The sequence below is a fragment of the Bacteroidales bacterium genome, assembly GCA_031276035.1.
Classification (GTDB): Bacteria; Bacteroidota; Bacteroidia; order Bacteroidales; family BM520; genus RGIG7150.
The window spans coordinates 1-52,942 of sequence record JAISNV010000012.1 but is presented as its reverse complement, the minus strand read 5'-3'; the positions used below and the strand labels follow the sequence as shown (position 1 = coordinate 52,942).

The following is a 52,942-nucleotide window of genomic DNA, read 5'->3' as shown; positions in this document are numbered from 1 at the left end:
AATTAAAGCAAAAACCTTATTGGGGGAATCATTTTTGGTCTCGTGGTTATTTTGTCAATACCGTTGGTCTCAATGAAGATATGATTCGTCGTTACGTTCAATATCAAGAAGAACAAGACAAAAAGGAAGAAAATGGTAGCCAGAATTTCACTCTTTTTGATTAATCCAAATACGGTTTCAAAGAACGGTTTGAAGGCTATGCCTTCATCTTTTTACTAAATCCACCTTCTATGAAGGTGGTTGTTTAATGTTTTTCCGATTAAGTCTGTTTTAATAGAGAACTGATCCCCGATTTTATCGCAAATTACGACATCCGTCCCGCTTAAGACGTAAATTTGTTTGTCTTTTGCTTGTAATGTTTTTACAAGAAAACTTAGTGCTGTCAACAGCAGCAATGCAAATTAATTTTTTCATAATTAAAGTTTTTATTAGTTAGTTTTGCAAATGTAATATCTTTTCCTATCAGATGTTTTCTTTATCAGAAAAAATACAAAAAAATAAAAGCAAAAAATATAGCTAAAAACTTTTAATAATAAAAAAAAGTTGTATCTTTGCAGTCCAAATTTTTAAGGAGATTTTGTTATGGCAAAGAAAAATAAAGATGCACGTATACAAGTAATTCTTGAGTGCACAGAGCAAAAAGAATCAGGAGTACCGGGAATTTCCAGGTATGTTACTACTAAAAATAAGAAGAATACTCCTGATCGTTTAGAACGCAAAAAGTATAATCCTTATTTAAGGAAAGTTACCGTTCACAAAGAAATTAAGTAAAAATTATAGATTATGGCAAAGAAAACCGTTGCTACCTTAAGAACATCTTCGGGAAAAGATTTCGCTAAGGTTATTAGAATGGTAAGATCGGCTAAAACCGGTGCTTACACATTTGAAGAAAAAATTGTTCCGCAAGATAGCGTTCAAGATTATTTTGCGAATAAAAATTAATATTAATATTTAAAAATTTAAAGTATGCCAACAAGGATCAGATTACAAAGAAAAGGTAAAAAAGGTAGACCTTTTTACCATGTAGTAATTGCGGATGGTCGTGCACCACGAGATGGAAAGTTCATAGAGAGAATTGGCACGTATAATCCTATTGCAAATCCGGCTGAGATTGTAATAAACTCAGACCGCGCTTTATACTGGTTGCAAGTAGGTGCTCAACCTAGCGATACAGTTAGAAACATTTTGTCCAGTCAAGGTATTCTCCTTAAGAATCATCTTTTGATCGGTGTTAAAAAAGGTGCGATTTCACAAGCTCAAGCTGATGCTAAATTCGACACTTGGTTCCAAGAAAAACAAAATAAATTGGAAAGTGTAAGGAAAGCTAAAGAAGAAGCTGACCGCGAAGCACGCAAGTCGAGAATGACTAATGAAAAGAAAGTTAATGAAGCTCGTGCAGAAGCAATCGCAAAACGTTTAGCAGAACAAGCAGCAGCTAAAAGAGCTGCCGACGAAGCTGCAAGAGCAGAGCATGAAGCTGAAGCAACAGTTGAAGAAACTCCGGTAGAAACTGCTGATGAAGTTGTTGAAGAAACTGTAGCCGAAGCAGTTCCGGTTGAAAAAATTGAGACTGAAACTTCTGTGGAAGAACCTACAGCAGAAGCTCCTGTAAGTGAAGAACCCGTTGCGGAAAAAACCGAAGAAGCATCTGAAGAATAATTTTTTAACATTTAGATTGAAAAGTAATGGATAAATTAAGTTATAAAACAATATCGGCAAATAAGAACTCTGTAGTAAAAGAGTGGATTCTTATTGATGCCGAAGATCAGGTATTAGGACGTTTGGCTTCGAGAGTAGCGATGATTCTCAGAGGTAAACATAAACCGAGTTATACACCTCACGTAGATTGCGGCGACAATGTTATCATAATCAATGCGGAGAAAGTTAAGGTTACAGGTCAAAAAGTGGATCAGAAAGAATACGTTCGTCATTCAGGTTATCCCGGTTCTCAAAGGTTTAGAACTGTTAGAGAAATGATGGTTAAAGATCCTACTTTTGTTTTAAACCATGCAATTAAAGGTATGCTTCCTAAAAATGCATTGGGAAGAGAACTTTTAAGAAACGTTAGAATATATGTTGGACCTGAGCATAAACACGAAGCTCAAGAACCAAAAACAATAGATCTTAATACAATTAAATAAATAGATTATGGACGTTGTAAACACCATTGGTAGAAGAAAAGCCGCAGTTGCCCGTATATATATGAAAGAAGGCAGCGGTAAAATTATTATAAATAAAAGAGAATTAGAGAATTACTTTCCGCTTCAAACTCTTCGTTATGTTGTAAATCAACCATTTTCAATTACAAGTACTGAAGGTCAGTTTGATGTTAAGGTTAATTTAAAAGGTGGCGGTTTTAATGGTCAAGCCGAAGCTCTGAGATTAGCTATTGCCCGTGCTCTTTGTGAAGTTAATAAAGAGGAATATCGTCCTTTATTGAAAGCACAAGGAATGATGCATAGAAATCCGAGAGTTGTTGAACGTAAAAAACCGGGTCAACCTAAAGCTCGTAAGAAATTCCAATTCAGTAAACGTTAGAAAAATTAAATATAGTTTAGTATCTAAATTGCCAAGACCGTTTTTACGCTACTTGGCAATTGCATTAAACTTAAGAATGTAAACTAAATAAAAATTAAAATGCCAAGAACAAATTTTGACGAATTATTAAAGGCAGGTGTTCACTTCGGACACTTGAAAAGAAAATGGAATCCTAACATGGCACCATATATATTTATGGAACGTAACGGAATCCACATTATAGATTTGTATAAAACACAAGCTAAAATTGATGATGCAGCAGCTGCATTAAAACAAATAGCTCATTCAGGTAAGAAAATCTTATTTGTTGCTACGAAGAAACAAGCTAAAGAAATTGTTGCCGGTATAGTTAAAGAAGTCAATATGCCTTATGTTACTGAACGTTGGCCGGGCGGTATGTTAACTAATTTTGCAACAATACGTAAAGCCGTTCGTAAAATGTCGTCTATTGACAAAATGATGTCCACAAATAATTACAAAAGCTTATCTAAACGTGAGAGATTACAAATAGATCGTGAGAGAGCAAAGTTGGAGAAAAACTTAGGTAGTATTGCTGATCTTAACCGTTTACCATCAGCTCTTTTTATTGTTGATATTTGTAAAGAACACATCGCAGTTGCTGAAGCAAAAAAATTAGGCATCCCTACATTTGCTATCGTTGATACCAATGCAGATCCTAATCAAGTTGATTTTCCGATTCCGGCAAATGATGATGCGGCAAAATCAATAGAGATTATTGTTAAAGCTATGGCAACAGCTATTGAAGAAGGTGTTAACGAACGTCGCCTTGATAAAGAAAAACGCAATGAAGAAGATGTAGAAAATCCGATTGATGAGGATGATGACACACCTAAAAAAGTTGCGGAAGCTCAAGATGAAGAAGAGAATACCGAAAAACCGAAAAGACGTAGAAGAAATTAATTTTAAAAAGAAAGGAAGATTATGGCAAACATAACAGCAGCAGAAGTAAACAATCTTCGCCAAATAACAGGAGCAGGAATGATGGATTGCAAGAAAGCCCTTGTAGAAGCTGAAGGTGATGTTGAAAAAGCAATTGAGATATTACGTAAAAAAGGTCAGAAAGTTGCGTCAAACAGAGCTGATAGAGATGCAAAAGAAGGTAAAGTAATAGCAAAAACTTCTACCGACGGTACTTTCGGCGGTATGATAATGCTGAATTGCGAAACCGATTTTGTTGCTAACAGTGATGCTTTTGTTGATTTCGCTAATTCTATTATTGATTTAGCAATAGCTAAGAGAATAAAATCTTTAGATGAACTTTTACAACAAGATATTAACGGAAGAACTGTTGAACAAGCTATTACCGATTTAGGCGGAAAAACAGGCGAAAAAACTACTTTGGCTCATTATGAATATATTGAAGGTCAAAAAGTTTCTGCTTATAACCATATTGGTAACCGTTTAGCTACCTTACTGGCTTTGAATAAATCTAATAATGAATTTGAAGTAGTTGGTCGCGAGTTGGCAATGCAAGTTGCGGCAATGGCTCCTATCGCCGTTGACGAATCAAGTATTCCGCAAAATATTATAGATAAGGAATTAGAGATTGCAAAAGATATCGTTCGTCAGGAAGGTAAAGCTGAAGACATGATTGAAAAAATTGCAATTGGTAAATTGAATAAATTCTTTAAAGAAAATACCTTAGTGAATCAAATTTTTGTAAGAGACGGTAAAAAAACTGTTGCAGAATATTTGAAACAAACTGATCCGACTTTAAAAGTCGTTGAATTCAGAAGGTTGATACTTGGAGAATAAAAAGAAAAGTTTTATAGTTAGTTTTTAGAGGCTGTTGCGGAGAAATCCGCAATAGCCTTTTTTATTTCAAATCAGATTTATTCCACCGAAGTTTCCGCTGCTCATAAAGAGTAAAACTTCATTTAAATTCTTCGCTTTATGGATTTCCTCTTTTAAAGAGTCAATATCATTGATAACAATAATTTCATCGCCAAAGGCATTACGGACGTCATCAAAATCCAAAGCCGGAAGACGTTTCAACCCTAATGCATGAGGATCAAAAAAAACAATTCTGGTATCCGCATCCTTCAAGGAGTTTTTGTATTGACCGATGAAATCCTTATTCAAACTGCTGTATGTATGCAACTCAAATATAGCAGCTATTTTTTTCTTTGGATATTGCTCGCGAATGGCGTTTACTGTAGCTTCAACTTTAGAAGGTGCATGTGCAAAATCCCGATAAATAATGTTTTGTTCATTTTGTCTTATTAATTCCATCCTTTTTGCAGCACCAACATAAGATGTAATTGCCGATAAAAAATCTTCAGAGGAAATATCCAATTCGTTGCAAACTTTCATTGCGCCAAAAAGATTTTGCATATTATGTTTTCCGGCAATATTCAAAGAATATTCTTTTCCTTTATGTTTTATTATAAAAATATTGTTATCTACGTAATAATCGGGTGTGTCATAAGAAATTTTCTTGATTTTATTTGAAGTTTTACTTACTAAATCTCGCAGATTCTTGTCCGCTTCAAAATAAATTAAACTTCCTCCCGGCTCAATAGTGTCAATAAAGATTTTGAATTGTTCGAGGTAAAAATCAAAAGTAGGAAAAACATTATAATGATCCCACGCTATTCCGGTAAGCATTGCAATATGAGGATGATAAAGATGAAATTTCGGTCGCAAATCCAAAGTCGAACTAAGATACTCATCGCCTTCTACAACTAAAAGTTTAGCAGAATCAGTAATCTTTACCATTACATCGTATGACGGAATTTTTGCTCCTACGAGATAATCAACATCAATATTTAAAACTTTAAGAACGTGTAATATCATAGATGTTACCGTTGTTTTGCCGTGACTGCCTCCGATTACAACTCTTTTTTTGTTTAATGAATTTTGATATATGAATTCCGGAAAAGAAACTATATTTAACCCTAATTTTTGTGCTTGCAAAAGCTCCGGATTATCTGCTTTTGCGTGCATACCAAGAATTACAGTGTCAATATCCGATGTGATTTTTTCCGGATGCCAACCGGTTTCTTCAGGAAATAATCCGTATTTTTCAAGATTTGATTTTGCCGGTTCGAATATTTCATCATCAGAACCGGAAACTTTATTTCCTTTGAGATACATGGCAATTGCCATGTTATGCATTATGCTTCCCCCGATAGATATAAAATGGTATTTCATTTAAGTTAAGAATTTAAAAGCAGAAAAGTTTTTAATCATTTTGTCCTTTATATATTCCACATTTACAACATAATCATTTCCACAGCTTTTCAGGATATTCGCCCTTACTAATCAGTTTACGAATATTATCTATTACATCTTTACGGTCTTCTTTGTAAGTTATTCCGAACCAGCTTGCATTGCTCGACAAGACTTTTACTTTCGAAATGCCATCTTTGATGAGTTTAAAGACAACTGTCGGAATGTAAAGCTCGCTTTTGGGATTATCAATATTCTCTTTGAGAAAATCAATGAGGCAATCTTCAACATGATTAAAGAAGGTAGGGGTAAAACCCCAGAAATTCATGGAAACTTTTTCTTTACCCGTTAAAATTACTTCTTTGCCATTTTCGATATCAACCAATTGTCCGTTTATTAATGATATTTTCAATCGCTCCTGAATCGAACTTAAAAAGTTGTTTTCGTCTACTTCACAAACGCCTCTACTTACGGTTCCGGATTCGGAAAGAGTCGATAAAATATCGTAACCGACCATTGCATAATCATTTGAATTAATATTAACTTTCGATAGATATTGGTAGATAGTATTATAAGCGTCTTTCCCGTAAAAATCGTCTGCATTTATAGCGGCGAAAGGTTCGTTGATAATATCTTTTGCCATTAAAACCGCATGTGCTGTTCCCCAAGGTTTTTCCCTGCTTTCTGGGAGCTTAAATCCTTCCGGAAGTTTATTTAGTTCTTGAAAAACATAATGACAATCTATTCCGTTAGTTTGTAAACGATTAACAACATGCTCATTAAATTCTTTTTCAAAACTTTTCCTGATAATAAAAACAACTTTTCCAAAACCGGCCCTCATGGCATCGAAAATGGAATAATCAAGAATTGTTTCGTTATTCGGACCTATTCCGTCAAGTTGTTTTAAAGCTCCGTATCTGCTGCCCATTCCTGCAGCCATTATTAATAAAGCCGGCTTTACAGCTGATTGAATGGAAATGTTTTCTGATTTATTCTTTTGGTTCATATTCGAATCTTAAGTTTTTTTTATTCGTATCTTATAAAATTTTCAACTTATTAATAGTATTTCTAATTTTTTCAACATCCGAAACAGTCTTAGAATAATCTGATTTTTCTGTGCTTATTATATTATTTTTTTGAAATTCCATTTCCGAATGATGTGTTGCTGAGCCGGAAAAATGATATTCTTTGGCCTTTGTTTTTGAATGTAATTCGATGATATTGTTTTCATTTATACCGCTGCCCGGCATTATGACAATTCTTTGGTTTGCCTGTAGAATTAGTTTCGAAAGTATTTCCGTGGCGTTGATAGCTTTATCCGATGTTCCTGATGTCAATATTCTTGTTGCTCCGCAAGAAATAATGTCTTCCAAACTTTCAAAAGGATTGCGTGAAACATCAAAGGCCCTGTGAAACGTAAAACTCAATGGATATGTAAGTTCCACGATTTTTTTTGTCCGTTCGATATCTATTGTTCCGTTGCTGTTTAAAAATCCGCAAACAATGCCGCTTACCCCAAGCTCTTTACAGAGTATAATATCTGAGATAATTTCTTGAAATTCAAGATCTGTGTATAAAAAATCGCCGTTACGCGGACGGATAAGCACATTAATAGGAATGGTCAATTTTTCTTTACAAAGTTTAATGCTTGCGTAGGAAGGTGTTGTTCCGCCGCTTTCAAGATTCGCACATAATTCAATTCTGTCGGCTCCTCCGGTTTGCGCATTTATCGCTGATTCTACGGAATTAGCACACACTTCAAAAAGAAACATACTCTACTTTAAAATTATTTCGTCAATAAAAATCCAGGGCATTTCCCCCGAATGTTCATGCCAGTCGGGTAATGCATTGAGTCCGGTAAATTCTATCTTAATAAACTTCGGCGCAAATCTTTCGTCAAAATCGAAAACAGTTTCAACATTGTGAAGATCATAATTCTTAACAATAGAATTCTCTTTCAACATTACTAAATCATAGTTAACGCCTTTTTCAGAACTGAAAACTTCTATTTTTATTGGTTCGAAAATCCAGGATCCCTGATTTACATTATTATTAAAAATTATTTGTTCGATTTCCTGGCCATTGTTCTCAATAATAACAGAAACCTTATCTGTTTGAAAACCGAGCCAACGTCCGTCATTATGATCTTTTGAGCCCATAATTCCATCCGATAAAGTGTATTCATAATTTGCAGCGTATTTTTCCGATGGCTTCGGGGCTATAAAAATCTTTTTTCCAGTCAGTTTGGAAATGAAAACATTTGTTTCTGCTGCCGACTCACGAGCTTCGCCATTGTAATATGTTTGAGCTTTGATTGTTGTGAAATCATTAACTTCAAAGGGTTGATTATATTTTTGCGATTTATCTGTCGGACTGCTGCCATCTGTTGTATAATAAATTTCCGTGCCTTTAACATCGGATTCGATGGTGACCAAATGCCGGTTATCTTTATTGATGGTATTAATTGTCGGTTTGAAATTTCCTTCGCAATAATTATATCCTAAATAACCCAAACGTTGTTTTGTATCCTCAACCTTATCGCGGAATCTATACCAGTCTTTATTTTCTTTTTGCGACCAGGCAACTTCCGCTAAAGCGGCAAGCCTCGGCCATAACATGTATTCCGCATGATGAGGAGTAAAAATAAATTCTGTCCAAAGATTACATTGTGCTCCTAAAATATATTTTGCTTCTTCATTATTTAATTCCTCGGGAACCGGTTCTAAAGAATATACCTTTTTTAGAGGAACAAATCCGCCGATTGAAGTTGGTTGTGTTGCAGGTTCAGCTTGATAATAGTCAATATAGCAATAGGAAGTCGGACACAGGATAGAATAATTGCCATGCTTTGCGGCTTCAGTTGCACCTTCTTTACCTCGCCACGACATGATTGTCGCATTTTTTGTAACGCCGCCTTCGAGAATTTCATCCCAACCAACCATTTTTCTGCCGCGAGAATTAATATGTTTTTCAACTTCGGTAACCATCCATCCTTGCAGATGTTCGTAATCTGTAATTCCAAGTTCTTTCATTCTTTTATTGCATTTCTTGCAAGTATGCCACCAATCTTTAAAAGCTTCATCGCCACCTATATGAATATATTCGTAAGGAAATATTTCAATTACTTCGTCAATAACATCATATAAAAATTGCATTGTTTGATCATTTCCTGCGCAAAGAATTGCACTTGGAGGCCAATATGGTCCTATTTGTACGTATTCCGGTTTGCCGGTACAGCCGAGTTCCGGATAAGCTGCAAGAATTGCACAACAGTGTCCGGGCAGTTCAACTTCTGGCATCACGTCAATATTGAGAACCGAAGCATATTCGACAATTTCACGCATTTGGTCTTTAGTATAAAATCCGCCGTAAGTAGCTTTTTCTCCGGGTTGGGGCGGTTTTCCTTCAACCCAAGGAACGTCACTTCTATCAACACGCCAAGCTCCGATATTTGTAAGTTCAGGATATTTGTCGATTTGAATTCTCCATCCGTGATCATCAGTAAGATGCCAATGAAATTTATTAATCTTATGAGCAGCAAGCATGTCGAGATGTTTCTTTACGAAATCAATATCAAAAAAATGTCTGCAAACATCCAGATGACTTCCTCTCCAGCTAAAGCGCGGATAATCAACAATATTTAAAGATTGAAGTTGAATGTTTTCCTGTGGCTTCAACAAAACTTCCGGCGGAGCAACTTGACGTAAAGTTTGAAATCCGTAAAACAATCCGGCAGTAGTATTAGCCTGAATTGAAATATGATGCTTATCTATATGAAGCTCATAACCTTCATCTCCAAGTTTATCTTTTCTTTGGGTAAAAATTTCAAAACAAATGCAGTTTTTAGAGCAATCTGTATCTTTATTAATTTGAGGTGTAATTCCGAAAAACTTCGGAAAAGATGTCTCTATATATTTTACAGTAGGATCATTATAATCAATATTAAAGAAGCAAAGATTGGTAGAATTACTTAGATTGAAAGCCCCTTTTGAATAGGATATTTCTACCGGTTCGGGAATAATGTTTACTTCCTTAATTTCTTGTTTACAGCTTGTTAATAGGATAACTGCAGCTGCAATTATAAATAAGAAATTTCTCATAATTGTAAAGAATTAAATTTAATTATTGCAAAGATAGCTTTTTTAGTTAAAATTCTAAGTTGAGAATTAAGAATTGTTTTATGATATAATGTTTTGATATGTATAGAAGTATTAACCTATGTTTGCAATAGTGAAATTTGATTAATTGAGTGCCGGACAATGAAAATTTATGAGTTCTTATTAAATATATTTGAGAAAATTCTTAGTTCGGATTTTGGAACTTCGGATTACTCAAATATTTCAGTTTTATCCAATCCTTTAAAAGAATGTCTTTTTCTATAAATCAGATAAATAATAAGATGTATAATAAGAATAATCAACCAGATTAATTCGGTTATTCTTAACCCGCGAACATGTTCATAAGGAGCATTTAATTTTAACAAAAACCAAAGCTCCGAAATTCCGCAGAAAATGACGAATGTAATCGTGTTATAGCGCAATCCGAGGTCGAAAATGGGCAAATATTCATAGTCTTTCTTTCCGAAATACCATCCGAAGAAAAACATTAATAATCCGTAGAAAATGGCAAGAAAGATTGTCGGGATAATAAGTTTATTTGCGAGGAAACTGCTTAAAGTTAACCTGAATAGTGAAGTTGTAACGATAATTATCGCAGTGAATTTTAATAGGTTGGATGTGAAAATTTTCATAATACAAAAATTTAATGATTAATAATTTAAAAGTTGTTTAATTTCATCGGAATAAAATAGACTGATGTTTCTTTTTACGAAACGATGAAAAAGTTCATTGCCCAAATCGGTTAAGTAATAATATTTCCTTTCGGGGCCTTTATTCCCTTTTCCCATTTCATAATCCAACACACCGATGTATTCATATTTGCGCAAGATCCTGTATAAACTTTGATCTTCACAAGTCATTGTGTTTTGCGTTTTTTCTTTTACAAAAGATTTGATCTCTTCCGCATACTTTTTATCATCTTTTAAAGAAAAAAATATCCAAAAAGTCAATTGACCTTTTTTGTAAGTTTCTTCCCAAGCCGATAATAATTCGTTTGTTTTGTCATTTTTGTTCATGATTTAGAAGTTGGTTATAATTAAAATTTTTTATAAGACGATTATTTTCAATTGTTTATTAAATGTTAATCGCATGGTATTATACAAATAGTATAGTACAAAGATAATAATAATTTCATTAAAACAAATATTTTATAAAAAATAATTTTATAGATAAAAATTTTGATTGTCATTTTTGAACGATTTATTTTTTTTATATTTAATAAATTAAAATATAAATACTAAAATGTGGTTGAATGTTAGTGAGTTAAAAGATTATTCATGAAATTTAATGGCATAGTGAAGATTTAATAATTATGGAAAAAATCCGAACACTAAACACGGAATCGGAAATTCGAAACCGAAAACTCCGAATCACTGTAAATAAGATTGTTAATATAATAATTGCTTTTTGAAAAACAATTTCGATAATCGACATGTTTACAGTTGATTGTGTTAAAATTTATAATTGTTGAAAACCTGTTAATTAGCTGTTAATAAATTTTTTGACTAAAAAGTGGTAAAAAATGGTAAAAAGTGGAAAAAAAGTTATACTTTTACCAAAATTTTCTGAATAAAATGTTTTATAACACGGAAACATATAATTGTGCTGTTGATGAAAAAGGAAGAATCCTTGTGCCTGCTAAGTTTCGCAAGGATAATGAAAGTCTCATCGAAAAAGGTTTCTATTTGAAACAAAGTACGGATTTCCCGTGTTTGGAGCTTTTTCCAAGTGAAACTTGGTTCGGAATCATGAAAATTTTGAATGGAATGGGGGCTTTTGATAAAAAAGTTATCGCTTATAAAACAAAATTTCTTGCGAATGTAAAAGAAGTTAAACTCGATAAAACAAACAGAATTCTCATATCTAAAGAGTTGATGAAAGTATGTTCTATCGGAAAAGAAATCCAAATGGTTCCGCTCTCAGACAGGTATCAAATTTGGGATACAGAAATGTATAAGAAACATCTTGCAAGTCTTGCCGAAGAAGACTTTACGGATATTACGGAAAAGTTGGATGAAATGTTTAGAGAAAAATTGAAGGGATTATAAAATTAAACAGTAAAGAAGTCGTATGTATCATAATCCGGTTTTGTTGAAAGAAAGTGTTGAAGGTCTGGTAAATAATCCTAACGGAATTTACGTTGATCTTACTTTTGGTGGCGGTGGTCACTCCGCAGCAATACTTGAACGCCTGAGTTCCAAAGGGAAGCTTATCGCTTTTGATATAGACGGAGATGCTGTTAAAAATCATATCAGAGACGAAAGATTTATCCTTGTAAATCAAAACTTCCGTTTTTTATGGAATTATCTTAGATATTACGATGCAATTCCTGTTGATGGAATTTTAGCAGACCTTGGAGTATCTTCTCATCAGATTGATGCGGATGAAAGAGGTTTTTCAATCAGAAAAGACGGTGATCTTGATATGAGAATGAATATGGGATTGTCGGTCAGTGCTAAAGATGTAGTAAATACATATTCGGCTGAACGGCTGATCGAAATATTTCGTGATTACGGGGAATTGGAAAAACCTCATGTTCTCGCTCATGCGATTGTCAAACAAAGAGAAATCAAAGCTTTTGAAACAACGGGCGAATTAAGAGCATTTGCGGAAAGATTCGCTCCGAAGAAAAAAGAATATAAATACTTATCTCAACTATTTCAATCAGTTAGAATCGAAGTAAATCAAGAAATTGATGCTTTGGAGGAATTGCTGCTTCAATTGGAAAAAGTTCTAAAGTCCGGAGGAATTGCTGCAATTATCAGTTATCATTCTCTTGAGGACAGACTTGTGAAAAATCTTTTTAAAACAGGCAATCTGGAAGGTGAGTTAAAAAAAGATTTTTATGGAAATAAATTGAGTCCGTTTGTATTAGCCAACAGAAAACCGATTCTTCCTTCCGAAAAAGAAATAGAAGAAAACGGCAGGGCTCGTAGTGCTAAATTACGAATCGCAGAAAAAATTTAATTATGGCAAATACATTTAAGAAAAAGGAAGCTGCGGTTAAGAAAAAGAATGAAACACCGAAAAGAAAAAGCAACAAGAAAGTTGAGAATAATATTTTGCTTAATTCTTTGCGCCAATTTATTTCGGGAGATTACCTTTTTTCAAATAACCTTTGGAGGAGTCCGCTCTGGTTCATTCTTTATATTGTAGTGCTTATTTTATTTATTGTAGGATTAAGATTGGTTCCGGTTAGAAAATACAATGAGATAAATGTACTTAGAGAAGAATTGAAAGAGATTACCGTAAAACATCATCAGACGAAAGCACGTATAAGTTTGATGACTACGCCTGAAGTTCTGTTAAAGGAATTTGTTAAAAATAATGATATAGCTTATTCGGAAATTCTTGCCGATCCGACTGTAATTAAGATAATTGAAAACAATGGAAAGAGTAAATAAAGCTATAATAATCTTCAGTTTGAGTTTCATTGCTGTGGCAGTTGTTGCAATATTTGTGATGATTTATATCGCCATTGCTCACGGTTCGGCAATGAAAAAAATTATCGCAGAACAAGCTACCAAGAAAGAAGTTCTTGTAGGTATGGGCGGAAATATTCTTGATGATAAAGGCGCATATATAGCTTATTATTCACCTACTTTTAAAGTTGCCTGGGATACGGAAGTCGCAAACAGATATACCCTCAGAGTACAAAAATATCTGAAAAATGAAATGGAAAGTGATAACCCGAATACCAACAATATATTAAAATATCAAAACCTGTTGAAATTCAATAGTACAGATAGCTTAACATATTATATGGATGCTAATTTTAAAAGTAAAAATAACGGAAAATCATATAAAACAAAAATTAATACGGCTTATAATAAGAAATCGACTTATAATTTGATAAGTAAAGGAAATTCTTTTGATGATATTGACCTGATGAGAACTTTTCCGTTTTTTAATTTACCGCAGTTTTCGGGCGGATTTCTTATGGAAGAAAGTTTCAGAGTTGATTTTCTCAATAAAAGTGTTACGGGAAGAACTTTGGGACAGGATGATTTCGGTGATACGATTCGTAAACAAGGACTTGTTTATACTTATAGAAAGGAATTAATGGGTGATGTTAAGGAGTTCGAAATTGTAAGAACGGCAAGGAGTTATAAACCGGTGAAAATAGGAGAAGATTTTATTCCTGCTGACGGAAGGAATATTCAATCGACGCTTAATTATGAAATATCCGAATTTGCTTATTCGGCTTTGCTGAAGCAAATGAAAAAAAGTCAAGGAAAACGAGGATGTGTTATCGTAATGGATGTTGCAACAGGCGATATAAAAGCTATGGTTAGTTTGGTAAAAAGCGGAGATGCTTATCTGCATTCCGAAAACATTGCTGTTAAACATGTCTACGAACCGGGTTCTGTATTCAAATTAGCTTCTTATTTGGTTGCAATGAATGATGGACTTTTAGACTGGAATAAAAAATATGAACTCGGAACCTCTGACAGAAAGAAAGTAGGTCCGAGAGTTATTGTAGATTCTCATAAACCGGCTAATGCTTTTGAAACTCCTGCCGAAATCTTTTCCGAATCATCGAATATCGGAACTTGTATGATTATTTGGGATCTTTATGAAAAAAATCAACAAAAATTTATAGACGGACTTAGAAAGTTGCATATTGGTGAAATAACCGGAATTGAGATCGAGGGTGAGGGTAAAGCTTTCCTTAAAGATACTAAAACTACAATAAGGCATAAAGAATGGTGGAAAGTTAGTTTAGTTCAAATTGCTTATGGTTACGAAGTTGAAATAACACCTTTGCAAATGGCAACATTTTATAATGCAATTGCAAATAAAGGAGTTTATATGAAACCCAGACTTGTTACTGGTATTTCGGAAAATAAATCATATAAAGCCGAAAGATTTCCAACAACTATTGTTGATACCATTTGCTCACCTGAAGTTGCTGAAAAAGCGCGTGAAATATTAACTGAGGCTGCTCATGAAGGAACAGGGAAGTTCGCATTCAAAACAGCTCATTATAATTTTGCCGGGAAAACAGGTACGGCACAATATAATGTCGGAAATCAAAAAACCGGATATAATGCAAGTTTTGCCGGATTTTTCCCTTCGGAAAATCCAATGTACACAATTTATGTGTTAATCAGTGAACCGCAAGGCGGATATTATGCTTCTACTGTTGCAGCTCCGGTTGCTCGTGAAATTGCAGATAAAATTGCCGCAACAGATAACAGGTTTTTTGAAAGAATAATAATTGATAATTCTACTTCAACTGTGTGGAGTAAAATAGCAAACTTGAATAATAATGAGTAAGATATTGAAAAATATTAAGATAAGAGAAATGATCGGCAATATGCCGACCATTATATCATCGGTATATATCGACTCAAGAAAAGCTATTGAAGATTCAATGTTCATCTCTATTAACGGTTATAATACTAACGGGCATCATTATATAGATAAGGCAATAGAGTCGGGTGCTAAAGTTATTGTTTGTGAAGAATTACCGGAAATTATAAGTGAAAAAGCTTGCTATATCCGTGTGAATGACAGTGCAAAAGCAGCAGGAATCATTGCTTCAAACTTTTACGATAATCCTTCGGAAAAAATTAATTTAATAGGTATTACGGGTACAAACGGAAAAACTACTACAGCTACCTTATTATATAATCTTTTCACGTATTTGGGTTATTATTGCGGATTGATTTCTACGGTATGTATTAAAATAGGTGAAAAGGAATTTGAAGCAACCCACACAACGCCTGATCCGATCAGCTTAAATGAAAATCTGGCTAAAATGGCGGATCAAGGTTGTGAATATTGTTTTATGGAAGTAAGTTCACATGCCGCACATCAACAAAGAATCAGCGGATTAAGATTCAAAGGCGGCATATTCACAAATATTACTCATGATCATCTCGATTATCACAAAACTTTTGTGAATTATATTGCCGCAAAAAAAATGTTCTTCAATATTTTACCTTCAGATGCTTTTGCTCTGACAAATATTGATGATAAGAACGGTTTGACGATGGTTGAAAATACCAAAGCCAAAGTTTATACTTACGGAATAAATAATATTGCCGATTTCCATGCGAAGATTATTGAGATGCATAGTGAAGGTAGCGATGTTATTATTAATGGCAAAGAAGTTTTCTTTCCTTTACCTGCTAAGTTTAATGTGTATAATTATTTAGCAGCGTATGCCGTAGCCATTCTCTGCGGTGTTGTTGAAGATGAATTGAGAGCTGCAATAAGCAATATTTCAGGTGCTAAGGGAAGATTTCAATTAATTCCGAACAAAGAAAACAAATCTATAATTGTTGATTACGCTCATACGCCGGATGCATTACAAAATATTTTGACTTCGGTTACAGGTTTACCAAACTTGGAAAGAATAATCTGTGTTTTCGGTGCCGGTGGAGACAGAGATAAAAGCAAACGCCCGATTATGGGAGATATTGTTTCTCAATACGCTGATATTGCAATAATAACATCTGATAATCCGCGTACAGAAAATCCTAAGGAAATTATTAAGGATATTTTATCCGGAGTGAAATTAGAAAATAGTAAGAAAGTAATTACGATTACCGATAGAAAAGAAGCGATTGAGTCGGCGGTTCGTATGATGAATAAAGAAGATATTTTAATTGTTGCCGGTAAAGGCCATGAAAATTATCAAGAAATTAATGGAGTAAAACATCATTTTGATGATGTGGAAATTATTAATGAAATATTAAATTAGTATGCTTTATTATTTAGCCAAATACTTAGACAGAGTTTTCGATTTTCCGGGTGCCGGTGTGTTTGAATACATCTCATTCAGAGCTGGTGCAGCGGTAATTACGTCTTTAATCATTTCCATGATCTTCGGAAAATATATTATAAATTTCCTTAGAAGAAAACAAGTCGGCGAAACTGTTAGAGATCTTAATCTTCCCGGACAAAAAGAAAAAGAAGGAACACCAACAATGGGAGGATTAATAATTATACTTGCAACTGTTGTTCCCGTCCTGCTTTTTGCAAAACTCGAAAATATTTATATTATTGTAATGTTGGTTACTATTATTTGGTTAGGTATTATCGGTTTTCTTGACGATTATATAAAAGTTTTCAGAAAGGATAAAAAAGGCTTAGCCGGAAGATTTAAAGTTTTCGGACAAGTATTGTTAGGTGTTTTTGTTGGAGTTGTTGTTTATTGTCATCCCGATATAGTTGTCAAGGAACATGTTGTTGCTAATTCCGAAGTTATTACTAAAATTGATTCCACAGGCGTTGAAAGCAGTTCCAAAACTTATTCGTTTTCCGAACCTAAGAAGGAAATTACAACAACAATTCCTTTTATAAAAAATAATGAACTTGATTATGAAAATATATTGTGGTTTGTTGATAAAGACAGCAGGTATAAATGGGCGTGGATAATTTTTATTCCGATTGTGATTCTCATTGTTGTTGCTGTTTCCAATTGTGCAAATCTGACGGACGGAATAGACGGCTTGGCAACAGGAACATCGGCTATTATCGGCGCTACACTCGGTATTTTTGCCTGGGTTTCAGGTAATGCGGTTTTTGCCGATTATTTGAATATAATGATGATTCCGCAAGTCGGCGAGCTGACGATCTTTATTGCGGCCTTTGTCGGGGCGTGTATAGGTTTCCTCTGGTATAACACTCATCCGGCTCAAGTATTCATGGGCGATACAGGAAGTCTTTCCATTGGCGGAACAATAGCGGTTTTCGCTATTCTTGTCAGAAAAGAACTTCTTTTGCCCTTGCTTTGCGGTATCTTTCTAATAGAGGGACTTTCTGTGATTATTCAGACCACATGGTTTAAATATACTAAAAAACGTTTCGGCACAGGTCGGAGGGTTTTCCTAATGTCGCCTATACATCATCATTTCCAACAAAAAAAATATCCAGAACAAAAAATTGTGATGAGATTTTTTATCATTGGAATTATGTTAGCGGTATTAACTGTTGTTACTTTAAAAATCAGATAATTGAAAAGATTTATTATGCATTTTGAAAAATTAGCTCAACAAGGAAGAATGAAAGTACACGACTCATTAGCGTCGTCTGTAACTACTAATATTGTGGATATTAGAAATGAAAACTTAAGAAATTCATTTCAAAATTATTTTAATAGAGATCATCGCTTGCAGTTTGTAGCTTCTATTCAGAATGTTGATTTTGTTGATGATGCAAAAGCGGAAAATATTAATTCTACCTGGTATGCATTGGAGGATATGATTAAACCGGTAATATGGATAACCGGCGGAAATGATATGAATTGTGATTATTCAAAATTGTCTGATTTGGTTAGAAATAAAGTGAAATGTATTGTTTATATGGGTGATAATATTGATAGTATTTTAGATAATTTTCAAGGTTTGGTTGATAAAATTATTGTTGGAAATTCTATGGAAGATTCTGTACTCAAAGCATTTGACAATAGTATTCGCGGTGATGTGATTTTATTGTCGCCGGCTTGCCCCGATAATAATTATGAATCTTTTAACGAGAAAGGTATTTCATTTAAAAAAGCTGTAAACAAAGTATAATCATGGTTAAATTAATTAGAGGCGACAAAGGAATTTATGCTGCATTGGTAATATTACTTTTATTATCATTCATCGGCGTGCTTACAACTTATCCGAAAACAGTTGGGGTAGGAAAAGTAATGCTGGAGCATTTGGTTTTTGTTGTTCTCGGATTAATAATAATCATCGGGTTTGAACATATCAATTACCAAAGTAAGAATTTCAAAGTTTTTATGTTGGTTGCCTGTGCATTTTCCCTGTTGTCTATTATTTTATTGTACACGCCGTTGGGAGTTGGTGCCGCAAAAGCTGTAAGAACGTTGAGGTTGGGGCCGGTTAGTATTCAGCCGGTTGAGTTTGCAAAAGCTTTTATGTTGATATATTTATGTTTTGTATGTAATGATAAGATAAAAGAAATCAATTCATCATGGAAAGATTTCATTTTATATATACTTCTTCCCGTTGGAGTGGTAGGTGCAATTTGTCTGGAAAGACAAGGCTTATCGTCAACATTAATTATGATGGCGGCGGTTTTCTTATTGCTTTTAATTACACCAATAAAAAAACAATATATCTGGGCAATTCTGGGTGCGGGAATATTATTTATTTTGATATATGCTTTGTTTTTCGGCGGAAGAACCGCTACCTGGCTTCAAAGAATAAGAAGCTTATTTAATTTTGAATTATTAGTTAACGATCCGGCAAATGCCATCGGCAGAGGCGGTTTGTTCGGAACGTTCTTTGGTGACGGAAAGGTGAAGGAATTTTTGATGAATATCGAGTCCGATTTTGTTTTCAGCGCTTTTGTAGAAGAAGGCGGAATTTTACTCGGTACGTTCATAATCTTCGTTTACGTTGCTCTTATGTTGAGAATAGCCAAAGTAGTTTTATCTACAAACGATTTATTCGGAAAATACTTGGTATTCAGTTTAGGAATATTAATAATGCTTCAGGCCGCAGTTCACATTTTAGTTTGTATAGGAATTGCGCCGGAAACCGGACAGCAATTGCCTTTTGTAAGTAAAGGCGGCAGCTCATTATTAAGTATGTGTTTGGCTGCCGGAATCATTCAGAGTGTTGCCGTAAGAAATTTACCTTCAAATAATAAATTATCATGAGCAAGCATAAATACATAATCAGTGGTGGTGGTACCGGAGGACATATCTTTCCGGCGATTGCCATTGCCAACGGCATCAAAGCAAAACATCCTGATGCCGACATTCTATTTGTTGGTGCAAATGGTAAAATGGAAATGGAAAAAGTTCCTCAGGCCGGTTATGATATTATCGGACTGAATATTACGGGAATGAATCGTAAATCTGTTTTGAGTAATATTCCTCTGATGTTTAAATTTATCAAATGTGTTTCTCAGTCGAAGAAATTGCTGAAACAATTTAAACCTTCTGTTGTGATTGGTGTTGGCGGATATGCCAGCGGTGCAGTGCTTCAAGCCGCGAAATCGCTTAATATCAATATTGTTATTCAAGAACAAAATTCATTGCCGGGTAAGACAAATAAGATGATGGCGAAGAAAGCTAAAGCTATCTGTGTTGCTTACGACGGACTGGAAAAATATTTTCCCAAAAATAAAATTGTGAAAACAGGAAATCCTATCAGAGAAGAAATTGTTAATATCAAACTAAAAGACTCTGTAGCTTTCGAATATTTTAATATAAAAGACGACAAGCCTGTTGTACTTATCGTCGGCGGAAGTCAGGGCGCAAAAGCCATCAATGAAACGCTCGCAAACAATATAAATTTACTTTCTAAGTCTAAAGCGAATTTTATCTGGCAAACCGGTACTTTATTTTACGAAACCGCAAAATCGGCAATAGAAAAAAACAAAGTTGAAAATGTTTTTTGTTATGATTTTATTAAGAAGATGGATTATGCTTACTCAGTTGCCGACATAGTTGTATCCAGAGCAGGAGCTTTGGCTATTTCGGAACTTTGTGCGGTCGGATTGCCGTCAATATTAGTGCCTTTGCCCACTGCTGCCGAAAATCATCAGATGATAAACGCAATGTCGCTTGTAAGTAAAAATGCGGCGATTCTGGTTGAAAATACTAAGGTTAGTGATGAACTTCTTCCTGCAATTGAAAATCTCTTAAATAATAAGGAAGAATTAAATAAATTAAAAACGAATATAAAAAGCTTGGCAATTACAGATTCTGTAAATAGGATAGTTGAAGTTATTGATAATGTAAATTTAAAATAGAAGTGATTAATTTGAAAGACATAAAATCGGTTTATTTGATAGGCATCGGCGGGATAGGAATGAGTGCTCTGGCGCAATATTTCCATAACCGTAATTGTTACGTTGCCGGCTACGACAGATGTCCTTCAATAACCACTGATTTACTTTTTAAGTTGGGGATTGATGTTTATTTTGAAGAAAATACAAATCATATTATTGATGATACCGACTTGGTAATTTACACTCCTGCAATTCCTGATAATAGTATAGAATTGCAATTTGCAAAAGAAAATTTTGAAAATGTTTTGAAAAGGTCGGAAGTATTACAATTAATTACCGATGAAAAGTATTGCATAGCAATAGCAGGAACTCATGGTAAGACAACAATTACTTCAATGATTTCGCACATTTTCAATTACAATAATATTCCGGTTACCGCATTTATCGGCGGTATCAGTAAGAATATCAAAGGAAATTTAATAGATTCCCCGAATGCTGATATTGCAATAGTTGAGGCGGATGAATTTGATCGTTCTTTCTTGAAATTAAATCCGGATATTGCACTTGTCAATGCAGCCGATCCCGATCATCTTGATGTTTATAACAATTTCGAATCAATGATTGAATCGTATCGTGAATTTCTTGAAAATGCCGATGAAAACAATAGAATCATAAATAAAAATTGTAATCAATATTTCAACGCACACACAACTTTTGGAATAAATGACGGCGCAAAATATCAGGTTGAGTTTTATGAGTATGAAAATAGTCGGGCAAAGATCGTAATGAATTCTGCTAAAATAATTATGAATGCCGACGGAAAACAAATTATGTTTGAGAAATTACCTGTTTATGGTAAACATAATATTTCAAATTTCTGTGCGGCATATGTTCTGGCTCATAAAATGAATATTTCCGATAAGCAAATCGAAGATGCAATGCGTAATTATCAAGGCGTTGTAAGAAGGTTTGACGTCGTATATGAAAATAATGGAATTGTATATATTGACGATTATGCTCATCATCCGACAGAAATAGCAAGTTTGAAAGATGCTTTGGATGAGGTTTTTCCCGGAAAAAAGATATGTGCTTTTTTTCAACCGCATCTTTATTCGCGTACGCGTGATTTTATGGATGAATTGGCAGAAGAATTAGCACGTTTTGAAAAACTTTATCTTTTGGATATATATCCCGCACGCGAACTTTCGATAGAAGGAATTACTTCTAAAGCTCTCGCGGAGAAGATTTCGGAAGATGTAGTAGTCATTGATAAATCGCAGGTTGCTGAGATTGTTGGAAATAGTGATTTTGAGATATTTGTAACGATTGGTGCCGGCGATATAGATAAAATGGTTAAGGTTATTAATGATCAATTGATAAATAAATATGGCAAAGTTTAAAAATATAATGATAAGGATTTTATCAATAGCATTTACCGTATTTGTTATTGTCGTATTATTTATTTATTCACATAAGTATAATAACAGAAATATTTCTGATGTTAAGCTCGAAGTTGTTGCACAGGAAAACAGGTTAATGCTGATTGATACACTCTTAATGGAATTCTTGAGTGGTGAAATTGATGAGTTTACAGGAAGAAATATTAAGCTTTTGGATCATCAGTTGATTCTTGATAAACTATATAGATTGGAAGCCGTTGATACTGTGTATATTTCCTGCGGTGTAACGGGAGCTTTATTAATTGAAGTTATTCAGAAAAACCCGGTTGCTAAAGTTTATCTTTCAAAATCGGATATAAAGTTTCTTACCGATAGGGGAGAATTGATAAAATCGCCGTATTACGGTGAAGAATTGATTATTGTTAGCGGTAATATTACTGATGAAACGTATATGCTGATTAACTTTATTGAAGAAGATAAATTTTTTAAAGCAATAACAGAATCGATATTTATTGATAAAAACAAACGTCATTTGTTGTCGACAAATTATATAGAACAACCCGTATCTATTGGAGAGATTGTTGATTTGGAGGAAAAATCCGATAATCTTAGATATTTCCTTGAAGCTGTCGGCGAAAAAGTAGAAGCGTATAGAGAATTGAATTTAAATTATAAAAATCAGATAGTAGCAATAAAAAAATAAGTATTATGGCAAAGTCGGAGATAATAGTAGGTCTTGATATCGGTACAACAAAAATTGCCGTTGTAGTTGGTAGAGAAGACGAAGAAGGAAAGATCGAAGTTTTAGGTCATGGCACAGTTGAATCTGTCGGTGTTAAGAGAGGTGTGGTAGCTAACATAGACCAAACCGTAGAATCAATTAAAAAAGCCGTGAAGAAAGCCGAAGATGATTCTGATGTAGATATCAAGGAAGTTCATGTCGGTATTGCAGGCCAGTTTATCAAAAGTATCCAGCATAGAGGTTCGACAATCAGAGCCAATGCCGACGATGAAATCAGTGCGGAAGATATTCGCAAGATGGCAGAAAGTATGCGCAATATTGCCGTTGATCCGGGTGATGAAATTATTGATGTAGTTCCTCAGGAATATACTGTCGACGGTGAATCGGGAATTATTAATCCGGTTGGCATGGCAGGAAAATCCATCGAATCTAATTTCCATATTATCACTGCGCAAACAACTTCGGTAAAAAATATTGTCAAATGTATTCAAAGAGCGGGTTTGGAGTTGAAGTCGTTAGCTTTGGAACCTATTGCTTCTGCGGAGGCTGTTCTAAGTGAAGAAGAGAAAGAAGCCGGCGTTGTTCTTGTAGATATCGGCGGCGGTACTACCGATGTTGCAATATTTCAGGAAAATGTTTTGAGACATACTGCAGTTATTCCTTTTGGCGGCGAAATTATTACCGAAGACATCAGAGAAGGGTGTACAATAATAAAAAAATATGCCGAGGATTTGAAAATAAAATTCGGCTCTGCCTTAGCTACTGAACATAAAAATGATATTGTTTCAATTCCCGGATTACGCGGCAGGGAACCGAAAGAAATTAAACTGAAGAATTTAGCGTCTATTATTCAAGCGCGAATGGAGGAAATTCTTGAACAAGTTTATCTTCAAATAAAAAGTTCGGGTTATCAGAAAAAATTAATAGCAGGAATAGTAATTACCGGCGGCGGTTCATTGCTTAACCATGTTGTTCAACTTACGGAGTTCATTACCGGGATGGACACACGAATAGGTTATCCGAACGAACATCTCTCCGCACATTCCGATAAAGAATTACACAGCCCGATATATGCTACTTCGGTCGGACTTGTAAAGCTCGCACTTGATAATCTTGAAGAAAAAACTACTGGTACAAAAGCAGGTAATAAAAACAACAATGGCAAAGGCAATAGTTTCTTCGGATTTTTTGATAAAATAATTAAAGATAATATATAATTTAAAAATAAAATAAAATGAATATTGATTTAGGTTTCGATTTGCCGATTCAACTCTCATCCATAATTAAAGTAATCGGTGTAGGTGGTGGTGGCGGAAATGCCGTTAACCACATGTATAATCAAGGAATTGCAGGTGTTGATTTTATTGTTTGCAACACTGATAATCAGGCTTTGGAATTGAGCCCAATTACAAACAAGATACAGATCGGGCATTCCGGTTTAGGTGCGGGTTCTATTCCTGAAATAGCGCGTGAGGCTGCTATTGAGAAAGCCGACGTGATTGTTAACAGTATTGTCCCGAATACTAAAATGTTATTTATTATTGCAGGTATGGGCGGCGGAACAGGTACCGGTGCTGCTCCAGTTATTGCCGACCTTGCACGTCAACATAACATTTTAACAGTTGGTATTGTTACTATTCCTTATGAGTTTGAAGGAAGAAGACGCCAATTGCTTGCTGCAAACGGAATTGAAGAACTAAGAAGATGTGTTGATTCTCTTATTATTATTAATAATAATAAATTAAGGGAATTATACGGAAATATGGGATTCAGACAGGTTATGGCTAGTGCCGACCAAGTAATGTGGACGGCTGCTAAAAGGATTGCCGAAATTATTACTCTTCCGGGGTATATTAATGTAGATTTTGAAGATGTTAAAACCGTTCTTAAAGACAGCAAAACTGCTATTATGGGATATGGTGAAGCTTCAGGAGAAAATCGTGCCGAAAGAGTTATCAAAGAGGCTATTAAGTCTCCGCTACTGAACGATAATGACATCAAAGGTTCACAGAAAATATTATTACATATTACATCAGGTAGTAACGAGCTTACACATGATGAAATTGATGAAATCTGCTCATTTGTTTATGATGAGGCCGGTCATCAGGTTGATATTTTCATGGGTTATACTTCCGACGAATCGTTAGGTGAAAATGTATCGGTAAGTATTATTGCTACTGGTGTTGCTGCTAATGATTTGCCGTTGGTAAGACATAAACTGGAAGATGACGACAGTATTACCCCGAACGATAATGCCCCATATAAAAAACAAAATAAAAACAATAATGATGTAGGTAATGAAAGTCCGGTAATCCATACATTAATCTCATCGAAAGTTGAAGATATTAAATCTGAAACTGAAGATGACGGTGAACTGGTCAATAAATATGAGTTGTTTCCGTCTAAGAAAGAAACTGTGGTTGTTACAGATTCCGGTGCAAGTATTAATAAAGAACTTGTAAAAGATTTCTCAGTGAAAAGAGAAAACATGCTGAATTCATTGCGTGAACTTAGTCAACCGCTTTCAATGGAAGAAACGGACAAACTCTGTAACGAACCTGCATATATCAGAAAAAATGTTGTTTTAGAAGATGCCTTCCCTTCATCGGAAAACATTGACAGCGTTATAATAGATAAAAATAATAATGTTGTCAGCAGTAACGGAAATAGGTTTTTAAATCCGATGGTGGATTAGGGAAAAAGCATCAAAGAAGAATAGTATGTATTTCGATGTTGTAGAAAATATATTTTCAAATATAGTATATCTAAAGTAAATAATTTGAAATATGTGGAATATTAAGAAGTTCTTGTTAATTCTGTCGGTAAATTTATTGTTTCTTAGTCCAAATAATTTATTTGCTCAATCATGTGATTTAAAAGATATTGATATTAAGTTATGCAAAATTTATAATGATGATCAACAGGTTAGAATTAGGTTTATTGAAATGATGCAAAACCCTTCAATAGAGTTAATTTCAATACAACATGAAATGGATTCAATAGATGCTATTAATCAAATGTATGTATCCGATTTATTGGATACATACGGTTGGCCGGACAATTTATCTGATAGTGCAAATACAGCTATTTTTCTAGTGATTGATCATGGGGATAATTCATATTCAGAGAAATATTTTAATTTAATAAAAGAAAAAGCTGATCAAGGTGTTATTCAAAAGTCAAATGCAGCTACTCTTGAAGATCGGATATTAATGAGAAGAAATAAACCGCAGAAGTATGGAACTCAAACCAAAAGTGAAATAAAAAATGACGGTAAGGAAAATGTAATTTATATTTGGCCTATTGAAGATACTGAAAAAGTTGATGAATTAAGAATTTCTGTAGGATTAATCCCTCTTAATGCCTATATACAAGTTGTGGAAGATACATATAAAATGAAAGTAATTTGGGATAAGAATTTGTCTGTAAATGATTTTTGAAGTATATTTTCATAAAAGAGATGGATAATTAGTTTGCTGATAAGACAAATTTATACACATCCAATTGCCGAAACATTAATGGCAATTAAACAGATAAACAACAATATTAAAATTCAAAGCAAATAAGACTGTATATGGAAGAAAAATTTAAAATAGCCTTTGCATATGATTTTGACGGTACTTTGGCACCGGGAAATATGCAGGAACATAAGTTTATTCCGGAACTGGGTATCGGTAATCATGAGTTTTGGGAAGAAGCTAATAAAAAGGCTAAAGATAATGATATGGATGAAATTCTTGCTTATATGGAGCTTATGCTCGAGAAGGCGGAAGAGAATCAAATATCAATTAAGAAAGAATCCTTCACAAATTACGGCAAATCAATTAAATTTTTCAAAGGAGTAGAAACTTATTTTGATAGAATTAATAAATACGCCGGCGAAAGGAATATTATCATCGAACATCACATTATTTCTTCGGGATTGAGAGAATTTGTATCCGGAACCATTATCGCCAAACATTTTAAAAACATTTTTGCTTCAGGATTCAAATATAATAAAGATGGAATTGCGGAATGGCCGGCTTTAGCAATTAATTACACCAACAAAACGCAGTATTTGTATAGAATAAATAAGGGAGTTAACAATTCTTACGATAATACTATTATAAATAAATACGTGCCCTATGAAGACAGGGCAATTCCATTTACGAATATGGTTTATATCGGCGACGGAGAAACCGATGTGCCGGCAATGAAGATGATAAAATATCAACGGGGAACCGCCATTGCTGTTTATAATCCTTCTAATAAAATATCTCCTTTAACGGGAAAAACTCTCAAAGACCAATGTCTGGATCTAATCAAGCAAAATCGCGTAGATTATATTGCTCCTGCTAATTATGCAGAAGGCAGCGAATTAGATGAAGTTATTAAGCTGGTAATCGACAAACTGAGCACAGAAAACCGTTTGAGAGAAAAGGTAAAAAATTATTGATATCTATTGATGCGCATTTATTGCTGATAATAGAAGGTTGTATCATGGTTTTCCTTTAAGTCGGAAAGAATTTTGATACAACCTTTTTGTTGATTATCACTTATAAACTTACCTATTTTTGTTAATAAATACTATCCCTAAGATATAAAAATCAATAATTTATTATTGTAAAAAGAAATTTCTATTCCATTATCATTTCTGTTAGTGAAAATGTTTGATATTATTATCTTCCCCATTCGGTTCATTATTTAATCTTTTAGAATAATATGAAAAAAAATCATGATCTAATATTTTTGAGATCATAAGTAGCTGGTCTGTGTTGATATCGGATTTATCAAATATTTTATATATATTGGTTCTGTTGCAATTCAATTTTTTTGCTAACCAGGATGCCGCTCTGCCGTCTTCTTTTAACTTATCACGTATTATGCTGCCTATATGAATTGATTCTTTCATGTTTCTTCGGAGGGAGTAAACTCGCAGTGCAAAAATATAATTTGCAAATATTTATTTGGTCGCAATTGATCAATTGCGACCAAATAAATACTCATTTTAGAAGCATCAGCAATAATTTAATGATGAATTTATATAGATAAAATATAATTCAGGTCGATGAAATACTCTTATCAATAGAATGGAAGTAAGATTAGTCTGCAGATTCCTTATTTACGTTAGCTCTGAATTCGGAAGGAGTTAATCCTGTAACTTTTTTAAAGACTCTATAGAGGCTTTTTCGATCATTAAACCCTGCTCTGTAGGCTATTTCATCTATAGTTGGAAGAATTTTCGCAGGAGACGATATAATTTGTATAGCTTCACTTATTCGATAATCATTAATAAAGTTTGTGAAACTTTTTCCCGTGCAATGGTTTATTATTGCCGATAAATAGGTACGGTTTGTGTTTAATTTGTCGGCTAAGCTTGATAAATCAAACTCAGGATTAGTATATAGTTTTTCCTCTTCAATCATTGTTTGAATTTGTTTCATAAACTCGAGTTCCGCAGATGTAGGTTTATTTAAAATATTTGTGTCGGTATTATTTGGTTCTGTTTTGGGAGTTCGTGAACGAGCCCATTCTTTATTATTCTTTACCAATGCACGGTAAGTATTATTTTTTTTACGATATGAAATAAAGATAATCAAAAACAATATTATAACTATCAGGGTTCCTATTCCTATAGTTATTGCTAATTTTCTGTAATTAACGGCGCGAAGATGCTCGGCATTCAGTTCATCTTCCTTTGCTTTTTGCTCCAAATTCCAATTTCTTTGTTCTACATATAATAATTTCAATGCATTATATTCTTCATATTCCTCTTTCTGAGCAATAAATGCAGAATCCTTATATGTCATCGCCAAATGGTCATTCTGGGTTATAATATAATATTTAGCTAATATCGGATATAATTTTGAATGTGATTTTTGGGGATGCGTATTATTTATATATTCAGTGGCCAGATCAATATATTCTTTTGCTTCTGCAATTTTATTTTGTTTCAGAAATATATCGGCCAATGTTACGGCCGTGCTGAAAGCAAATGAATAATCCATAAATTGAGCCAATTGCTCTTGAGCAAATTTCAACAAAGGGATAGCTTCTTCATATTTTTTGCGAAGAAATAAATTCACCCCGATATTTCCTTTCGCAACTCCTTTCCAAGCCAAATGGTGGTCGTTGTGTGTCTCTTCATGTTTAGTAACATCCAGCATTCGATAAAAATACATATCGGAAGTTTCAAGATCATCATAATAATAACGGCAAATCAGCCCTAATCCGTTAAAAGCAGGTTCCAGTAAAGAACAATGGTTTGCCTCAGTATCCTCAATTATCTTATTGTAGAATAATTCGGCTTCTGTGTAATTACGGAATTTAAAATGCATTCCGGCTATCTCGCAATATGTATAAAGTTTATCCGGTAATTCTTTCGAGGAAATGGAACCCAATTCTTTTTCAAGTATTTTTGCAGTTTCAAAAGTAAGATCATAATCTTTTACAAAGACATAATAAGCATTCATAAGTGCACGTAATGACCTTAATCGGATAATATTATCTCCTTCCTTTTCAGCTTCATCGTATATAGTTTTGTAATCTCTTATCACATCTTCAATAGTATAGGTATTATCCGGGGCCAGACGAGTTTTTGTGCGAAAGTTGTAAGTTATATGTAGTATTTTTGCTTCTAATTCCCAATGACTGTTTTTTGCCAATTTAACCGCTTCATCCATATATGTCATCAAGTTGTAGGCTTGCTCCTGTTCAATAATATCTAACTCATAATGAATACGTTTCATAGCCATTGCATATTCCCCGTAAGATTTACCTATCATAGGCAGAAAAGGATTACTTGCCAATGACTGTGATATTGACAAAAATAATAATAGTATAAAGTTAAGTGTATGTTTTAGTTTAAGGTTGTTCATCAGAATTAATACCCTGAATTAATATAACAAACAAAAAATTAATTCCGGGTTTTATGTAAATTTTTGACAAAAATACGAATTTTTCACAAATAGATTTTAAAAAATATTGTATTCCGAATCTATAAAGGAGATTAAGATGTTGGTAAACATTTAGATATGCGTTAACTCCGAGAGCCTTTTAACTTTCGAAGATCTCTATCAGTTTCTTTTCTTCCTGCTCCCAGCAAAGTTCCTTCCTCGCCCGAAAGAAGATGTTGTTCCTTGTATCAGGATCCATTTTCGTCCATTTTTCAATGGCTTCCTTAATTGAATTTGCCAATGCTTCAGGACTTTCGTCAGTAATTAATTCTCCGATTGAATATTCCGTTAGGATATTGTGTATTTCGGGAAAATCGGTAGCTAAAACCGGAACGCCAGCATGTGCAAAATCGAATATTCTATTCGGCAAAGAATAATAATAATTTAATCCGAGATTATCTAATAAACTGATACCCAAATCGGCGGAAGACGTAATTTCGGCAAGTTCCTCAAACGGAATCCTTCCAAGAAATTCGACTTTCTCGTTTAATTTTCTATCCTCAACATACTTCTTCATTTCAAGAACAATATCGCCGTCGCCGGCAATATAAAACACCATATTATCAATATATTGCATAGCGTCTATCATCCTATCCAAACCTCTTCCTATATTAATTGCGCCTTGATAAAGAAGGATAAATTTATCGTGCTTTTCATTTTGTCTTTTAATATATGGTTTTGTAATAGGAACGTTACGGATAACTTGCATGTTAATTCCGAACATTTCCTTGTAGATGTCGGCTATGGGCTGACAAACCGTATATGAATATTTTAATTTTGGGAACAAATGATTCTCAATTGTTTCCCAAACTTTCCGTACTCTTTTCCTTCCTACGAGTTCAGGTAATTCGGGGAACATTTCGTGTGCGTCGAAAACTAATTTTTTCCTTCTTATTTTGGCGGCATAATAGTTTGCAAGCAATGTATCCGTATCATTGGAAAGAAAAATATCGGCACGAACAAAAAGCAGATATAAGAAAAGCCTGATATTGTAACTAATATAAAATATTGCTTTCCGTTTAAATAATATTTTGAATCGTTTTGTAGCATATTCTCTTTTTACAGGAGCATAAGTGTACTGCATAATCCTACCAATAAGCAGAACTTCGTAACCATTGTTGTGCAAACTTGTAGCAACTTTATGAACCCGCTGATCTGTAACAAGATCGTTGATTACGGAAATAATAACCCTCTTCTTTTTCTTAATCTCCATTAAAAGTAAGTATTAAAACGCGTCTTGTGTTACGTAAACAAATTGCTGATTTCGTCTTTATATTTATTTGCAACAAAATGTCTTTTCACTTTCAATGCTGCAGAGAGTTCTCCGGAATCTACCGTCCATTCGGTCGGAAGCAGAACAAAATTGCTTATTTTTTCGGTAGAACTTAGTCCTTTATTCAATTCAAGAAGATCTTTCCTGTACTTTTCTATTACTTGTTTGGATGTAACCATTTCTTCAACAGAATTAAAATGCAGGTTTTGAGATTTACACCAGCTTTGTAGATTCATAAAATCAGGAACGATAAGAGCGGCGCAGTATTTTTGATTCTCTCCGACAACCATTGCATTATCAATTAGTTGTGATTCTTTGATGTAGTTTTCTACATAATCGGGATTAATATATTTACCGAAAGAATTTTTGAAAAGAGATTTTTTTCTTCCTGTGATAATCAGAAGTTTACCGTCTTTTTCCAACCTTCCGAGGTCGCCTGTGTGAAACCATCCGTCTTTATCAATAACTTCGGCAGTAAGTTCCGGAGCTTTGTAATATCCTACCATCAGCGAAGGACCTTTTGTCAGGATTTCACCGTCGTCCGCAATCTTAACCTGATTCTGTGCCATAATTCCGCCTACAGCATTAAATCCTCTTTCTTCATCTCTGAAAGTAGTAACAGAAATTACAGGAGAAGTTTCCGTAAGTCCGTAACCCGGGAAAATGTTGATTTTAGCGCAAGTGAAAATTCTAACGAGTTTCTCTGAGATAGCAGCTCCGCCCGAAACAATTATTCCCATATTTCCACCTACGGCTTGTCTCCATTTACTGTAAATCAATTTATCAGCTATAGCGCGTTTAAACTCATAAAAGAATCCGTTAGCACCGTTGAGTTCAAATCTTTCCGCGAGAGCAACAGCCCAAAAGAACAATTTATGCTTAATTCCGGTTAGTTGTTTTCCGGTATTAATAATTTTATCAAAAGTTTTTTCAATCAAACGCGGAACCGAGCACATAATGTAAGGTTTGACTTCTTTGAAGTTATCTGCAATGCGGGGAATGTTTTCGGCATAAAAAAGACTCAATCCCAAGTATTGATACATGTAAATAATCATTCGTTCGTAAACATGACAAAGAGGGAGATAACTTATTGCTCTTCTGTATGGTTTGAAAGCAGGGATATGAACAACCCCAAGGAAATTACTAACGATATTTTTGTGCGAAAGCATTACTCCTTTCGGAGTTCCGGTAGTTCCGGAAGTATAAATAATTGTAGCAATATCATCACAGCTTATATCGGTTTTTATGGAATTAAGATTGAAATAATCTTTGTTGTTCTTTCCCAGTTCCATGATATCGTAAATGCTTTCATAACCTTCGATAGGTTTTAATGTGATCACTTTCTTGATATTAGGACATTGCGGTAGAATGGTTTCAATTCTTCGTAACATGTCGTAACCGCTGATAAAAACATATTCGACATCGCTATGATTTAGGATATAAATATGTTCCGATTCACTTATTGTAGGATAAATAGGGACATTGATTATTCCGGCTTGCATCGTACCCATGTCGAAGAAATTCCATTCGGGCATGCTGTTGCTTATTATCGCAACTTTATCGCCTTTTTTCAATCCCATAGCCAACAATCCGTTACTTACATTGTTGGCATAATCAATATATTCCGTAGTAGAATATGTTACCCAGACTTTTCCTTCTTTTCCGCCGAGAATTTCATTGTTTTCGGAAAACCTTTCGGCGCAATGATCTAAAATGTCGAATATACGAGTAACTTTAGCCATATAATTATTTTAATTAAAAATCAATCTTCAAAACCACAAAAACCCAAAAGGAAATTTTTGAATCTATCCTTTTAATGGGCACTGCCGTCAAAGATTTAGTTAAACATTTTCTCTATTTCGTCGGCATATCTTTTAAAAATGACATTACGCTTAACCTTAAGAGTAGCAGATAATTCACCTGTGTCAACACTCCAAGTGTCGGCGATTAACAAAATAGGACCTATTTTTTCAGTTCCGCCTAAAGTTACATTAACTTTATCAACTTCTTTTCGGATTCTTTCTATGATAGTTTTGTTTTGAATCATCTCTTCGTTTGTAGTATAAGGAATGCCTTTAATTTGACACCAAGATTTTAAATGCTCGAAGTTCGGAATTATTAAGGCACCGGCCATTTTTTGATTTTCGCCTAAAACAACCGCAGTTTCAATAAATGATGATTCGGTAAGTTTGTTCTCTATCGGTTGAGGAGCAATCCATTTTCCGCCTGATGTTTTGAAATTTTCTTTCTTTCTACCGGTAATTATCAAATGACCGTCTTCATCGAATCTGCCTATATCGCCGGTATGAAACCAACCTTCATTATCAATAACGGTTTTATTAAGTTCGGATTGACGGTAATATCCTATCATGATATTAGGACCTCTTGATAAAATCTCGCCATCTTCGGCAATGCGAACTTCAATTCCCGGTAACGGAGGCCCAACTGTTCCTATTTTCAAACCTTTTGGTGGAGGTTGAGAAACCGCAATAACCGGAGAAGTTTCAGTTAATCCGTATCCTTCGTATATTGGAATCAATGCCGCATGGAATATTCTGCAGAGTTTGGGGTTTAGTGCCGAACCGCCGGAAACAACAATCCTGAAATTACCGCCGATTGCTTCTTTCCATTTGCTTAAAACCAATTTGTAAGCTATCTTCCATTTTAATTGATACCAAGCGCCGTTAGCTCCATTCAGTTCATATTTTTCCGCAATTCTAACCGCCCAGAAAAACATTCCTTTCTTTATTCCCTTAAGTTTACGACCTTTAGCCATGATGCCATCATATAGTTTTTCCAACACGCGCGGTACGCAGCACATCATGTAAGGTTTGATTTCAAGGCAATTGGCTTGAAATTTCGGAATGCTTTCTGCGTAATAAATTGCAATTCCGAGATATAAATATAGATAGTTTAAAGCTCTTTCATAAACATGCGAAAGCGGCAACAAACTTAACGCACGGGTGCCGTCGCCAAAATCCGGAGTTTTATGCACGCCCATAAAGTTTGTTATAATTCCCAGATGAGATAGCAATACTCCTTTTTGTATTCCTGTTGTACCGGAAGTATAAATCAAAGTTGCCGGATCATTTATTGTGATGGAAGCTTTTATTTCTTCGAGTTTTTCTTTGTTCTGATTTTGTTCACCGAGATGAAGCAATTCCTTCCAATTCGGTAAACCTGCTTCATCATTAAAAATATAAACACCTTTTAAATGTTCCATATTTCCGATGATTGGCTCAAGTTTTTTATACATGGCCATTCCTGAAAGAAAAAGATATTTGATTTGAGCATGATTTAAGATGTGGTTATAGTCTTCAATGCTTATGGTAGGATATATAGGAACATGAACAGCTCCGACTTGCATAACCGACATGTCGATAAAATTCCACTCGGGACGGTTGTTAGTTACTGTAGCGATGTTATCGTTTTTTTCAACGCCGAGTTGCATAAAGGCAAACGACAAATTATCAACGATTTCGCGAAATTCTTTGATGTTGTATTTTTTCCATTCATTGTTTTCTTTACCTGCAAGAACATCGTCTTTAGGTTTGAACGATTCCTCATAATGAGGAAGAAGATCGAAGAGTCTTTTTATTTCCATATTTTATTGTTTAATATATTTTATTATTTTGAATTTCTGCAAACTACGAAAGAGTTGGCTTGTTGTTGACAAGATATAACGATGTCTCGTATTTCAACATGCGACGCTAAAGACGATGTTACAAAAAATGTTATTTGCGCAACATCCTCCGCCGTTAGTGGAGTTATATCCTTATAAACATTGTCTGCTTTTTCTTTGTTTCCTTTGAAACGAACAAGGGAGAATTCCGTTTCGGCCATACCGGGACAAAGTTGCGTAACTTTAATTCCGTATTGAATAAGATCCTGTCGCATTCCGTCTGTAATGCCTTGAACGGCATGTTTCGTTCCGCAGTAAACATTTCCTCCCGGATAAGTTTCCTTACTTGATGTTGAACCCATATTTACAATATGTCCGGTGTTTCGTTTTATCATAAACGGAACAACAGCTTTAGTAACATATAATAATCCCTTAATATTTGTATCAATCATTGTTTCCCAATCTTCAAGATCTCCGTCTTGAATTCCTAATGAACCAAGTGCAAGTCCGGCGTTATTGATAAGTATATCAATGTTTTTCCATTTTTCAGGTAAAGATTCTATCGCATTGAAAACGGAATCTTTATCGCGTACGTCGAAATTCAAAGCTAAGACATTGATTTTATAAGTAAGTTCAAGATGTTTCTTTACATCTTCTAATCTTTCTTTCCTTCTTCCGGTAATTATAAGATCGAAATTATTTTTGGCATAGATTTCCGCAATTGCTTCTCCGAATCCTGAAGTAGCGCCTGTAACTAAAACTATTTTATTCATTTGTTTTGTTTTATTACAATAATTTATTAAAAATAATAATTGACAAAAATAATGAATTTTATTTGAATAATTGTTTTTTGGATGGAAATATAAAAGAATGGAAATGTTAATAGAAAAAAGGAAGCTTGTATATTAAGTAGATAATGTTGATAAGATGAATAAGTTTCTTATAATTTAATATTGATGAAATTTAGTTCTAAATTTATATATTTGTGGCAATAGAAATATATAAATTTACTTAAGTTTTAAGGTTTATTAATTTGACTTTGTTGGAAATGATTTTCAAATATAAATTCGTGTTATTTATAGAATTAATATAGTTTCAAACAGTCATACCCATTCAATAATATTTAGTTCTTAAATATTCCTTTTTGTTTATAATTTTTAAATCCCCATAATCGATTTCCATGAGGAAGAAAGCTTTCAATAAAATTGATAATTCTGTATTTAACAGGAAAAATCTTATTCATATTCGGGTTGGCTCCTGAATATGATAATACTTTTTGCCAATTCATATTTCTAATTCTTTCGTCCATTACTTTCGGGTGACTTCCTTTAAATTCGGGAAAACAACTGATATTTCCGTAATCATGATATGGTTGTTCCTTATAGTTTATATTAGCTATTCCATCATGCAAACTTTTTTGAACAATAATTTTTTTTACCATTTTATATGGATCTCGAGACCAACCGTAATGAAATATAAAAGCATTGTCGAGTAAAATACATCTGAGCATTTGCGTGTCTTTTGTCCTGTAGTAATCTTGGTAATCGAAATTTTTTATTTTCCTGAAAGATTGAGCATCTCTCCAAGAGTGGATATCTTTATCATTTCTTACTATTCGCACCTCTTTAGGATATGCAACATGCCGTGCGGGAATATAATGCTTATAATCCCCATAAATGTGTACATACCTTAACAAGAAACCATCTATTAAAATATCATTAAGATATTTTTTGCAAGCATATTTTATTTCAGGCATTGCTTCCTCATGTAAAACTTCGTCGGCTTGTAAATATATGCACCAATCGCCTTTACATTCCTTCAACATTAAGTTGGTTTGATGTGCGAAAATTTGGCCTCCTCTGTCATATTTAGAGGTATCCCATACCGATTCTATGATTCGAATTTTATCGGAATCAATATTTTTCACCAACTGTAAAGTGTTATCATTGCTCTTTCCGACATTTACAATAAATTCATCAACGATTGGTAATACCGAACGGATTGATTCTTCAATTTGAAAATCAAACCTATCGGCATCTCGAACAATTGTGAAAGCACTTATTTTCATTTCTCAACTCTTTCTTCAATCCACTTCCGGGCATTAACAAATGCCAAAATCCAAGGCGTTATCTCATCATTCTCGCGGGTACGGTAAGGCCATTGCCATGCCAGGAAAGAGCGCTCCAAATGAGGCATTATTGCGAGATGTCTTCCGTCTGCAGAGCATAAAGCAGCAGCTTCATAGTCGGAACCGTTAGGATTTCCGGGATATTCGGAATAAGAATATGTTGCCGGTATATTATAATTAGACTTATCCAACGCCAGATCAAATTTTCCTTCGCCGTGAGCAATCCATACTCCGAGCCTGTAACCGGAAAGCGACGAAAGCATTACAGAATTGTTTTCGTGAATATCTACATTTATAAATGCCGATTCGAATTTATGCGAATCGTTATGCAGCATTTGCGGTTTAATTTCAAGTTCGGGAGTAATTAATTCGAGTTGCATCATTAGTTGACAACCATTGCAAACGCCAAGACTTAAAGTATCTTTTCGTTTGTAGAAATTTTCAAGAGTTGTTCTTGCCCTGTCATTATATTTAAAGGCCGCCGCCCAACCTTTAGCTGATCCAAGAACATCCGAATGGGAAAACCCGCCGACAAAAACAATCATATTTATGTCTTCAAGAGTTTCCCTGCCGCTCATCAAATCAGTAACATGAACATCCTTAACATCAAATCCTGCGAGGTAAAGCACGTACGCCATCTCACGGTCGCACTGACAACCTTTTTCTCTTATAATAGCGGCCTTAATTCCGGAGAAACTTTTTCTATTCAAGTCAATTCCGTAGTCTTTTGCTTTTCCTGTAAAATCTTTGCCGTATTTATAAATCAGGGGCTGGTCAAACATATTGAAATATCTTTGAATTGCAAGATCTCCGGCAATTTGTTTGCTGTTAAATAAGAATGAAGGCCTGTTCCAAATATCTCTAAGATCTGAAATCTGAAATTCAATATCATCATCATTGTAATTGATTGTCAGAAGATCATTTTTTGTAACATCACCGAAATTGTAGAATTCAACACCGTAAGATGAAAGAATCTTTGCAACCTCATTCAAATCGGTAATTTGAATAACAACCGCGGGTTTTTCGCTGAAAGCAATATTGTAGATGTTTTCATTTTCGAAAACATTAAAATCCGCATTAATACCGAGATTTACCGTGCTGAAAGTCATTTCAAGCAAAGTTGTAATTAGTCCGCCTGCCGAAACATCATGACCAGCAATTATGAGATTTTTGTTTATTAATTCTTGAATAGCATTGAAAGTGTTTTTTACATATTCTGCATCGCCGGTGGTTGCGGTTTCATTGCCGAGCGAATTTTGCGTTTGTGCAAAAACAGTTCCGCCCAAGTTAAATTCTGATTTTGAAAAATCGATGTAAAGTAATTTGGATTTTGAAATATTTTTAATTACAGGAGAAATGATTTTATTGATGTCTGTAACTTCGCCTGCAGCGGAAACGATAACGGTTCCGGGTGAAAATACGTTTTCCCCATCTGGATATTTTTGTGTCATAGAAAGCGAATCCTTTCCGGTAGGAATATTGATTCCAAGATCAATACAGAAATTACTGATGGCCTCGGCAGCTTTGTAAAGGCGTGCGTTTTCACCTTCGACTTTTGCCGGCCACATCCAGTTTGCACTTAGTGAAACTCCTTTAATTCCGTCGTTGATGGGTGCCCAAACTATATTTGTGAGAGCTTCACAAACGGCTAATCGTGACGCTTCGGCAGGATCAAGGAGAGCAGCAACGGGAGCGTGGCCTATAGATGTTGCGATTCCCTTCTTACCTTTATAATCTAAAGCCATTGCACCAAGATTATTTAACGGAAGATGAAAAACGCCGGTACATTGTTGCATTGCAGTTTTTCCGCCTACTGAACGATCAACTTTATTAGTCAGCCAATCCTTACATGCAACCGATTCCATTGAAAGAACCTGCATCAAATGTTCTTCAATGTCGTCTATATCAAAATCTTCTATATTTAACTTTTTGTCTTCAGGAGTAATAATCTCTATACTTTTATCTGTAAGAATGGTCTTGGGCGGATTTCCGAAGAAATCATTTAAGGAAAGATCAATCGGCTTTTCTCCGTCACGGTTATCAACAACAACAAACCTCATATCATCGGTAACTTCACCGACTATGTAGAACGGCGAGCGTTCTCTTTCGGCAATTTTTCTAAGCAACGAAATATGTTCTTTTTTAATGATTAAACCCATTCTTTCCTGCGATTCGTTTCCGATAATTTCTTTGTCCGAAAGGGTAGGGTCGCCAACAGGAAGTTGGTCAAGATAAATGATGCCGCCGTTGTTTTCAACTAATTCTGAGAAAGAATTTAAATGACCGCCGGCACCGTGGTCATGAATAGAAATAATCGGATTGTCAGTCATTTCAACCAAAGAGCGTATAGTGTTGGCTACACGTTTTTGCATTTCAGGATTAGACCGTTGAACGGCATTAAGCTCAATAAGATTTTGATATTCGCCGGTGTTTACCGAAGAAACAGCGCCGCCACCCATACCTATTCTGTAGTTGTCGCCGCCGAGCAAAACAATTACGTCGCCTTTTTCCGGTAAAGCTTTGATACTGTCTTTTGATTTTGTAAATCCGACACCTCCGGCAAGCATAATTACTTTGTCGAAACCGAATTTTCTATTCTTTGAAAAATGTTCAAAGGTGAGTACACTTCCGCAGATCAGCGGTTGTCCGAATTTATTTCCGAAATCGCTGGCTCCGTTAGAAGCTTTTATCAGAATGTCTTCCGGCGATTGATATAGCCAATGTCTGGCCGGAATATTTTTTTCCCAGTTATTATTCCCGTTACGAGGGTAAGAAGTCATGTAAACTGCTGTTCCGGCTAAAGGTAAAGAACCTTTTCCGCCGCCGAGTCTATCGCGAATTTCTCCGCCGCTACCGGTAGCAGCGCCATTGAAAGGCTCAACAGTAGTCGGGAAATTATGCGTTTCGGCTTTTAATGAAAGAACGGTTTCAATATCGCTAACTTCAAAATAGTCTGAAGTTTCATGCGTTTTCGGAGCAAATTGCTCGATAATTGGACCTTTAATAAAAGCTACGTTATCTTTATAAGCCGAAACAATGCTGTTTGGATTTTCTTTCGAAGTTTTTTTGATAAGTCCGAACAATGACGAAGGCATTTCTTTTCCGTCAATAATAAAAGTGCCGTTAAATATTTTGTGTCTACAATGTTCCGAGTTAATTTGTGAGAAACCGAAAACTTCACTGTCGGTAAGTTCGCGGCCTAAAGATTTACTGAGACTTTCAAGGTAATTAATTTCGTCCTCGCTAAGAGCAAGTCCTTCTTTCTTATTATATTCGGCAATATTTTTCACATATATAATAGGCTCGGCCACTCTATCTGTTTTAAAAACAAATTGATTGAGGTTTTCATATTTCATTTGTAACATCGGATCAAAAGGATCTTCAGGATTATATTTGAAGAATTCTTCGATTCTACTAATTCCGTGAATTCCGGCATTTTGAGTAATTTCAACCGCATTTGTACTCCAAGGAGTAATCATTTCCTTTCTTGGGCCGATAAAAAAACCTTCTACACTATCGGAATCAATATATTCCGCATTACCGAAAAGCCATGAAAGTTTTGAAATTTCCTCATTATTTGGATAATGATTCATTTCAGTTACAAATATTATGTTGCTATGTTTGAAAAATACGACCATCTTTTTTTATTATTTATCTCTCTTAATTATATTATTTAAATTTCAATTCTGAGATTATTAAACTATCTCATTCAAAAATCTTTCTACTTCTATTGCTGCTATACATCCTGTTCCGGCGGCAGTAACTGCCTGTCGGTAATTAGGGTCTTGAACATCTCCGGCGGCATATACACCCGGAATATTTGTTTTTGTGGAATCCGGTGCGGTACAGATATATCCGTCTTTATCACATTCGATAAATTCTCTGAAGATTTCAGTATTCGGGTGATGACCGATTGCTACAAAAAATCCGGCAATATCAATTTTATGTAAAGTGTTTGTTTTAATATTGTGTAGTATTGCACCGTTAACACCGTTTTCATCACCAAGGATTTCTTTTGTAGTATGCGACCAAAGTACTTCTATGTTTGGAGTGTTAAAAACCTTTTTTTGCATAATTTTTGAAGCTCTGAGTTCATCACGACGATGAATGAGGTAAACTTTATTGCACAAAGTTGAAAGGTAAACTGCTTCTTCCGTAGCCGTATCTCCACCTCCGACAACCGCAACATCCATTCCTTTATAGAAGAAACCGTCGCAAGTAGCACAAGCAGAAACGCCCTGACCTTTAAATTTGTTTTCCGATTCAAGTCCGATGTATTTTGCTGAAGCACCTGTTGCAATGATTACAGTTTCCGCAAGAATCATTTTTCCGTCGTCTGCATAAACTTTGAACGGTCTTTCAGAAAAATCTACTTTTTCTACAGCTCCGAATCTAATATCGGTTCCGAACTTTGCTGCTTGTTTTTCAATTTCAGCCATAAGTTTCGGTCCGGCAATACCTTCAGGATGTCCCGGGAAATTTTCGATATCAGTAGTAATTGTAAGCTGACCGCCCATTTGAAGTCCGGTATATAATATAGGTTTCAGGTTGGCTCTTGAGGTATAAATCCCTGCTGTATAACCGGCAGGACCCGAACCGATTATTAAACATTTTGTTGTTTCTGTCATTACTGTGAGGTTTTTTATTTGAAATGCAAAGATAGGAAAAAGATAAAAAATGAACGATTTTTATTTGTTCATTAATCTAAATAAATCATTCGTTTTTCTTCTAAATATATTATCTTTGCAACTGACATACGGTTCTTATGATTAAAAGGGAATCCTGTGAAAATCAGGAGCTATCCCCGTAGCTGTAAGTTTCGTTAAGAATGTTCATTATCCACTGTTGAGTTTTCAATGGGAAGGAGAACAATTCGGAAACAAGCCAGAAGACCTGCCGTAGCGTTAAATCGTAGCTTTCGGGAAGAAGAGCGGTTGATTGCCTACCCGCAGTTAATATTTCATTTACTCCGAAATCTATGATGTAATTAATTTTTTTATTAACCTAAATTTTTACATCATGACAAAAAAATTACTAAGTATTGTTGCAATATTAATGTTTGCAACTAATGTGTTTTGCCAAACGGCAACATTCGAAGATTTTGAACTTGCGAACGAATCGCATTATCAGGGAGACGAATCATTGGACGGATTTACTTCCGGAACATTTTTCTTTGGAAATTCATTTACTGAAGAATGGGATTATTGGGAAGGATTTGCTGTTTCCAACCACACAACAAAAGAGTTTGATCCGGATAATAATATTGAAGGGCAATTTTATAATGTTGTTGGTTCCGGATATAAAGATTCAAAAAACTTTGGAGTGGTTTATCCTCCTTATGGCGGATTATCAATGGTAACGATGCCTGAAAATAGTAGTATGCAAGTTAAAGGTGTTTATGTAACAAACAGCGCTTGGACTTATTACACCATGCTTAACGGAGATACTTATATGGGTGATCCCTTCGGCCAAGGCGATTGGTACAAAATTATAGCAACAGGAGAAAATTCTGAAGGAGAAACTACTACAACAGAATTTTATTTAGCCGATTTCCGTTCCGATAATCCCAATGAACATTATATTATTGAAGAATGGACTTGGTTTGATCTTTCTGTACTCGGTGAAATTGTAAATGTTGGCTTTGACTTGGACGCATCGAGGAAAAATGAATACGGACTTACTATTACCTCATATTTTTGTATAGATGATTTTAACGGAACAGGAAATGCAGGTATAAATAATTTTGATCTTACGACCGATATTATTGTTTATCCGAATCCTGTTTCTGATTATGTAAATATAGATTTTGAAAATAATTCAGATATAACAGTCAAAAATATTAGGTTATACAATATAAACGGAGAAGTATTGGAGTCTGTAATACCTTCTGAATTTTGTATTATTAATATGGAAAAATATAAATCAGGAATTTATTTTATTGAAATAAAAGGAAATGATTTTAGAAAAGTAAAAAAAATAATCAAATTGTAAAAAAGAATTAATAAAAATGTAAATAGTTTATTAAAAATTTTATACCTTTGACGTCTGAAATGAATAAAATGATAAAATTAATAAATTATTAACTTGAAAATTATTTGATTATGAAAAAACTTTTACTTTCAACGGTTTGTGCATTAATTATTTTCGGATTAAATGCGCAAGTTACTGAAAATTTTTCCGACTATACAGTTGGCGGAAAATTGGCTCAACAAGCTCAAGGTATGGGCAGAAATTATTGGACAACTTGGTCAAATGCTCCTGGTGGAGCTGAAGATGGTGTTATTGCCGATGTTAGTGGTAATAAGGTTGGTAGTCTTACTTATGGTAACGATCAAGTACTTTTACTTGGCGGAAAAACTTCCGGTGTATGGGAATTTACAATGAAAATGTTCGTGCCTGCAAGTAAGTGTGGTTATTTTAATATACTTGCAGATTTTGCCGGTACTTCAAGTACTTGGGCAACTCAAGTATATTTTAATAAAGACGGTACTGCTCCGGGAGTTGGTGCTATTGATGCTGGTGCAGAGTCGGCTACAACTTTTACATTTAACCATGATGAGTGGGTAAATATTAAACTTATCATTGATCTTGATACGGATAATACGGAATTTTACATTAATGACGGATTAGTTTATGAATGGCAATATACTTTAGGTTCATTTGGTGACGGATGTCCAAGAATAATTGATGCTATGAATATTTATCCTCCAACAGCCGGAATGTCTGATTTTTATATTGATGATATAGTATTTACTCCTGTTGCAAATGCTATTTTTGAAACAAATTTTGATGAGTTATCAGCCGGTGCTTATGTAGCTCAATCATATCCGGACTGGTGGCGTACTTGGTCAAATCTTCCCGGTACTTCTGAAGACGGATTAATTACAGTTGAACAAGCTTCTTCAACTCCCAATTCTGCTAAAATATCTTGGGGAGCTGATTTGATATTCATGACTGGTGATAAAACCACAGGTTCTTTCACAATAGACTTTGATATGTATATTCCCGGAACCGCACCTGCATATTTTAATTTATTACATAATTTTAATGGCACCAATAGCGAATGGGCAATAGGTATTCATTTTAATATTACAGATGATACAAATATGCCTGCATTAGGTACTTATGTTCAACAAGATGGTAATATTACTAATTTTACTGCTGTGAGCGATGCTTGGTTCCCAGTATCTTTTGTAGTTGATTTGGATAATGACCTCGCTACACTTGATATTAACGGTACTCAAATATTAGAATGGCAATTCAGCCTTATTGAAGATGGCGGTGCAGGTTTAAGACAACTCGGTGCAGTTGATTTTTATCCTCCTGAAACAGGATCAGTATTTTATATAGATAATTTTGTTTTTGGTGGTGTTGGCGGTGGTGCTCCATCTTTGGCAGTAACTCCGAATTCTATTAGTGAAGAAACTCTTGAAGGATCCGGTGAAACTTTTATAACTCCAGTTAATATAAATAATACCGGAACCAGTATAGGTGATTATGTGTCATGGGCTAGTTTTATTGATGAAGGTAAATCAGGAGAAAAAGCAAGCTTCACATTAACTTATTGTAATAGTAATGAACCTGTAAACCTTTATTACAACCAAGCTACTGAACCTCCTGTTATGGAGTTTGCAGCAAAATATCCTTTGTCTGTTTATTGTGACATGGTTGGTACTTACATTACTAAAGTTTCTTTCTTCTTACCTAACCCAACAAGTGATAATAAGCTTACAGCTCGTGTATATGGACAAGGTGCTGCTTACAATTCTCCCGGAGAAGTTCTTACAGAAATAACAATCAATAATCCAATTGTTAATTATTGGAATGAATTAACTTTACCTGAACCTGTATTATTAAGTGGACAGGATATTTGGGTTGCTTTTGAAGGAACACAACCTGTAGGTGAAAGTGGTCTTATGGCTACTGATGGTGGTCCTGCTGTTGAAAATGGAGACTGGAGAAGAACAAATGGTGGTTCATGGGGACAATTGCATGTTATTCAACCAGATCTTGGTAACGGTAATTTTATGATTAGAGCATATGCAGAAGGTGATGTTATCCCGGGTTGCTGGCTATCATTAGAAGGAGATACTTATGGTTCTATTTCTGCAGGAAATAGTGCAACTTTCGATATTATTTTGGATTCTGAAGGATTGGAAGTAGGAACATACGAAGCTACTGTTAGTATTGCTACCAATGATGTTAATAATGAACTTTTTGAAATTCCTTGTACTCTTAAAATTAATGAGTTAGGTGTTGAAGAGTTTGCCGTTAATAATGTAACAACTAAAATTTATCCTAATCCTACATCAGATATGGTTACTATTGAATCAAATAAAGATATTAATAGTATTCAAATAGTTAATAATGTCGGACAAATTGTATATTCTGCTAAAGTTAATAGCACACAAACAACTATTAACACGTCTGGCTTTAATACAGGAATGTATTTTGTAAGAATCAGCACAGATGCAGGTTCAATTACAACTAAACTTATTGTTAGATAAGAATTATGTTTAAATAATAAAAAAGCTGTCTTTATTTTTATGAAGACAGCTTTTTTTAATTATTTTCGAAATTGTTTATTAAATATAAAAAAATGAAAAGTAAAACATTACAAGAGTTTAAAGAATTTGCTCTTAAAGGGAACGTTGTTGACATGGCTGTCGGTGTGGTTATTGGAGCGGCTTTCGGCAAAATAGTTACTTCTTTGGTAAATGATATTATTATGCCGTGTCTGGGGGTATTAATTGGCGGTGTACATTTCTCCGATTTGAGTATTGTTCTTAAGAAAGCTACAGAAACAAATCCTGCTGTAACACTTAATTATGGTAATTTCATACAAGTTACCATTGATTTTCTTATTATTGCTTTTTCAATATTTCTTGTTATCAAGGTGTTTAATAAAATGACGCATATACGCAAGAAAAACGGAGAAGGGGCAACAGCACCTGCGGAAGAAAAGAAAAGTGAATAGAATTCTATAGACAGAATGATGAAATATGAAGAATTAACGAATTATATTAATAATCAATTTAATTTATTAATCGTTATTTTAAAAAGTTAATCCTTAAAATTTTATCATCCTGTCTATTCAACAATCAGAAGAACAAGGATTTCAAATCTTCTTTTTCAAATCCCGAAAAATAATCATTAACATCTGTAATTTCTAAAATTGAGATTATATCATCCTCTTTATGTTCCTTTCCGATCAGTAAATCCGTAAATTCTTTAACGGGCTTTGTTCCGAAGAAATCACCGTAGATACTAATTTCTTTTATCAGCCCTTTTTCAACATAAATATATAATTCAATTCTTCCGGCAGAAGTTTTTATAGATTTGTTGAAATTGTATTTGGGAGATTTTCCGAAATTCCACTCCCAAGTGTTATATTTATTTTCAACAAGCAAATTGATGCTTTGAGTGTCCTTTTCGGAAAATTTATATGCTTCCGCATCATTAATATCTTTAATTACCTGATTGATAATGTAGCTTGTAAATTCTTCAATAGTATAATTTTCTTTTAAATAATCTTTGATATTGGTAACACGACTTTTTACCGACTTTACTGCCTTTCCTTCAAATTTGTCTTCTTTTGGATTTAATGACTTGGAAAGACGGGTTAAATCGGTATCAAACAACAAAGTTCCATGATGACAAATCCGGTTTTTGTAAATATGAGAAGCATTTCCGCTGAATTTCTTTTTGTCGATAGTTAAATCGTTTCGACCTTCAAATTCCGCATTAATTCCGATATTTTGCATAGCATTAATTATCGGTTGAGTATATTTTCTGAAGTCAATTTTTTTATTCCCTGAAATATTTGTGATAAATGAAAAATTCAAATTGCCGAGATCATGAAAAACCGCACCGCCGCCGGATAATCGTCGTACCACATTGATATTGGTTGCCTTAATATATTCAAGGTTAATTTCTGCGAGAGTATTCTGGTTTATACCTACAATAATAGTTGGTTCATTAATATATAATAGAAAAATATCATCACTGAAATTCTTAATCAAATATTCTTCTGTAGCAATGTTAAACGGTGGGAAATTAGATGGAGAATTGATTATTAACATGATTATGAATTTTTAAATTTTAGTTCAATATAGAAAATGAAGAGAATTTCAAAGATAATAACTTCAATAATGCAAAGATTATAAACATCTTTCAACTTTATTCAAAAATTAGGTATTATTTTATCATTTTTATGCGATAATCAGCATACTGTAAAATTAGCTGATTGATATCACCATTCCATCTTCGGCAGCTATCGTATTGGGAAAGATTTCTGTTGCTTCGGCAATGAGTGCGTCAGTAGTTTTATATCTTTTTGAAAAATGTCCGATAATTAATTTTTTCGCGTGAGCATTCTTCGCTATCAATGCTGCTTCTCTTGCCGTTGCATGATATTTTTCAACAGCAAGATGCTGTAAATCCGACAAGAAAGTTGCTTCATGATAAACCGCATCGCAATTATCTATAATAGGAATTATTTCCGGCATATACATTGTATCTGTACAATAAGCGTAAGAATTTGATAGCAGTTTATTGTAAGTTATACTTGCATGTTTGTGAACATTACCGTCTTTATCAATAAAATCATTCCCGTTTTTAATATCGGTTATTTGTTCAATACTTAAATCATGCTGAATGATAAAATCTTTCTTCACATTTGCCGGTTTCTCTTTTTCTTTAAACAGAAAACCTGTTGTGCTTACACTGTGTTTAAGCGGAAAACTTGTTACGGAATAGTGTTTATCTTCGAAGATTATCTCCTGTTCGGCCGGATTTGTTGGAACAAATGTAACTTCATAACTTAAAAAAGAATTAGAAACATCTAATTGAAATCGAATGACTTCTTCAAGTTCTTTTGGGCCGAAGATAGTTAATGGTTTATTGCGACCTATCAAATGGAAAGTAGAGATTAACCCTATTAATCCGAAAAAATGATCGCCGTGAAGATGTGTTATATAGATTTGATTTATGGAATTTAATTTTATTCCGAACATTTTGAGGCGAATTTGTGTTCCTTCGCCGCAATCAAGCAACACACCGTTGCCTCCGACAGTCATATACTGAGCCGATGTCCAACGGTGTGTTGATGGTACTGCGGAATTAGATCCGAGTATGGTTATTTTTATTGGCATAGACTACTTTTCAGCGTCTTCTTCCATTTTGCTTTTTAAATTAGCAAGTTCTGCCAAATCGCCAAGAGTAGTAACTTCATTGCTTTCATTCAACTCTTGAATAGCGGATTTTTTACCCGATTTGCTTTCGTATTCTTTAGCTTTTTCGGCGGCAGCTATATCTTGGAACACTTTAGAATGAGAAACAACAATACGTTTATTAGCTTTATTAAATTCAATAACTTTGAAATCCAATGTTTCGCCAACCTTAATATTGCTTCCGTCTTCTTTTATTGCGTGTCTGCTTGGACAGAAACCTTCAACATCATCAGGAAGATTTACAGTTAAACCTTTATCTGTTGCAGCAACAACAGTTCCCGGATGAATAGAACCTTCTGTAAATATTTCAGCGTAAGCTTCCCAAGGATTATCTTCAATTTGTTTGTGGCCTAAGCTGAATCTGCGATTTTCAGTATCAATATCAAGAACAACAACTTCAAGAGGTTCACCAACTTTAGTGAATTCTGCCGGATGTTTGATTTTCTTGTTCCAAGATAAATCGGAAATGTGAATTAAACCGTCAACACCTTCTTCAAGTTCAACAAAGATACCGAAAGTAGTGAAGTTTCTAACAACAGCGGTATGTCTTGAACCTATAGGATATTTTTCTGTGATGCTTGCCCATGGATCCGGAATTAATTGTTTAATACCGAGAGACATTTTGCGAGCATCTTTATCTAAAGTTAAAATAACTGCTTCAACATCGTCACCTACTTTCAAGAAATCTTGAGCTGTACGTAAATGTTGTGACCAGCTCATCTCAGAAACGTGAATTAAACCTTCAACGCCCGGAGCAATTTCGATAAAAGCACCGTAATCAGCCAAAACTACAACTTTTCCTTTAACTCTATCGCCAACTTTAAGATCAGCATCTAAAGATTCCCATGGATGTGGAGATAATTGTTTTAAACCTAATGCAATACGTTTTTTATTGTCATCGAAATCAAGAATAACAACTTGTATCTTCTCGTCAAGTTTTACTATTTCTTCAGGATGATTAATTCTTCCCCAACTTAAATCGGTTATATGTATTAATCCGTCAACTCCACCTAAATCTATGAATACGCCGTAAGTTGTGATATTTTTAACAGTACCTTCAAGAACTTGACCTTTTTCAAGGCGAGCAATAATTTCAACTTTTTGAGCTTCAAGTTCGTCTTCAATAAGAGCTTTATGAGAAACAACAACGTTTTTAAATTCATGGTTAATTTTTACAACCTTGAATTCCATTGTTTTGTCAACAAACATATCATAATCCCTAATTGGTTTAACATCAATTTGAGAACCGGGTAAGAAAGCTTCAATACCGAATACTTCAACAATTAAACCGCCTTTGGTACGGCTAATAATATGTCCTGTAATAATTTCATCATTTTCAAAAGCTTGATTAACTCTATCCCAAGATTTGAGTAGTTTAGCTTTTTTGTGTGATAATTGTAATTGACCTGTAGAGTCTTCTTGACTTTCAACATAAACTTCTACAATATCACCGACTTTAAGATTTGGTCTGTATTTAAACTCTGATGCGGGGATAATACCGTCTGATTTAAAACCGATATTAATAAAAACCTCGCGAGGAGTAAGTCCTACAATGGTGCCGTTAATTACTTCATGATCTGTGATTTGATTTAAAGTGTTCGAATAAAGATTTTCAAGGTCTTCGCGTTCTTTAGAGGAATAAATTTCTTTATCTTTACCTAAAGTGTTCCAATCAACACGTTGTTTAACAACTTCTTTAACAATAGGCTTTTCTTCAATAGCAGGTTCTTCTGCAATTTCTTCTTTTTCCTTTTCTGTTTCTGTAATAACTTCCGGAGTTTCGTTCACTACCTTAGTTTCTTCATTCGTAATTTCTGCTTCTTGGTTTTCAACAGCAGTGTCTTTAATTTCTTCTGACATAAAAATTTTTATTTGATTGATTGGCACAATCAGGTTAGACATAATAATTTGTTTATTAACAGTGACTTGATTAACAAAAATGCCAATAATTTTCACTAATTCAAATCGGATTGCAAAGATAGATATTTTATTTGAAAATCAGCGGTTTTTTTGAGAAAAAATATAACTTTGCAAAAAACATTTATGAATAAACGTGTATTTTATATTTTGACAATTTTATTTTTGGGTTGCATTATGACCGCTTGTGCACTTCAAGCCAAAACAGAGGGAAATTTAGAAGATAATAACATTCATGATACAGTTTATGTAATTGAACTGATGGATGAAATAGCTCCTCACACATGGCGAAAGGTAAAATTAGGTTTTGATGAAGCGCATAAAAATAATGCACGATTGATAATTATTCATTTGAATACGTACGGAGGAACTCTTGTAGATGCCGATTCTATCAGAACTAAGATACTTAATTCGGATATTCCGGTTTATGCGTTTATCGACAACAATGCTGCATCTGCAGGAGCTTTGATATCAATAGCCTGCGATAGTATTTACATGCGTCCCGGTTCAAATATAGGTGCGGCTACAGTTGTAAATCAGGAAAGCGAACAAATGCCGGATAAATACCAGTCATTTATGAGGTCCATGTTGCGTGCTACAGCGGAAACAAATAATAGAAATCCAAAAATTGCAGAAGCAATGGTTGATCCGGAGGTTGAAATCGAAGGAATTTCTTCTAAAGGAAAAGTGCTTACTTTCACAACTGAGGAAGCCATAATAAATGGATATTGTGAAGGAAAAGCCGAAAATATCTCGGAAGTTGTTGGGAAAGCAAAATTAAATGATCCTGTTGTTATTACCCAAAAACTTACTGTACTTGATAAAATTATTGGATTTTTAATTAAGCCGCTAATAAGCGGACTTTTAATTATGATGATTATCGGTGGAATTTATTTTGAATTACAAACTCCGGGAATAGGATTGCCTTTAGTTATTGCAATACTCGGAGTTGTCTTGTATTTCTTTCCGCTTTATGCAGCCGGATTGGTGGCAAATTGGGAAATAGTAGTTTTTGTATTAGGATTTATTTTACTCGCTCTTGAAATATTTGTCATTCCGGGTTTCGGAGTTGCCGGAATTTCCGGTATTGCGCTTATGCTTTTCGGATTAACATATGCTATGATTCCAAATAACGGACTTAGGGTTAACTACGAACATCTGGGAATGTTAGCTACAGCTATCTTAACCGTAATAATTGCAATAACCCTTGCTTTTGTTATATGCGTTTATCTCGCAAAGAAATTACTTACTACAAATAACAGGCATATTAAGATTGCTTTAAATGATGTCCAAAATACGGATCAAGGATACAGTACCGCTAATCGGAAATATACACAAATGATAAATATGACCGCTGAAGCATTCTCAATTTTAAGACCTTCTGGGAAAATAATTCTGAATGATGACGTGTATGATGCCGTAACGGAAGGTGATTGGATTAATAAAGGAGAAAGTGTAAAAGTTGTTGACTACATTAATGGACAGTTGGTAGTTAGGAAAAAATAAAAGACCTCATAAAGAAATTAATTCTCATTAATATTAATTTGATTTTTTAATAATTTTTATTACATTTGCGAATATAATAAAAATGCATAGATATATTTTCGCTTTATGTTATATCTCTGCATATTAAATTTTTACGTTAACGTTAGTTGTTTTTTTTTATTTTATGAGAGATTTTATCAAAATAATATCATTTGTTTTATCATTTTTTTTATTTCAAATTAGCCTTTATTCTCAAGACGGATCACCTTCAACTGAAGGTAAAGAGTTTTGGGTTACCTTTATGAAAAATGGTAATTATGGTTGTAGGCCCAATGGCGGAGGACATGCCCCGTCATACGAATTTTTAAAACTTACCATTGCTTCAAGATATAACTGCTCTGGAACGGTATCTAATCCTAATACAGGGTATAGTCAAAACTTTACTGTTACTGCATGGCAAAGATTAGAGTTGACAATCCCATATAACGAAGCATATACTGATATTTATGGAAATATTGTTAATACAGGTTTACTGATAACTACTACTGAGGATGTCTGTATATTTGCTTCTAACTCGGCAATAAATTCATTTGAACCGACTTTATTATTACCTACAAGATGTTTAGGGAAAGAGTATTCGGTTACTACAAATGGTACGAGGTATTATTTGAATAGTTGCGGAGAAGTTTTTGCTGCACAATTTGCAATCCTTGCTACGACCAATAATACCCGCGTCCGTATTACGCCAAAGTTAGCAACTAATAACGGCAAACCAAAAGATATTCCTTTTGAGATAACCCTAAACCGGGGACAGGTATATATGGTTGGTGCGGAGCATCCGGCCGGCAGCTATAATCAGGAATATAAATTCGGTTTAACCGGCTCCTGGGTTGAGGTGGTTCAAGGCGGACAAATTGCATTATTTCAAGGAAATTCTTTAGCAGCTGAGACTGTCGAAAATGTATATTCGCAATATTTAAATAGAGCTTCGCATATTTATGATCAAGCCATACCGGTTAAATATTATGGTAAACAGCTCGCTGCCGTTATGATGGGTTTAACAGGTGGCGATGGTGTTTTTATAACAATTACAGGTTTATATGATGATACTCACATAACATATTTGGATGATACTCCTCTTGTAACTTTAAATAAAGGTGACTCATACGGAATGTATTATTCAAATAGTTCAATAGGTTTTAATTCGGATAAACCTTGTACTTTTTACTACACAACATCTGTTAAAAGCGAATATCCTTCAATGACTATGGTTGCTTGTAGGGAACAAGCTTGTGATGACTTTATTTTTGCTACTGTAACACCGCCGGGATATTATATGCCTTATACTGATATGATAACTTTGACCGTTCATTCGAATAGTGTAAATGTTAATGGTTCAAGTGTTTATTTCTCTCCAAGTGATATTCCTGGTTATTCATATTGTCCTTATAGTATTCCGGTTGAGAATCAGGTATATAATATTACCAGTCAAAGCGGAGTTATTGCTGCTTTTGTCCCTGTTGGCGAATATTCTTTCTTGTGTTCAATTGGAGGCAGTATGTTAACACAGTTTATGTACATAGATGACATTTTGAGCAACGAGATAGCGAGCAATCAAAAATATTGTGTAGATGTACCTATAGATTTCCGTTCAGAG

46 protein-coding genes and 1 riboswitch are annotated in these 52,942 nt (G+C 34.4%); of the genes, 28 read left to right on the top strand and 18 right to left on the bottom strand.

From position 1 onward, the window contains the following. The 8 genes from LBP67_03320 to tsf all read left to right on the top strand — a co-directional run. On the top strand, positions 1-164 hold a 164-nt coding region (locus LBP67_03320; GenBank protein ID MDR2084005.1), incomplete at its 5' end, for a transposase. Between the two features lie 418 nt (positions 165-582). Continuing rightward, the gene (gene rpmG / locus LBP67_03315; GenBank protein ID MDR2084004.1) at positions 583-771 is read left to right on the top strand and encodes a 50S ribosomal protein L33; all 189 of its coding nucleotides are present in this window, start codon (positions 583-585) and stop codon (positions 769-771) included. Positions 772-783: 12 nt separating this feature from the next. Then, positions 784-942: a DUF4295 domain-containing protein gene (locus LBP67_03310; GenBank protein ID MDR2084003.1), complete on the top strand. Its 159-nt coding sequence runs from the start codon at positions 784-786 to the stop codon at positions 940-942. Between the two features lie 24 nt (positions 943-966). Beyond that, the gene (locus LBP67_03305) at positions 967-1,659 is read left to right on the top strand and encodes a 30S ribosomal protein S16 (protein ID MDR2084002.1); all 693 of its coding nucleotides are present in this window, start codon (positions 967-969) and stop codon (positions 1,657-1,659) included. 26 nt (positions 1,660-1,685) lie between these two features. Continuing rightward, positions 1,686-2,141 (top strand): 50S ribosomal protein L13, encoded by a 456-nt coding sequence (rplM, locus tag LBP67_03300; protein MDR2084001.1) that lies wholly within the window; start codon positions 1,686-1,688, stop codon positions 2,139-2,141. A 7-nt stretch (positions 2,142-2,148) separates the two neighbouring features. Continuing rightward, on the top strand, positions 2,149-2,538 hold the full coding sequence (rpsI, locus tag LBP67_03295; GenBank protein MDR2084000.1) for a 30S ribosomal protein S9: 390 nt from the start codon (positions 2,149-2,151) through the stop codon (positions 2,536-2,538). Positions 2,539-2,637: 99 nt separating this feature from the next. Next, positions 2,638-3,459, top strand: coding sequence for a 30S ribosomal protein S2 (gene rpsB / locus LBP67_03290; GenBank protein ID MDR2083999.1), 822 nt, complete (start codon positions 2,638-2,640; stop codon positions 3,457-3,459). 21 nt (positions 3,460-3,480) lie between these two features. Further along, positions 3,481-4,314 (top strand): translation elongation factor Ts, encoded by an 834-nt coding sequence (gene tsf / locus LBP67_03285; GenBank protein MDR2083998.1) that lies wholly within the window; start codon positions 3,481-3,483, stop codon positions 4,312-4,314. 66 nt (positions 4,315-4,380) lie between these two features. Here tsf and LBP67_03280 read toward each other — a convergent pair whose 3' ends face one another. The 6 genes from LBP67_03280 to LBP67_03255 form a co-directional block, all read right to left on the bottom strand. Continuing rightward, positions 4,381-5,712 carry a Mur ligase domain-containing protein gene (locus tag LBP67_03280; protein MDR2083997.1) on the bottom strand — a complete coding sequence of 444 codons (1,332 nt, stop codon included), beginning with the start codon at positions 5,710-5,712 and terminating at the stop codon, positions 4,381-4,383. Positions 5,713-5,785: 73 nt separating this feature from the next. Next, positions 5,786-6,736, bottom strand: coding sequence for a nucleotidyltransferase (locus LBP67_03275; protein ID MDR2083996.1), 951 nt, complete (start codon positions 6,734-6,736; stop codon positions 5,786-5,788). Positions 6,737-6,767: 31 nt separating this feature from the next. Then, on the bottom strand, positions 6,768-7,502 hold the full coding sequence (locus tag LBP67_03270) for a copper homeostasis protein CutC (protein MDR2083995.1): 735 nt from the start codon (positions 7,500-7,502) through the stop codon (positions 6,768-6,770). Positions 7,503-7,505: 3 nt separating this feature from the next. Continuing rightward, positions 7,506-9,830, bottom strand: a complete 2,325-nt coding sequence (locus tag LBP67_03265; GenBank protein ID MDR2083994.1) for a family 20 glycosylhydrolase — start codon at positions 9,828-9,830, stop codon at positions 7,506-7,508. A 227-nt stretch (positions 9,831-10,057) separates the two neighbouring features. Beyond that, a complete protein-coding gene (locus LBP67_03260; GenBank protein MDR2083993.1) occupies positions 10,058-10,480 on the bottom strand; it encodes a hypothetical protein in 423 nt (140 codons plus the stop codon). Positions 10,481-10,498: 18 nt separating this feature from the next. Then, on the bottom strand, positions 10,499-10,864 hold the full coding sequence (locus LBP67_03255; GenBank protein MDR2083992.1) for a PadR family transcriptional regulator: 366 nt from the start codon (positions 10,862-10,864) through the stop codon (positions 10,499-10,501). Between the two features lie 558 nt (positions 10,865-11,422). Between LBP67_03255 and LBP67_03250 the strand changes: the two genes are divergently transcribed. From LBP67_03250 to LBP67_03180, 15 genes are all read left to right on the top strand, one after another. Next, a complete protein-coding gene (locus LBP67_03250; protein MDR2083991.1) occupies positions 11,423-11,896 on the top strand; it encodes a hypothetical protein in 474 nt (157 codons plus the stop codon). Between the two features lie 22 nt (positions 11,897-11,918). Beyond that, the gene (gene rsmH, locus LBP67_03245; protein MDR2083990.1) at positions 11,919-12,815 is read left to right on the top strand and encodes a 16S rRNA (cytosine(1402)-N(4))-methyltransferase RsmH; all 897 of its coding nucleotides are present in this window, start codon (positions 11,919-11,921) and stop codon (positions 12,813-12,815) included. 2 nt (positions 12,816-12,817) lie between these two features. Then, positions 12,818-13,252, top strand: coding sequence for a hypothetical protein (locus LBP67_03240; GenBank protein MDR2083989.1), 435 nt, complete (start codon positions 12,818-12,820; stop codon positions 13,250-13,252). Next, entirely contained in the window at positions 13,236-15,128 is a 1,893-nt protein-coding gene (locus LBP67_03235) for a hypothetical protein (GenBank protein ID MDR2083988.1), read from the top strand. Before LBP67_03240 ends, LBP67_03235 begins: the two co-directional genes overlap by 17 nt. After that, a complete protein-coding gene (locus tag LBP67_03230; protein ID MDR2083987.1) occupies positions 15,115-16,560 on the top strand; it encodes a UDP-N-acetylmuramoyl-L-alanyl-D-glutamate--2,6-diaminopimelate ligase in 1,446 nt (481 codons plus the stop codon). Before LBP67_03235 ends, LBP67_03230 begins: the two co-directional genes overlap by 14 nt. Before the next feature lies 1 nt (position 16,561). Next, positions 16,562-17,815: a phospho-N-acetylmuramoyl-pentapeptide-transferase gene (gene mraY / locus LBP67_03225; protein ID MDR2083986.1), complete on the top strand. Its 1,254-nt coding sequence runs from the start codon at positions 16,562-16,564 to the stop codon at positions 17,813-17,815. Then, positions 17,816-18,376: a hypothetical protein gene (locus tag LBP67_03220; protein ID MDR2083985.1), complete on the top strand. Its 561-nt coding sequence runs from the start codon at positions 17,816-17,818 to the stop codon at positions 18,374-18,376. Between the two features lie 2 nt (positions 18,377-18,378). Beyond that, complete coding sequence (locus tag LBP67_03215) at positions 18,379-19,473, top strand: FtsW/RodA/SpoVE family cell cycle protein (GenBank protein MDR2083984.1); 1,095 nt, start codon at positions 18,379-18,381, stop codon at positions 19,471-19,473. Continuing rightward, positions 19,470-20,573 carry an undecaprenyldiphospho-muramoylpentapeptide beta-N-acetylglucosaminyltransferase gene (gene murG, locus LBP67_03210; protein MDR2083983.1) on the top strand — a complete coding sequence of 368 codons (1,104 nt, stop codon included), beginning with the start codon at positions 19,470-19,472 and terminating at the stop codon, positions 20,571-20,573. Before LBP67_03215 ends, murG begins: the two co-directional genes overlap by 4 nt. A gap of 11 nt (positions 20,574-20,584) precedes the next feature. Next, the gene (gene murC, locus LBP67_03205) at positions 20,585-21,952 is read left to right on the top strand and encodes a UDP-N-acetylmuramate--L-alanine ligase (GenBank protein ID MDR2083982.1); all 1,368 of its coding nucleotides are present in this window, start codon (positions 20,585-20,587) and stop codon (positions 21,950-21,952) included. Next, complete coding sequence (locus tag LBP67_03200) at positions 21,939-22,655, top strand: hypothetical protein (protein ID MDR2083981.1); 717 nt, start codon at positions 21,939-21,941, stop codon at positions 22,653-22,655. The genes murC and LBP67_03200 overlap by 14 nt, the downstream gene beginning before the upstream one ends. 5 nt (positions 22,656-22,660) lie before the next feature. Next, positions 22,661-23,911: a cell division protein FtsA gene (gene ftsA, locus LBP67_03195; GenBank protein MDR2083980.1), complete on the top strand. Its 1,251-nt coding sequence runs from the start codon at positions 22,661-22,663 to the stop codon at positions 23,909-23,911. Positions 23,912-23,928: 17 nt separating this feature from the next. Continuing rightward, entirely contained in the window at positions 23,929-25,389 is a 1,461-nt protein-coding gene (gene ftsZ, locus LBP67_03190) for a cell division protein FtsZ (protein MDR2083979.1), read from the top strand. A 91-nt stretch (positions 25,390-25,480) separates the two neighbouring features. Continuing rightward, the gene (locus LBP67_03185) at positions 25,481-26,134 is read left to right on the top strand and encodes a hypothetical protein (GenBank protein ID MDR2083978.1); all 654 of its coding nucleotides are present in this window, start codon (positions 25,481-25,483) and stop codon (positions 26,132-26,134) included. A gap of 134 nt (positions 26,135-26,268) precedes the next feature. After that, on the top strand, positions 26,269-27,129 hold the full coding sequence (locus LBP67_03180) for a haloacid dehalogenase-like hydrolase (protein ID MDR2083977.1): 861 nt from the start codon (positions 26,269-26,271) through the stop codon (positions 27,127-27,129). Between the two features lie 201 nt (positions 27,130-27,330). Here the strand turns inward: LBP67_03180 and LBP67_03175 are convergent, their stop codons facing one another. From LBP67_03175 to trxB, 9 genes are all read right to left on the bottom strand, one after another. Then, complete coding sequence (locus tag LBP67_03175) at positions 27,331-27,585, bottom strand: XRE family transcriptional regulator (protein ID MDR2083976.1); 255 nt, start codon at positions 27,583-27,585, stop codon at positions 27,331-27,333. 190 nt (positions 27,586-27,775) lie between these two features. Then, positions 27,776-29,551, bottom strand: coding sequence for a helix-turn-helix domain-containing protein (locus LBP67_03170; protein MDR2083975.1), 1,776 nt, complete (start codon positions 29,549-29,551; stop codon positions 27,776-27,778). Between the two features lie 178 nt (positions 29,552-29,729). Further along, a complete protein-coding gene (locus tag LBP67_03165) occupies positions 29,730-30,842 on the bottom strand; it encodes a glycosyltransferase (GenBank protein ID MDR2083974.1) in 1,113 nt (370 codons plus the stop codon). Between the two features lie 29 nt (positions 30,843-30,871). After that, positions 30,872-32,644, bottom strand: a complete 1,773-nt coding sequence (locus LBP67_03160) for a long-chain fatty acid--CoA ligase (protein MDR2083973.1) — start codon at positions 32,642-32,644, stop codon at positions 30,872-30,874. Positions 32,645-32,739: 95 nt separating this feature from the next. Continuing rightward, positions 32,740-34,506 carry a long-chain fatty acid--CoA ligase gene (locus LBP67_03155; GenBank protein MDR2083972.1) on the bottom strand — a complete coding sequence of 589 codons (1,767 nt, stop codon included), beginning with the start codon at positions 34,504-34,506 and terminating at the stop codon, positions 32,740-32,742. Positions 34,507-34,529: 23 nt separating this feature from the next. Then, positions 34,530-35,297 (bottom strand): SDR family NAD(P)-dependent oxidoreductase, encoded by a 768-nt coding sequence (locus LBP67_03150; GenBank protein ID MDR2083971.1) that lies wholly within the window; start codon positions 35,295-35,297, stop codon positions 34,530-34,532. A gap of 350 nt (positions 35,298-35,647) precedes the next feature. Then, entirely contained in the window at positions 35,648-36,592 is a 945-nt protein-coding gene (locus LBP67_03145; GenBank protein MDR2083970.1) for a hypothetical protein, read from the bottom strand. After that, positions 36,589-40,290: a phosphoribosylformylglycinamidine synthase gene (purL, locus tag LBP67_03140; protein ID MDR2083969.1), complete on the bottom strand. Its 3,702-nt coding sequence runs from the start codon at positions 40,288-40,290 to the stop codon at positions 36,589-36,591. The genes LBP67_03145 and purL overlap by 4 nt, the downstream gene beginning before the upstream one ends. Positions 40,291-40,347: 57 nt before the next feature. Then, positions 40,348-41,280, bottom strand: coding sequence for a thioredoxin-disulfide reductase (trxB, locus tag LBP67_03135; protein ID MDR2083968.1), 933 nt, complete (start codon positions 41,278-41,280; stop codon positions 40,348-40,350). A gap of 112 nt (positions 41,281-41,392) precedes the next feature. Continuing rightward, a riboswitch (cobalamin riboswitch) is annotated at positions 41,393-41,568 on the top strand. Positions 41,569-41,671: 103 nt separating this feature from the next. Here trxB and LBP67_03130 point away from each other — a divergent pair. The 3 genes from LBP67_03130 (at position 41,672) to mscL (ending at position 45,629) form a co-directional block, all read left to right on the top strand. Continuing rightward, entirely contained in the window at positions 41,672-42,643 is a 972-nt protein-coding gene (locus tag LBP67_03130) for a DUF4465 domain-containing protein (GenBank protein MDR2083967.1), read from the top strand. A gap of 110 nt (positions 42,644-42,753) precedes the next feature. Further along, positions 42,754-45,159 carry a T9SS type A sorting domain-containing protein gene (locus tag LBP67_03125; protein ID MDR2083966.1) on the top strand — a complete coding sequence of 802 codons (2,406 nt, stop codon included), beginning with the start codon at positions 42,754-42,756 and terminating at the stop codon, positions 45,157-45,159. 92 nt (positions 45,160-45,251) lie between these two features. Continuing rightward, complete coding sequence (gene mscL / locus LBP67_03120; protein ID MDR2083965.1) at positions 45,252-45,629, top strand: large-conductance mechanosensitive channel protein MscL; 378 nt, start codon at positions 45,252-45,254, stop codon at positions 45,627-45,629. Positions 45,630-45,753: 124 nt separating this feature from the next. On the opposite strand, the gene LBP67_03115 is transcribed toward mscL, so the two are convergent. The 3 genes from LBP67_03115 to rpsA form a co-directional block, all read right to left on the bottom strand. Continuing rightward, positions 45,754-46,734, bottom strand: coding sequence for a lipoate--protein ligase (locus LBP67_03115; protein MDR2083964.1), 981 nt, complete (start codon positions 46,732-46,734; stop codon positions 45,754-45,756). Positions 46,735-46,890: 156 nt separating this feature from the next. Then, positions 46,891-47,805 (bottom strand): ribonuclease Z, encoded by a 915-nt coding sequence (locus tag LBP67_03110; GenBank protein ID MDR2083963.1) that lies wholly within the window; start codon positions 47,803-47,805, stop codon positions 46,891-46,893. Positions 47,806-47,808: 3 nt separating this feature from the next. Further along, positions 47,809-49,743 carry a 30S ribosomal protein S1 gene (rpsA, locus tag LBP67_03105; GenBank protein MDR2083962.1) on the bottom strand — a complete coding sequence of 645 codons (1,935 nt, stop codon included), beginning with the start codon at positions 49,741-49,743 and terminating at the stop codon, positions 47,809-47,811. Between the two features lie 183 nt (positions 49,744-49,926). Between rpsA and LBP67_03100 the strand changes: the two genes are divergently transcribed. Beyond that, positions 49,927-51,306: a nodulation protein NfeD gene (locus LBP67_03100; protein MDR2083961.1), complete on the top strand. Its 1,380-nt coding sequence runs from the start codon at positions 49,927-49,929 to the stop codon at positions 51,304-51,306. Between the two features lie 163 nt (positions 51,307-51,469). Next, a partial coding sequence (locus tag LBP67_03095) for an IgGFc-binding protein (GenBank protein MDR2083960.1) occupies positions 51,470-52,942 on the top strand: 1,473 nt, incomplete at its 3' end.

Excerpts from the sequence above, each read along its gene's own strand:
- mraY (MDR2083986.1), top strand. The coding sequence starts at position 16,562 with ATGCTTTATTATTTAGCCAAATACTTAGACAGAGTTTTCGATTTTCCG.
- ftsZ (MDR2083979.1), top strand. The coding sequence starts at position 23,929 with ATGAATATTGATTTAGGTTTCGATTTGCCGATTCAACTCTCATCCATA.
- LBP67_03175 (MDR2083976.1), bottom strand. The coding sequence starts at position 27,585 with ATGAAAGAATCAATTCATATAGGCAGCATAATACGTGATAAGTTAAAA.
- LBP67_03115 (MDR2083964.1), bottom strand. The coding sequence starts at position 46,734 with ATGTTAATAATCAATTCTCCATCTAATTTCCCACCGTTTAACATTGCT.
- LBP67_03145 (MDR2083970.1), bottom strand. The coding sequence starts at position 36,592 with ATGAAAATAAGTGCTTTCACAATTGTTCGAGATGCCGATAGGTTTGAT.
- rpsB (MDR2083999.1), top strand. The coding sequence starts at position 2,638 with ATGCCAAGAACAAATTTTGACGAATTATTAAAGGCAGGTGTTCACTTC.
- LBP67_03170 (MDR2083975.1), bottom strand. The coding sequence starts at position 29,551 with ATGAACAACCTTAAACTAAAACATACACTTAACTTTATACTATTATTA.
- LBP67_03280 (MDR2083997.1), bottom strand. The coding sequence starts at position 5,712 with ATGAAATACCATTTTATATCTATCGGGGGAAGCATAATGCATAACATG.
- LBP67_03100 (MDR2083961.1), top strand. The coding sequence starts at position 49,927 with ATGAATAAACGTGTATTTTATATTTTGACAATTTTATTTTTGGGTTGC.
- LBP67_03165 (MDR2083974.1), bottom strand. The coding sequence starts at position 30,842 with ATGGAGATTAAGAAAAAGAAGAGGGTTATTATTTCCGTAATCAACGAT.
- LBP67_03110 (MDR2083963.1), bottom strand. The coding sequence starts at position 47,805 with ATGCCAATAAAAATAACCATACTCGGATCTAATTCCGCAGTACCATCA.
- trxB (MDR2083968.1), bottom strand. The coding sequence starts at position 41,280 with ATGACAGAAACAACAAAATGTTTAATAATCGGTTCGGGTCCTGCCGGT.
- LBP67_03180 (MDR2083977.1), top strand. The coding sequence starts at position 26,269 with ATGGAAGAAAAATTTAAAATAGCCTTTGCATATGATTTTGACGGTACT.
- LBP67_03240 (MDR2083989.1), top strand. The coding sequence starts at position 12,818 with ATGGCAAATACATTTAAGAAAAAGGAAGCTGCGGTTAAGAAAAAGAAT.
- LBP67_03250 (MDR2083991.1), top strand. The coding sequence starts at position 11,423 with ATGTTTTATAACACGGAAACATATAATTGTGCTGTTGATGAAAAAGGA.
- LBP67_03265 (MDR2083994.1), bottom strand. The coding sequence starts at position 9,830 with ATGAGAAATTTCTTATTTATAATTGCAGCTGCAGTTATCCTATTAACA.
- LBP67_03200 (MDR2083981.1), top strand. The coding sequence starts at position 21,939 with ATGGCAAAGTTTAAAAATATAATGATAAGGATTTTATCAATAGCATTT.
- LBP67_03310 (MDR2084003.1), top strand. The coding sequence starts at position 784 with ATGGCAAAGAAAACCGTTGCTACCTTAAGAACATCTTCGGGAAAAGAT.
- rpsI (MDR2084000.1), top strand. The coding sequence starts at position 2,149 with ATGGACGTTGTAAACACCATTGGTAGAAGAAAAGCCGCAGTTGCCCGT.
- rplM (MDR2084001.1), top strand. The coding sequence starts at position 1,686 with ATGGATAAATTAAGTTATAAAACAATATCGGCAAATAAGAACTCTGTA.
- LBP67_03235 (MDR2083988.1), top strand. The coding sequence starts at position 13,236 with ATGGAAAGAGTAAATAAAGCTATAATAATCTTCAGTTTGAGTTTCATT.
- ftsA (MDR2083980.1), top strand. The coding sequence starts at position 22,661 with ATGGCAAAGTCGGAGATAATAGTAGGTCTTGATATCGGTACAACAAAA.
- LBP67_03155 (MDR2083972.1), bottom strand. The coding sequence starts at position 34,506 with ATGGAAATAAAAAGACTCTTCGATCTTCTTCCTCATTATGAGGAATCG.
- LBP67_03185 (MDR2083978.1), top strand. The coding sequence starts at position 25,481 with ATGTGGAATATTAAGAAGTTCTTGTTAATTCTGTCGGTAAATTTATTG.
- rpmG (MDR2084004.1), top strand. The coding sequence starts at position 583 with ATGGCAAAGAAAAATAAAGATGCACGTATACAAGTAATTCTTGAGTGC.
- LBP67_03260 (MDR2083993.1), bottom strand. The coding sequence starts at position 10,480 with ATGAAAATTTTCACATCCAACCTATTAAAATTCACTGCGATAATTATC.
- murG (MDR2083983.1), top strand. The coding sequence starts at position 19,470 with ATGAGCAAGCATAAATACATAATCAGTGGTGGTGGTACCGGAGGACAT.
- LBP67_03150 (MDR2083971.1), bottom strand. The coding sequence starts at position 35,297 with ATGAATAAAATAGTTTTAGTTACAGGCGCTACTTCAGGATTCGGAGAA.
- LBP67_03215 (MDR2083984.1), top strand. The coding sequence starts at position 18,379 with ATGGTTAAATTAATTAGAGGCGACAAAGGAATTTATGCTGCATTGGTA.
- LBP67_03130 (MDR2083967.1), top strand. The coding sequence starts at position 41,672 with ATGACAAAAAAATTACTAAGTATTGTTGCAATATTAATGTTTGCAACT.
- LBP67_03125 (MDR2083966.1), top strand. The coding sequence starts at position 42,754 with ATGAAAAAACTTTTACTTTCAACGGTTTGTGCATTAATTATTTTCGGA.
- LBP67_03275 (MDR2083996.1), bottom strand. The coding sequence starts at position 6,736 with ATGAACCAAAAGAATAAATCAGAAAACATTTCCATTCAATCAGCTGTA.
- rpsA (MDR2083962.1), bottom strand. The coding sequence starts at position 49,743 with ATGTCAGAAGAAATTAAAGACACTGCTGTTGAAAACCAAGAAGCAGAA.
- rsmH (MDR2083990.1), top strand. The coding sequence starts at position 11,919 with ATGTATCATAATCCGGTTTTGTTGAAAGAAAGTGTTGAAGGTCTGGTA.
- mscL (MDR2083965.1), top strand. The coding sequence starts at position 45,252 with ATGAAAAGTAAAACATTACAAGAGTTTAAAGAATTTGCTCTTAAAGGG.
- LBP67_03255 (MDR2083992.1), bottom strand. The coding sequence starts at position 10,864 with ATGAACAAAAATGACAAAACAAACGAATTATTATCGGCTTGGGAAGAA.
- purL (MDR2083969.1), bottom strand. The coding sequence starts at position 40,290 with ATGGTCGTATTTTTCAAACATAGCAACATAATATTTGTAACTGAAATG.
- LBP67_03160 (MDR2083973.1), bottom strand. The coding sequence starts at position 32,644 with ATGGCTAAAGTTACTCGTATATTCGACATTTTAGATCATTGCGCCGAA.
- tsf (MDR2083998.1), top strand. The coding sequence starts at position 3,481 with ATGGCAAACATAACAGCAGCAGAAGTAAACAATCTTCGCCAAATAACA.
- LBP67_03305 (MDR2084002.1), top strand. The coding sequence starts at position 967 with ATGCCAACAAGGATCAGATTACAAAGAAAAGGTAAAAAAGGTAGACCT.
- LBP67_03270 (MDR2083995.1), bottom strand. The coding sequence starts at position 7,502 with ATGTTTCTTTTTGAAGTGTGTGCTAATTCCGTAGAATCAGCGATAAAT.